This is a genomic window from Streptomyces sp. FXJ1.172 (assembly GCF_001636945.3).
Taxonomy (GTDB): Bacteria; Actinomycetota; Actinomycetes; order Streptomycetales; family Streptomycetaceae; genus Streptomyces.
Window position 1 is genome coordinate 7562545 of sequence record NZ_CP119133.2, and the last position, 57671, is coordinate 7620215.

Annotated in this window: 43 protein-coding genes, 3 rRNA genes, 2 pseudogenes and 1 riboswitch (1 of these 49 running past the window's edge); of the genes and pseudogenes, 28 read left to right on the forward strand and 20 right to left on the reverse strand. The window is 70.0% G+C overall.

Features of this window, described 5'->3' with window-relative positions:
- Nucleotides 1–72 precede the first annotated feature (72 nt).
- The 4 genes from A6P39_RS34070 to A6P39_RS34085 form a co-directional block, all read right to left on the reverse strand.
- The gene (locus tag A6P39_RS34070) at nt 73–816 is read right to left on the reverse strand and encodes an MIP/aquaporin family protein (RefSeq protein WP_067039002.1); all 744 of its coding nucleotides are present in this window, start codon (nt 814–816) and stop codon (nt 73–75) included.
- A 335-nt stretch (nt 817–1151) separates the two neighbouring features.
- Complete coding sequence (locus A6P39_RS34075) at nt 1152–2804, reverse strand: GGDEF domain-containing protein (protein ID WP_107304191.1); 1653 nt, start codon at nt 2802–2804, stop codon at nt 1152–1154.
- Between the two features lie 157 nt (nt 2805–2961).
- Nucleotides 2962–4152 (reverse strand): lipid-transfer protein, encoded by a 1191-nt coding sequence (locus A6P39_RS34080; protein WP_067039000.1) that lies wholly within the window; start codon nt 4150–4152, stop codon nt 2962–2964.
- A complete protein-coding gene (locus tag A6P39_RS34085; RefSeq protein ID WP_067038999.1) occupies nt 4149–4595 on the reverse strand; it encodes a Zn-ribbon domain-containing OB-fold protein in 447 nt (148 codons plus the stop codon). The genes A6P39_RS34080 and A6P39_RS34085 overlap by 4 nt, the downstream gene beginning before the upstream one ends.
- 134 nt (nt 4596–4729) lie before the next feature.
- Between A6P39_RS34085 and A6P39_RS34090 the strand changes: the two genes are divergently transcribed.
- Nucleotides 4730–5266 carry an NUDIX domain-containing protein gene (locus tag A6P39_RS34090; RefSeq protein WP_067038998.1) on the forward strand — a complete coding sequence of 179 codons (537 nt, stop codon included), beginning with the start codon at nt 4730–4732 and terminating at the stop codon, nt 5264–5266.
- A gap of 10 nt (nt 5267–5276) precedes the next feature.
- Here the strand turns inward: A6P39_RS34090 and A6P39_RS34095 are convergent, their stop codons facing one another.
- Nucleotides 5277–7637, reverse strand: coding sequence for a glycoside hydrolase family 31 protein (locus tag A6P39_RS34095; RefSeq protein ID WP_199840647.1), 2361 nt, complete (start codon nt 7635–7637; stop codon nt 5277–5279).
- A gap of 214 nt (nt 7638–7851) precedes the next feature.
- On the opposite strand from A6P39_RS34095, the gene A6P39_RS34100 reads away from it, so the two are divergent.
- A complete protein-coding gene (locus tag A6P39_RS34100) occupies nt 7852–9828 on the forward strand; it encodes an acetoacetate--CoA ligase (protein WP_067038997.1) in 1977 nt (658 codons plus the stop codon).
- 126 nt (nt 9829–9954) lie between these two features.
- On the forward strand, nt 9955–10857 hold the full coding sequence (locus A6P39_RS34105; RefSeq protein WP_067038996.1) for a hypothetical protein: 903 nt from the start codon (nt 9955–9957) through the stop codon (nt 10855–10857).
- Between the two features lie 100 nt (nt 10858–10957).
- Here the strand turns inward: A6P39_RS34105 and ptsP are convergent, their stop codons facing one another.
- Together ptsP and A6P39_RS34115 are read right to left on the reverse strand one after the other, a co-directional pair.
- Complete coding sequence (gene ptsP, locus A6P39_RS34110) at nt 10958–12628, reverse strand: phosphoenolpyruvate--protein phosphotransferase (RefSeq protein WP_067038995.1); 1671 nt, start codon at nt 12626–12628, stop codon at nt 10958–10960.
- 78 nt (nt 12629–12706) lie between these two features.
- On the reverse strand, nt 12707–13156 hold the full coding sequence (locus tag A6P39_RS34115) for a PTS sugar transporter subunit IIA (RefSeq protein WP_067038994.1): 450 nt from the start codon (nt 13154–13156) through the stop codon (nt 12707–12709).
- 547 nt (nt 13157–13703) lie between these two features.
- Here A6P39_RS34115 and A6P39_RS34120 point away from each other — a divergent pair.
- From A6P39_RS34120 to A6P39_RS34180, 13 genes are all read left to right on the forward strand, one after another.
- A 16S ribosomal RNA gene (locus tag A6P39_RS34120) occupies nt 13704–15228 on the forward strand.
- A 300-nt stretch (nt 15229–15528) separates the two neighbouring features.
- A 23S ribosomal RNA gene (locus tag A6P39_RS34125) occupies nt 15529–18638 on the forward strand.
- 85 nt (nt 18639–18723) lie between these two features.
- A 5S ribosomal RNA gene (gene rrf / locus A6P39_RS34130) occupies nt 18724–18840 on the forward strand.
- Together the 16S, 23S and 5S rRNA genes form the textbook arrangement of a ribosomal RNA operon.
- A 108-nt stretch (nt 18841–18948) precedes the next feature.
- Entirely contained in the window at nt 18949–19557 is a 609-nt protein-coding gene (locus A6P39_RS34135) for a CDP-alcohol phosphatidyltransferase family protein (RefSeq protein WP_067049888.1), read from the forward strand.
- A gap of 113 nt (nt 19558–19670) precedes the next feature.
- On the forward strand, nt 19671–22166 hold the full coding sequence (locus tag A6P39_RS34140) for a mannose-1-phosphate guanyltransferase (protein WP_067049891.1): 2496 nt from the start codon (nt 19671–19673) through the stop codon (nt 22164–22166).
- Between the two features lie 123 nt (nt 22167–22289).
- The gene (locus tag A6P39_RS34145; protein WP_107304418.1) at nt 22290–23207 is read left to right on the forward strand and encodes a DUF881 domain-containing protein; all 918 of its coding nucleotides are present in this window, start codon (nt 22290–22292) and stop codon (nt 23205–23207) included.
- Nucleotides 23204–23536: a small basic family protein gene (locus tag A6P39_RS34150; protein WP_031174261.1), complete on the forward strand. Its 333-nt coding sequence runs from the start codon at nt 23204–23206 to the stop codon at nt 23534–23536. The genes A6P39_RS34145 and A6P39_RS34150 overlap by 4 nt, the downstream gene beginning before the upstream one ends.
- A 5-nt stretch (nt 23537–23541) precedes the next feature.
- Complete coding sequence (locus A6P39_RS34155; RefSeq protein WP_067049935.1) at nt 23542–24378, forward strand: DUF881 domain-containing protein; 837 nt, start codon at nt 23542–23544, stop codon at nt 24376–24378.
- 484 nt (nt 24379–24862) lie between these two features.
- Nucleotides 24863–25399, forward strand: a complete 537-nt coding sequence (locus A6P39_RS45600) for an FHA domain-containing protein (RefSeq protein WP_067049896.1) — start codon at nt 24863–24865, stop codon at nt 25397–25399.
- A gap of 43 nt (nt 25400–25442) precedes the next feature.
- Nucleotides 25443–26180, forward strand: coding sequence for a transcriptional regulator FtsR (ftsR, locus tag A6P39_RS34165; protein ID WP_067049899.1), 738 nt, complete (start codon nt 25443–25445; stop codon nt 26178–26180).
- Nucleotides 26181–26255: 75 nt separating this feature from the next.
- Nucleotides 26256–26729, forward strand: a complete 474-nt coding sequence (locus tag A6P39_RS34170; RefSeq protein ID WP_026253112.1) for a bifunctional nuclease family protein — start codon at nt 26256–26258, stop codon at nt 26727–26729.
- A 263-nt stretch (nt 26730–26992) separates the two neighbouring features.
- A complete protein-coding gene (locus A6P39_RS34175) occupies nt 26993–27676 on the forward strand; it encodes a MerR family transcriptional regulator (RefSeq protein ID WP_107304419.1) in 684 nt (227 codons plus the stop codon).
- Between the two features lie 58 nt (nt 27677–27734).
- On the forward strand, nt 27735–29165 hold the full coding sequence (locus A6P39_RS34180) for a DNA polymerase IV (protein ID WP_067049905.1): 1431 nt from the start codon (nt 27735–27737) through the stop codon (nt 29163–29165).
- Here the strand turns inward: A6P39_RS34180 and A6P39_RS34185 are convergent.
- Nucleotides 29087–29458: a PRC-barrel domain-containing protein gene (locus tag A6P39_RS34185; protein WP_067049909.1), complete on the reverse strand. Its 372-nt coding sequence runs from the start codon at nt 29456–29458 to the stop codon at nt 29087–29089. The two genes, A6P39_RS34180 and A6P39_RS34185, sit on opposite strands and share 79 nt — an antisense overlap.
- A 119-nt stretch (nt 29459–29577) precedes the next feature.
- Nucleotides 29578–29672: riboswitch (glycine riboswitch) on the forward strand.
- A gap of 169 nt (nt 29673–29841) precedes the next feature.
- Here A6P39_RS34185 and gcvP point away from each other — a divergent pair.
- A complete protein-coding gene (gene gcvP / locus A6P39_RS34190; RefSeq protein WP_067049912.1) occupies nt 29842–32727 on the forward strand; it encodes an aminomethyl-transferring glycine dehydrogenase in 2886 nt (961 codons plus the stop codon).
- 63 nt (nt 32728–32790) lie between these two features.
- Here gcvP and A6P39_RS34195 read toward each other — a convergent pair whose 3' ends face one another.
- From A6P39_RS34195 to modA, 4 genes are read right to left on the reverse strand one after another with little or no spacing between them, the layout of a single operon-like run.
- Nucleotides 32791–33210, reverse strand: a complete 420-nt coding sequence (locus tag A6P39_RS34195) for a TOBE domain-containing protein (RefSeq protein ID WP_067049915.1) — start codon at nt 33208–33210, stop codon at nt 32791–32793.
- Between the two features lie 28 nt (nt 33211–33238).
- Nucleotides 33239–34324: an ABC transporter ATP-binding protein gene (locus tag A6P39_RS34200; RefSeq protein WP_067049918.1), complete on the reverse strand. Its 1086-nt coding sequence runs from the start codon at nt 34322–34324 to the stop codon at nt 33239–33241.
- A gap of 41 nt (nt 34325–34365) precedes the next feature.
- The gene (modB, locus tag A6P39_RS34205; RefSeq protein WP_275883930.1) at nt 34366–35217 is read right to left on the reverse strand and encodes a molybdate ABC transporter permease subunit; all 852 of its coding nucleotides are present in this window, start codon (nt 35215–35217) and stop codon (nt 34366–34368) included.
- Complete coding sequence (gene modA / locus A6P39_RS34210) at nt 35214–36041, reverse strand: molybdate ABC transporter substrate-binding protein (protein WP_067049924.1); 828 nt, start codon at nt 36039–36041, stop codon at nt 35214–35216. Before modA ends, modB begins: the two co-directional genes overlap by 4 nt.
- Nucleotides 36042–36247: 206 nt before the next feature.
- On the opposite strand from modA, the gene A6P39_RS34215 reads away from it, so the two are divergent.
- Complete coding sequence (locus tag A6P39_RS34215) at nt 36248–36736, forward strand: molybdopterin-dependent oxidoreductase (protein ID WP_067049926.1); 489 nt, start codon at nt 36248–36250, stop codon at nt 36734–36736.
- Here the strand turns inward: A6P39_RS34215 and A6P39_RS34220 are convergent.
- Both A6P39_RS34220 and A6P39_RS34225 read right to left on the reverse strand, forming a co-directional pair.
- Nucleotides 36651–39389, reverse strand: a complete 2739-nt coding sequence (locus A6P39_RS34220) for a molybdopterin-dependent oxidoreductase (protein WP_067049929.1) — start codon at nt 39387–39389, stop codon at nt 36651–36653. The genes A6P39_RS34215 and A6P39_RS34220 overlap by 86 nt on opposite strands.
- A complete protein-coding gene (locus A6P39_RS34225; protein ID WP_067049932.1) occupies nt 39386–40210 on the reverse strand; it encodes an FAD binding domain-containing protein in 825 nt (274 codons plus the stop codon). The genes A6P39_RS34220 and A6P39_RS34225 overlap by 4 nt, the downstream gene beginning before the upstream one ends.
- A 209-nt stretch (nt 40211–40419) precedes the next feature.
- Between A6P39_RS34225 and A6P39_RS34230 the strand changes: the two genes are divergently transcribed.
- Nucleotides 40420–42114: a helix-turn-helix domain-containing protein gene (locus A6P39_RS34230; RefSeq protein ID WP_275883931.1), complete on the forward strand. Its 1695-nt coding sequence runs from the start codon at nt 40420–40422 to the stop codon at nt 42112–42114.
- A gap of 3 nt (nt 42115–42117) precedes the next feature.
- Here A6P39_RS34230 and A6P39_RS34235 read toward each other — a convergent pair whose 3' ends face one another.
- Complete coding sequence (locus tag A6P39_RS34235; protein ID WP_067045946.1) at nt 42118–42513, reverse strand: TOBE domain-containing protein; 396 nt, start codon at nt 42511–42513, stop codon at nt 42118–42120.
- A gap of 144 nt (nt 42514–42657) precedes the next feature.
- Between A6P39_RS34235 and A6P39_RS34240 the strand changes: the two genes are divergently transcribed.
- Nucleotides 42658–43245 carry a DUF1707 SHOCT-like domain-containing protein gene (locus A6P39_RS34240; RefSeq protein ID WP_275883932.1) on the forward strand — a complete coding sequence of 196 codons (588 nt, stop codon included), beginning with the start codon at nt 42658–42660 and terminating at the stop codon, nt 43243–43245.
- Between the two features lie 116 nt (nt 43246–43361).
- On the opposite strand, the gene A6P39_RS34245 is transcribed toward A6P39_RS34240, so the two are convergent.
- Nucleotides 43362–45317, reverse strand: a complete 1956-nt coding sequence (locus tag A6P39_RS34245; RefSeq protein WP_067045942.1) for an APC family permease — start codon at nt 45315–45317, stop codon at nt 43362–43364.
- A gap of 489 nt (nt 45318–45806) precedes the next feature.
- Entirely contained in the window at nt 45807–46337 is a 531-nt protein-coding gene (locus A6P39_RS34250; protein WP_067045938.1) for a universal stress protein, read from the reverse strand.
- A gap of 268 nt (nt 46338–46605) precedes the next feature.
- Between A6P39_RS34250 and A6P39_RS34255 the strand changes: the two are divergent.
- The 5 genes and pseudogenes from A6P39_RS34255 to A6P39_RS34275 form a co-directional block, all read left to right on the forward strand.
- Nucleotides 46606–47740: pseudogene (locus A6P39_RS34255) on the forward strand (family 43 glycosylhydrolase); the annotation flags it as partial.
- A gap of 147 nt (nt 47741–47887) precedes the next feature.
- The gene (locus tag A6P39_RS34260) at nt 47888–49183 is read left to right on the forward strand and encodes an extracellular solute-binding protein (protein ID WP_067045934.1); all 1296 of its coding nucleotides are present in this window, start codon (nt 47888–47890) and stop codon (nt 49181–49183) included.
- Nucleotides 49184–49191: 8 nt separating this feature from the next.
- A complete protein-coding gene (locus tag A6P39_RS34265; RefSeq protein ID WP_067045931.1) occupies nt 49192–50190 on the forward strand; it encodes a carbohydrate ABC transporter permease in 999 nt (332 codons plus the stop codon).
- The gene (locus A6P39_RS34270) at nt 50187–51035 is read left to right on the forward strand and encodes a carbohydrate ABC transporter permease (RefSeq protein ID WP_067045929.1); all 849 of its coding nucleotides are present in this window, start codon (nt 50187–50189) and stop codon (nt 51033–51035) included. Before A6P39_RS34265 ends, A6P39_RS34270 begins: the two co-directional genes overlap by 4 nt.
- 30 nt (nt 51036–51065) lie before the next feature.
- A complete protein-coding gene (locus A6P39_RS34275) occupies nt 51066–52115 on the forward strand; it encodes an endo-1,4-beta-xylanase (RefSeq protein WP_067045927.1) in 1050 nt (349 codons plus the stop codon).
- Nucleotides 52116–52215: 100 nt separating this feature from the next.
- On the opposite strand, the gene A6P39_RS34280 is transcribed toward A6P39_RS34275, so the two are convergent.
- Complete coding sequence (locus tag A6P39_RS34280) at nt 52216–52422, reverse strand: DUF5999 family protein (protein WP_067045924.1); 207 nt, start codon at nt 52420–52422, stop codon at nt 52216–52218.
- Nucleotides 52423–52697: 275 nt separating this feature from the next.
- Entirely contained in the window at nt 52698–53297 is a 600-nt protein-coding gene (locus A6P39_RS34285; RefSeq protein ID WP_067045921.1) for a hypothetical protein, read from the reverse strand.
- A 571-nt stretch (nt 53298–53868) separates the two neighbouring features.
- Here A6P39_RS34285 and A6P39_RS34290 point away from each other — a divergent pair.
- Both A6P39_RS34290 and A6P39_RS34295 read left to right on the forward strand, forming a co-directional pair.
- Nucleotides 53869–55386, forward strand: coding sequence for a glutamate--cysteine ligase (locus A6P39_RS34290; protein ID WP_067045919.1), 1518 nt, complete (start codon nt 53869–53871; stop codon nt 55384–55386).
- 171 nt (nt 55387–55557) lie between these two features.
- The gene (locus A6P39_RS34295; protein WP_067045917.1) at nt 55558–56358 is read left to right on the forward strand and encodes a CPBP family intramembrane glutamic endopeptidase; all 801 of its coding nucleotides are present in this window, start codon (nt 55558–55560) and stop codon (nt 56356–56358) included.
- 44 nt (nt 56359–56402) lie between these two features.
- Here the strand turns inward: A6P39_RS34295 and A6P39_RS34300 are convergent, their stop codons facing one another.
- Complete coding sequence (locus A6P39_RS34300) at nt 56403–57215, reverse strand: PhzF family phenazine biosynthesis protein (protein WP_067045915.1); 813 nt, start codon at nt 57213–57215, stop codon at nt 56403–56405.
- Nucleotides 57216–57608: 393 nt separating this feature from the next.
- Here A6P39_RS34300 and A6P39_RS45605 point away from each other — a divergent pair.
- Nucleotides 57609–57671: pseudogene (locus tag A6P39_RS45605) on the forward strand (SPFH domain-containing protein) (its annotated part continues 513 nt past the right edge of the window); the annotation flags it as partial.

Below are 57671 nucleotides of genomic sequence, written 5' to 3' on the forward strand. Positions count from 1 at the left end.
GTCGCTGTGCAGAGGGCGCGTGCGGGGTGGGAGGAACGCGGCGCACGGGGCCGCTGGATGGCGTACGGGCGCTCAGAAGGCCGCGTTGTAGAGGGCGCCCGCGAGCGCTCCGCCGATCAGCGGCCCGACGACCGGTATCCAGGCGTAACTCCAGTCGGACGTGCCCTTGTTGGGGATCGGCAGGAAGGTGTGCACGATGCGCGGGCCGAGGTCGCGGGCGGGGTTGATGGCGTAGCCGGTGGGGCCGCCGAGGGAGAGCCCGATGCCGACCACGAGCAGGGAGACGATCAGCGCGGTCGTGCCGGACTCGCCGAGCCCCTTGGTCAGCCCGAAGGCCAGGACGGGCAGGACCAGCGCCATGGTGGCGATGATCTCGGTGATCAGGTTGGCGACCGGGTTCCGGATCTCGGGGATGGTCGAGAAGATGCCGAGGGTCGGCACCGGCCCGTCGGCCTCGGTGCCGTCCTCCGCAGGGACGTTGGCCTGGAACTGGGCGAGGTACACCAGATAGGCGAGTACGGCGCCGAGCATCGCGCCCACGATCTGCCCGAGCAGATACACCCAGACCTTGCCCCACTTGCCGGTGTCGATGGCGATGCCGAGGGTGACCGCCGGATTGAGCTGGCCCCCGGAGAGGGGAGCGGCGGTGTACGCGCCCGCGAGGACACCGAAGCCCCAGCCGAACGCGATGACGACCCAGCCCGCGGCCCGTGCCTTGGAATGCCTGAGGGTGACGGCGGCGCAGACACCGGCACCGAACAGGATCAGGATCGCGGTGCCGATGACCTCGCCGACGAATATGTGCCCGTTGCTCATTGGCGGCTCCCTTGACGCCGGCCCGGGCGGTCAGCCCCGGCCCTGGATGCAGGACGGTTCCCTTGGCGACTTCGGCCGAAGGCAGGGAGGCCCCGCGCCCCGCCCGGCGTCCGTGACGAGCGTGCCGTGGCAGCCGTATCGCCTGGCAGGGACGGGCCGTGGAGCAGGACAGACCCGTGGCACAGTGCCTGATAACGCCGAGAATGTACGGCGATGTCGGCCGACACCGGGAAGTGTTCACCGGCGCCCCGGGGGCGTCAAGGTTGCCGACGGCGACGGTGACACCGGCGCACTCACCGAGCCGGTGCCGCAACGGCCGTATACGAACGCCCCGTTCACCGCCCCGGCTCGACGGCCGCGTAACCGGCCTGCGCCGCGTGTGCCGCCGTGCCGCCGCGCCGGACCTCGTGACCTGCGATCCCGGCGCGCCCGAGCACCCAGCTCGCGCCGTGCAGCGCCTTCGCGGCCTTCTTCAACGGCGCGAGCTGAGCGGCGGCCTGGCGATGGTCGCCCACGCTCCCCGGTGCGCACACCACGGTCGCGAGGGACAGCGTGACCGGCCGGCCGCCGGCCGACCAGGGGGCGTCGAGCACGGTGGCGACCAGCGGACCGAGGGCCTCCTCGTCGGCCAGCACCAGGAAGTCGTCCCCACCGATGTGCCCCACGCGCGCGTGCCCCACGACCGCCTGCTGCAGCGCCCGGCCCACCGACCGGATCAGCTCGTCGCCCGCCGCGAACCCGGCACCGTCGTTGACCTGTTTGAAGTGATCGATGTCCAGCCAGCTGAGCGCGAACGTCCGGCCGCCCGCGATCCACTGGTCCACCTCGCTCGTGATCGCGTCCGAACCGGGCAGCCGGGTGAGCGGGTTGAGCCCGGCCGCCTCCTCGACCCGGCTCTCGGCCAGCGCCCGCACCAGGTCCGCGAGCCGTACGACGCCCACGCACCGGCTCTGTGCGTCGACCACCGCCACATCGTCGGAGGTCCGGTCCCGGCCGCCGACCGCGACCACGTCCAGCACCTCCCAGGCGGTGGCGTCGACGCCGACCGTGCGGGGCGGGTCGCCCAGCTTGAAGGCCGGCCGGTCGGCGTACAGGGCGTGCCCGTACCGGGCGGACATCGACAGCAGGAAGCGCGAGCGGTGCACCGACCGCACGGGCCGGCCTGCCTGGTCCACCAGCAGCACACCGGAGACGTCCGGTGACCCGGTCAGCAGCGCCCGCACCTGCCCCGCCGAAGCGGTCACCGGCAGGACGGCGGCGGGGCGCACGAACTCCCGCACCGACGGCCCGGACCGGGGCACGCCCACGCCACCGGGCGTGCGCGGCGGAACGTACACGTCCGCGGCGGGGATCCGGGCCGGCGGAGCGAACAGCTCGCCCTGGGCCAGCTGCGCACCGGCCGACCGCGCCGACGCGCACTGCAGCTCGGTCTCGACCCCCTCCACCGCGACCAGGGCCCCCAGCTCCTCGCACAGCGTCCGCATCGCCCGCACCGCGGCGGGCCGCGCCAGCAGCGAGGCGTCGAGCTTGACCAGGTCGGGGGAGAGGTCGGTGAGCAGCCGCAGCGGTACGTCGCCGTCCCCGATGCCGTCCGCGCTGATCCGGAACCCCTGCTCGCGCAGCGCGGCCACCGCCTCCAGCAGCGCCCGCTGGGGCACGTGCGTGTACGGCGGTACGACATCGAGCGTCACCTCCCACGGCAGGCGCCCCGCCGCGCGCACGGCGTCGTGCAGCGGGGTGAGACCGCCGAGGTCGGCGAGCGTGGCCGCGAACACGTTCAGGTGCAGCGGCAGCAGCGTCTCCTTGCGGGTCGCCGCGCGCAGCGCCAACACCGTGAGTCTGGCGTCGAGTTCGGGGTCCCGGCGGGCCTCGGCGAGGATGTCACCGGTCTCCGGGCGGGCGAGCGTCTCCAGAGCGGCGACCGCGCCCGTCCTCAGGTTGACCACCGGCTGGAAGGCGAAGCGGAGAGTGTCCGTCCAGGAGTGCACGGGAGCATGATTGCGCGGCCCGCGTACGCCCAGGCGCAGTTCATGAGACATTCACGCAGGATTCCGGGGCGATCACACAGCGTGGACAACCTCATGGATCACAGGCCCACCACCAGCCCCCGGCCCAGGTCGTCGCCGCGACCGCGGAAGACCCCGCTCAGCGCACCGCGATCACCGACGATCCATGCCCGAACAGCCCCTGATTTGCTGTGATTCCCACGCTCGCCCCGGAGATCTGACGCTCGCCCGCGGTGCCCCGCAACTGCCGGGTCAGCTCGCAGACCTGAGCGATGGCCTGGGCCGGCACCGCTTCCCCGAAGGAGGCGAGACCGCCGCTGGCGTTGACGGGTATGCGGCCGCCCGGGGCCGTCGCGCCCTCCCGCAGCAGTTTCGCGCCTTCGCCCGCGCCGCACAGTCCCAGATCCTCGTACCACTGCAGCTCCAGTGCGGTGGACAGGTCGTAGACCTCCGCCAGGGACAGATCCTCGGGACCGATGCCCGCCTCCTCGTACGCGGCCCGCGCGATCGACGCCCGGAACGTCTCGCCCGGGGGCTCCACCGCGAGCGCCGAGTCGGTGGCGATGTCCGGCAGGTCCAGCACCGTGTTCGGGAAGGCCGGGGTCACCGTCGACACCGCGCGGATGCGCACCGGCCGGGCCGCACCGCGCCGGTGCGCGAAGTCCATGCTGGACAGGACCAGGGCCGCGGCGCCGTCGGAGGTGGCGCAGATGTCGAGCAGCCGCAGCGGATCGGCGACCACCGCCGACGCGGCGACCTCCTCGGCGGTGACCCGCTTGCGGTACCGGGCGTACTGGTTGAGCGCGCCCATGGCGGCGTTCTTCACCTTGACCAGCGCGAAGTCCTCCGGCGTGTCCCCGTGCACCGCCATCCGCCGGCGCGCGTACAGCCCGAAGTACGCCGGATTCGTGGCGCCCAGCAGCCGGAAGCGCAGCCAGTCCGGGTCATCGGCGCGGTCCCCGCCCGCGGGCCGGAAGAACCCCTTGGGTGCGGCGTCGGCCCCGACCACGAGGACGACGTCCGCGAGCCCCGCGAGTATCTGCGCCCGCGCGGTGGCGATCGCCTGCGCTCCGGACGCGCAGGCCGCGTACACGCTGGTCACCCTGGCCCCCTGCCAGCCCAGGGCCTTGGCGAACGTCGCGCCCGCCACATACCCGGGATACCCGCCGCGGACCGTGTCCGCGCCCACGACCGAGCCGATGTCGCACCAGTCGACTCCGGCGTCCGCGAGCGCCGCGCGGGCCGCCGCCGTCCCGTACTCCACGAAGGACCGCCCCCACTTGCCCCACGGGTGCATGCCCGCGCCGAGCACCGCCACATCCTGCGTCACACCGCCACCCCCGTCGGCCGCCAGTGCCAGGTCGTCCAGGTCGTCTCCGTGTCCTCGCCGAGCACTCCGGGGACGACCTCCACCTCCATGCCCACCGTCAGATCGGCGACGGTGATCCCGGGAGCCGCCTGCCCGAGCACCACCATCCGCTCGGCCTCCAGCTCCACTGCGATCAACGCGTACGGCTCCCACGGAAGTTCCGGATTGCTCACATAGGGTGACGGCGGGCGATACCTGCTGTCCGTGTACGACCAGATACGCCCCTTTCGCGACAATGGAACCTCTTCCAGGGAGCCACCCGTGCAGTGCGGGTTACGGCAGTGGACGTCCTCGCGCGGGAAGAACACCGTCGCGCAGGACGAGCACCGCGTGCCCAGTAGCCGGAAGGCGTCCCCCTCTCCGCCGAACCAGTCGGCGACCGCGGGTGTTCGTGTGTGCGGCAAGGTCCCTCCCCATCGGCGAATCTGACGAAGCGTCAGAAGTGTGCCACGGGCGGACGGAAAAGGGCAGGGAGCCCGCGTGAACCGAACGATCGCCGCCGGAAGACGTCCTTCCCCTGATCGGATACAGTCCGCGCGTGTCCGAAACTCAGCACCCAACTGCCAACTCCGCGCCGGGCTCCCACTGTTCGAGCTGCGGAGCGCCCTACGCAGAGGGCGCATCCGGCTGGCCGCGCACCTGCCCGTCCTGCGGGGCCGTCGCCTACCGCAACCCGCTGCCCGTCGCGATCGCACTCCAGCCCGTGTACGACACCCAGGGCACGGCCCTGGTCGTCATCACCCGGACCATCTCCCCCGCGCGCGGAGGCACGGCCCTGCCCGGCGGTTACATCGACGACCGGGAGGACTGGAAACAGGCCGTAGTCCGCGAACTCAAGGAGGAGACCGGCATCGACGCGGCCCCGCGTGACGTGCGGCTCGTGGACGCCATGAGTTCGCCCGACGGACACCTGCTGCTGTTCGGACTCCTCCCGGAACGCCCGGTCACCGGACTGCCGCCCTCCGGCCCCACGGACGAGACAGAGGGCTGGCACCTGCTGCGCAGGCCCGAGGAACTCGCCTTCCCGCTGCACACCGTGGCTGTACGGGCCTGGTTCGAAGGGCGGTACGTCTGACCCGCGCGGCTCAGCCGAGCCCCCGCACCCGCACCGGGTAGGGCGGCTCGCCCGAACCGCCCTCCCGCTCCCGGGTGACCGCCACCCGCCGGCCGTGCCAGCGGGCGACGTAGCGTTCCACCTCCGGTTCGTCCCAGCCGCCGCCCGCGTCCTGCACGACCAGGCCACCCCCGGTCCGGCCCCGCGCGGGCGCCCACACCTCCAGCTCGAGACCGCCGCCGGCGCCCCGTACCGGAACGACCGCACCCGCGCGCGCGAGCACCGGTATCCGGGACAGCGGCGCGTCCACGAGCACCTGCCCCGGCCCCTCGTACACCCTCTCCGTCACGGTGTCGTACCAGCGGCCCCGCGGCAGCTGCACCGCACGCCGGTCCACACCCGGATCCAGGACCGGCGCCACCAGCAGGCCGTCCCCGAGCAGAAACGTGTCCTCACAGTCGCGCAGCGCCCGGTCCTCCGGAGCCCCCCACCACAGCGGACGCACATACGGCGCGCCGCTCCGGCGGGCCAGATGCGCCAGCGTCACCAGATACGGCAGCAGCCGCCGCCGTTCCAGCAGCGCCACGCGCGCGTGCTCCAGCACCTCGGCCCCGAACTCCCAGGGCTCCCTGCGCCCCGCCCGCAGACTCGCGTGGGTGCGGAACAGCGGCAGATAGGCACCGAGCTGGAACCAGCGCAGATACAGCTCCGGCGACGGGCTCCCGTCGAAACCCCCCACGTCCGGACCCGAGTACGGCACCCCGCACAGCCCGAGCCCCAGCACCAGCGCCAGCGAAGCCCGCAGGCCCGGCCAGCCGGTCGCCACGTCCCCCGACCAGGTGCCCCCGTAGCGCTGCATCCCCGCCCAGCCCGAACGCGAGAACACAAACGGCCGCTGGCCGGCAGACAACTCGCGCAGGCCCTCGTAACCCGCGCGGGCCATGCACAGCGCATACACGTTGTGCGCCTCCCGGTGATCACCGCCACGGCCCTCCAGGGCATGCCGGGCCGAACGAGGCAGGGTCCGCTCCCCGAAGGCGTTGAACGACGTCGGCTCGTTCATGTCGTGCCAGAACCCCGCGAAACCCTGCGCCAGCCGCTCCTCGTAGAGCCCGCCCCACCACTCACGCACGCGCGCGTGCGTGAAGTCCGGGAACACCGACTCACCGGCCCACACCACACCCCGCACCGTCCGGCCGGAGGCGTCCCGCACGAACGCGTCCACCGCCTCGCCACTGTCGTACACGGCGGTGCCCGGCGCCGCCTTCACCGCCGGATCGACGATCGACACCAGCCGGATCCCGTCCCGGCGCAGCTCCTCCGCCAGCAGCGGCAGCTTCGGGAACCGCTCCTGGTCGACGGTGAACACCTGGTGATCGTCGTAGTGGTCGATGTCCAGGTGCACCGCGTCCAGCGGCAGACCGCGCTCCTGGTACCCCGCCACGATCCGGCGCACCTCATGCTCACTGCCAAAGCCCCACCGCGCGTGATGATGACCGAGCGCCCACGCCGGCGGCAGCGCGGGCGCCCCGGTCAGCGAGGCCCATGTGTGCAGCACGCGCGCGGGCGCACCCACCATCACCCAGCAGCGCAGCGGACCGCCGTCCATCCGCACCTCGCAGCGCCCCGCCCGGTCGTGCCCGGACCCCGCCCCCTCCTCGCCCTCCCGCAGCACCACCGTGCCGTCCCACGTGGTGTCGTGGAACACCAGGTGCGTACCGGCGTCGGCCACCACGAGCTGCACCGGCATGGTCAGATACAGCGGATCCGTACCGGGCCCGAACGCCCGGCCCGGATCGGTGTTCCACAACCGGTACGCCCCGTCCCGCAGCCGCGGCCCGGACGCCCGCCCGCCCAGACCGAAGAACCGGGCGTCCGCCGCCACCTCCGAACGCTGCATCCACCGCGCCGTACCCCCGCCGACCGGCTCCCACCAGCGCGGCGGCAGATCATGCCGCAGCATCACCCCGCCGGGCGTGCACACCTGCACCGCACCGTGCCGCGAGACGACGACCGTCACGCGCTCGGCGACCACCCGCCAGCCACCGTCCTTGTCCGGCTCCAGCACCGCCCGCGGATCCGGCTCCGGACAGCTCCCGGCGAGCGCGTACGACGGCTCCGGACCCGCCCCGTCCCAGCCCCAGAACACCGCCCCGTTCACCGCGACAGTGATCCGCAGCTCCGACCGGCCGAACCGGATCACACCGCCGCCAGGGCCCGGCTCCACGCTTTTCACCTGCCCCGGGACCCGGGCCCGCTCGGCCTCGCGCCGCGGCAGCCCGGCGGCGTCGATCCGCCTCCTGCGCCACGCGGCACGTACGGTACGCAACCCCCGAGCCGCCCTCCCCGAACCGACCACACTCACCGAACGCACCAGGTCACGACCGTCCATGCTGCTCACCCTGCCACTGCGCGCCCCACGCGTGCGTGTCGTTCAACTGCCGTTCACCCGTGCTGGGACCACATCTTCACGACACGGACTATGTGGGAGGAGCCCTGGTGCAGAAGTCGATCACATGGCATCGTCCCTGTCAGCCGCGTCACGCGCACACCCCAGCACGTGCGCGGACAGACGCCCACGACGCGCACAGCCCGGGAGCCGCCCCATGTCCACCGCGAACCCCCAGCCGCTCTGGCAGCCCGATCCCGAGCGGATCGCCCAGGCCCGCATCACCGAGTTCCAGGCATGGGCCGCTGAACACCACGGCGCCCCGGCCGAAGGCGGCTACCCCACCCTCCACCAGTGGTCCGTCGACCAGCTCGACACCTTCTGGAAAGCCGTCACAGAGTGGTTCGACGTACGGTTCTCGGCCCCCTACGCGCGCGTGCTCGGCGACCGCTCGATGCCCGGCGCCCAGTGGTTCCCCGGAGCCACCCTCAACTACGCCGAGCACGCCCTGCGCGCCACGGCCGACCGCGCCGACGAACCCGCCCTGCTGCACGTGGACGAGACCCACGAACCACACCCGGTGACCTGGTCCGACCTGCGCCGGCAGGTCGGCTCCCTCGCCGCCGAACTCCGTACCCTCGGCGTCCGCCCCGGCGACCGCGTCAGCGGCTACCTCCCCAACATCCCCGAAGCCGTCGTCGCCCTGCTCGCCACGGCCGCCGTCGGTGCCGTCTGGACCTCCTGCGCCCCCGACTTCGGCGCCCGCAGCGTCCTCGACCGCTTCCAGCAGGTCGAACCCGTCGTCCTGTTCACCGTCGACGGCTACCGCTACGGCGGCAAGGAACACGACCGCCGCGAGACCGTCGCCGAACTGCGCCGCGAACTGCCCACCCTGCGCGCCGCCGTCCACATCCCGCTCCTCGGCACCGAGGCACCCGAAGGCGCCCTGGACTGGTCGGCCCTCACCTCGGCCGACACCGAGCCCGTCTTCGAACAGGTCCCCTTCGACCACCCCTTGTGGGTGCTCTACTCCTCCGGCACGACCGGCCTGCCCAAGGCCATCGTCCAGTCCCAGGGCGGCATCCTCGTCGAACACCTCAAGCAACTCGGCCTGCACTGCGACCTCGGCCCCGAGGACCGTTTCTTCTGGTACACCTCCACCGGCTGGATGATGTGGAACTTCCTCGTCTCCGGCCTCCTCACGGGCACGACGATCGTCCTGTACGACGGCAGCCCCGGCTACCCCGACACCGGCGCCCAGTGGCGCGTCGCCGAACGCACCGGGGCCACCCTCTACGGCACCTCGGCCGCCTACGTCATGGCCTGCCGCAAGGCCGGCGTACACCCCGCGCGCGACCACGACCTGACCACCGTGAAGTGCGTCGCCACCACCGGCTCGCCCCTCCCGCCCGACGGTTTCCGCTGGCTGCACGACGAGTTCGCAGCGAGCGGGGCCGACCTGTGGATCGCCTCCGTCAGCGGCGGCACCGACGTCTGCTCCTGTTTCGCGGGAGCCGTCCCGACCCTCCCCGTGTACACCGGCGAACTCCAGGCTGCCGGCCTCGGCACCGACCTGCAGGCCTGGGACCCGAGCGGCGAGCCCGTCACCGACGAGGTGGGCGAACTGGTCGTCACCAACCCCATGCCCTCCATGCCGATCCGCTTCTGGAACGACCCCGACGGCAGCCGCTACCACGACAGCTACTTCGACACCTACCCCGGCGTCTGGCGCCACGGCGACTGGATCACCGTCACCTCCCGCGGCACCGTGATCATCCACGGCCGCTCCGACTCCACCCTCAACCGGCAGGGCGTGCGCATGGGCTCGGCCGACATCTACGAGGTGGTCGAGCGCCTGCCCGAGATCAAGGAGTCCCTCGTCATCGGTGTCGAGCAGCCCGACGGCGGCTACTGGATGCCCCTCTTCGTCCACCTTGCCCCCGGCGCCGCCCTGGACGAGGCACTCCTGAACCGCATCAAGCAGGCCATCCGCCAGCAGCTCTCACCGCGCCACGTGCCCGACGAGATCATCGAGGTGCCCGGCGTCCCGCACACCCTCACCGGCAAGCGCATCGAGGTCCCCGTCAAGCGCCTCCTGCAGGGCACACCCCTGGAAAAGGCGGTCAACCCCGGATCCATCGACAACATCGCCCTGCTCGGCTTCTACGAGGAACTCGCCCGCAAACGCGCCTGAACCGCCCCCGAGATCCGCCGCGCGCACGCCCCGTCCGCTCACCCCCGACCACCGGCGGCACCCCCGTTGTCAGTGCCGCCGGTTACGGTGAGTGAGCATTGATCGACTGCGCACTTTGGGGGAAACATGGCGCACACCGACCACCGGACCATGCGACGCGTCCTGCGCCGCGAGATCGCCGGCACCATCGGCCTGCTCACCGACGAACACGACTTCCGCGCCATGCGGCGCTACCGCAGCTTCACCTTCGACGACCACGCGGCCTACCTCCAGCAGGTCGAAACGGTCCTCAAGACCCGCGCCGCCCAGGGCAGCCACACCACACTCGCCCTGTTCGACCCCGAGGATTACGCCGCCTACTGCGCGCAGACCGGCCTCGACCCGGAAGCGGCGGCCAGCCGCACCAGGTTCACCGCCGAACTCGCGGCCACGGGCCCCACCATCCCCTACGACGGCCGCCCCCTCGCCACCCTCGTACCGGCCCTCGTGGACGAAGCCGTACGCCAGGCCACCTGGGAGTACGCCACCACCCTCCTGTCCCGCCTCGGCCCCTGCCCCACCTGCGGCGAGGACATCGGCAAGGCCGCCTTCACCCGCGCCTCCGCCCTCCTGGTCCGCATCCTCGACACCGCACCGCCCGGCGACCGGCACCTCGTGACCAGCGTGTCCGGACCACCGGACACCCTCGTCTCCGTCCTGCACGCCGACCAGGACGGACACGACGGACACGACGGCACCCGCCTCGACGAGGCCGAGGTCCTGGAATTCACCAGCGTCCTCGCGCTCGGCCTCGCGACCCGCAGCCCCGGCGGACTCGTCATGCGCACCAGCCGCCCGGACACAGCGGACCGCGTCTACGGCTGGCGACTGCGCGCCGGCGGCCTGGAACCCCTCACCGCCTCCGAAGTGTTCGACGCCTACTGCACCGACGCCGAATCCGGCGAACTCATCTCCCCGGAATCCGGCGTCGACTACTGCGAGCCTCCCGACCTCGGAGAGGAGAGCACAGCCCCGGGCCACCGGCACTGAACGCACCCGCGCCGCACGCCGAACGCATCAGGGGCGCCCCACCCAAGGCGGGACGCCCCTGAACCCGGCACACCGGATGCACGCCGGACGGTACGTACGGCTACTCGCCGGACAGCACCGCCTGAGCCGCGCTGCGCGCCTCCTCGGCGCTGTCCGCGGCACGCGCGGCCGCGGCGGCCCGCTCGCACTGCGCCAGCGTGTACTTCGCCAGCGTCGCCCGGACATAAGGAATCGACGCCGCACCCATGGACAGGGAGGTGACGCCCAGACCGGTCAGCACACAGGCCAGCAGCGGATCCGACGCGGCCTCACCGCACACACCGCAGCTCTTGCCCTCGGCCTTGGCCGCCTCGGCGGACAGCGTCACCAGGTCGAGCAGCGCCGGCTGCCACGGGTCCTGGAGACGGGACACCGCGCCGACCTGCCGGTCGGCGGCGAAGGTGTACTGCGCGAGGTCGTTGGTCCCCAGCGACAGGAACTCGACCTCCTGCAGGATCGAACGCGCCCGCAGCGCAGCCGACGGGATCTCCACCATCGCGCCGAACTTCGCCCGCAGCCCTGCCTCACGGCAGGCGTCCGCGAACGCCTTCGCGTCCGCGCGGTCCGCCACCATGGGCGCCATGACCTCGAGGTAGACGGGCAGCCCCTCGGCGGCCTTGGCCAGCGCGGTCAGCTGCGTGCGCAGGACCTCGGGATGGTCCAGCAGCGTCCGCAGACCCCGCACACCGAGCGCCGGGTTCGGCTCGTCGGAGGGAGTCAGGAAGTCCAGCGGCTTGTCCGCACCGGCGTCCAGCACCCGCACGACCACACGGCCCTCGGGGAACGCCTCCAGCACCTGCCGGTAGGCCTCCACCTGCTTCTGCTCGGAAGGAGCGTTCTTGCTGTCGTCCAGGAACAGGAACTCGGTACGGAACAGACCGACACCCTCGGCCCCGGCCTCCACCGCGGCCGGCACGTCCGCCGGCCCGCCCACGTTGGCCAGCAGCGGCACCTTGTGGCCGTCGGCCGTCGCACCCGGCCCGGTCGACGCGGCCAGCGCGGCCTTGCGCTCGGCGGCCGCGGCCGCCAACTCCGCCTTCTTCGCCTCGCTCGGGTTCACGAAGATGTCGCCGGTGCTGCCGTCCACGGCGATCACCGTGCCCTCGGCCAGTTCACCGGCACCCGGCAGCGCCACGACCGCCGGCACACCCAGCGCCCGCGCAAGGATCGCGCTGTGGCTGGTCGGCCCGCCCTCCTCGGTCACGAAACCGAGCACCAAAGACGGGTCCAGCAGCGCGGTGTCGGCAGGAGCCAGATCCCGCGCCACGAGCACATAGGGCTCGTCGCTGTCCGGAACACCCGGCATCGGCACGCCCAGCAGCCGGGCGACGATACGATTCCGCACGTCATCGAGGTCGGCCACGCGACCGGCGAGGTACTCACCCGCACCGGCCAGCAGCTCGCGGTACGCCGCGAACGCGTCGTACACGGCACGCTCGGCCGTGCTGCCGACGGCGATCCGCCGGTCCACGTCGGCCATCAGCTCGGGGTCCTGCGCCATCATGGCCTGCGCCTCGAGCACGGCCTGTGCCTCGCCGCCCGCCAGATTGCCGCGCGCCATCAGATCGGCGGCGACGGCGTCCACGGCCTGGCGGGCCCGCCCCTGCTCCCGCTCCGCCTCTTCCGCGGGGATCGACTTGGCCGGCGGCTCCAGCACCGCCGTACCCATGTGCCGAACCTCGCCGATGGCCACGCCATGGCTCACACCCACGCCTCGCAGCGTTGTCTCCATCTCACCCGTCTCCGATAGTGCGGCGGGTCCCGCCGCCGCGGTGGTTGTCCTGAATGCCGCCCTCGGGCGGCACTGCCGTCAGTTCCAGGCGAAGAGGCTGTCGCCGGCCTTCACGTCACCGCTGTCGCGGAGTTCGGAGAGGGACTCGGCCGTGGCTTCGAGCGCAACGACGGGGCAGATGGGGGACTTGCCGGCCGCCTCGACGGCGGAGGGGTTCCAGCGCACGACGGCCTGCCCGCGCTGCACCGTGTCGCCCTTGTTGACGAGCAGCTCGAAGCCCTCGCCGTTGAGCTGCACGGTGTCGATGCCGAGGTGGGTGAGCACGCCGTGCCCCTCCGCGTCGACCACGACGAAGGCGTGCGGGTGCAGGGAAACGATGACGCCGTCCACGGGCGCCACGGCCTCGGAGGGCTCGCGCACGGGGTCGATGGCGGTACCCGGGCCGACCATGGCCCCGGAGAAGACCGGATCCGGCACGTCGGCCAGTCCGATGGCGCGTCCGGCAAGAGGGGACGACACGGTGGTCATGGGAAGCCTCCCAGGAGTGGAGCTGCTTACGGGCCGTCACTGCCAGTCCTGGACGGCGCTGAGCAGCAGCGTATGTCATAGGAAGTTGGGGTTCCGCATGGAAGCTACCAGGTAGTGGTCTAGACCACCAACCCCGCGGATTTGCACCGCGTTCAAGGCTCCGTGTACAGTCGTACTCCTGCTTGGGGCGGACGCGAAAGCGTGCCCGCTCAGCAGCATCCAAACTTGTCAGATCCTATCTCAGGGTCCCCTTGTGCATGTCTGCGGAGGGTGGTCAGGGAGACGGAAAAACCCTGATAGAGTCGGAAACACCGAAGGGAAGCCCGGAGGAAAGCCCGAGAGGGTGAGTACAAAGGAAGCGACCGTTCCTTGAGAACTCAACAGCGTGCCAAAAGTCAACGCCAGATATGTTGATACCCCGTCCGTCGGACCGTGTCCGATGGTCGAGGTTCCTTTGAAAAAACACAGCGAGGACGCTGTGAACCGAGGGGACTATTCCTCCTCTTGGTTCCGCTCTCGTGGTGTTCATCCCGATCACGGGAAAACATTCACGGAGAGTTTGATCCTGGCTCAGGACGAACGCTGGCGGCGTGCTTAACACATGCAAGTCGAACGATGAAGCCCTTCGGGGTGGATTAGTGGCGAACGGGTGAGTAACACGTGGGCAATCTGCCCTGCACTCTGGGACAAGCCCTGGAAACGGGGTCTAATACCGGATATGAGCCGGGACCGCATGGTTCTGGTTGTAAAGCTCCGGCGGTGCAGGATGAGCCCGCGGCCTATCAGCTTGTTGGTGAGGTAACGGCTCACCAAGGCGACGACGGGTAGCCGGCCTGAGAGGGCGACCGGCCACACTGGGACTGAGACACGGCCCAGACTCCTACGGGAGGCAGCAGTGGGGAATATTGCACAATGGGCGAAAGCCTGATGCAGCGACGCCGCGTGAGGGATGACGGCCTTCGGGTTGTAAACCTCTTTCAGCAGGGAAGAAGCGAGAGTGACGGTACCTGCAGAAGAAGCGCCGGCTAACTACGTGCCAGCAGCCGCGGTAATACGTAGGGCGCAAGCGTTGTCCGGAATTATTGGGCGTAAAGAGCTCGTAGGCGGCTTGTCGCGTCGGTTGTGAAAGCCCGGGGCTTAACCCCGGGTCTGCAGTCGATACGGGCAGGCTAGAGTTCGGTAGGGGAGATCGGAATTCCTGGTGTAGCGGTGAAATGCGCAGATATCAGGAGGAACACCGGTGGCGAAGGCGGATCTCTGGGCCGATACTGACGCTGAGGAGCGAAAGCGTGGGGAGCGAACAGGATTAGATACCCTGGTAGTCCACGCCGTAAACGGTGGGCACTAGGTGTGGGCAACATTCCACGTTGTCCGTGCCGCAGCTAACGCATTAAGTGCCCCGCCTGGGGAGTACGGCCGCAAGGCTAAAACTCAAAGGAATTGACGGGGGCCCGCACAAGCGGCGGAGCATGTGGCTTAATTCGACGCAACGCGAAGAACCTTACCAAGGCTTGACATACACCGGAAAACCCTGGAGACAGGGTCCCCCTTGTGGTCGGTGTACAGGTGGTGCATGGCTGTCGTCAGCTCGTGTCGTGAGATGTTGGGTTAAGTCCCGCAACGAGCGCAACCCTTGTCCCGTGTTGCCAGCAGGCCCTTGTGGTGCTGGGGACTCACGGGAGACCGCCGGGGTCAACTCGGAGGAAGGTGGGGACGACGTCAAGTCATCATGCCCCTTATGTCTTGGGCTGCACACGTGCTACAATGGCCGGTACAAAGAGCTGCGATACCGTGAGGTGGAGCGAATCTCAAAAAGCCGGTCTCAGTTCGGATTGGGGTCTGCAACTCGACCCCATGAAGTCGGAGTCGCTAGTAATCGCAGATCAGCATTGCTGCGGTGAATACGTTCCCGGGCCTTGTACACACCGCCCGTCACGTCACGAAAGTCGGTAACACCCGAAGCCGGTGGCCCAACCCCTTGTGGGAGGGAGCTGTCGAAGGTGGGACTGGCGATTGGGACGAAGTCGTAACAAGGTAGCCGTACCGGAAGGTGCGGCTGGATCACCTCCTTTCTAAGGAGCATCTAGCTGTCGCAAGACAGCCAGAGCCACTACGTCGGCGAATGATCGACGGTGGTCAGCTCATGGGTGGAACGTTGACTATTCGGTCTGGACCTCGGGTCGGTGGCTGCTAGTACTGCTCGTAAGAGCGTGGAACGCATGATCGCCGGACGGGACCTGGCCGGGCACGCTGTTGGGTGTCTGAGGGAATGATCTTCCTTCAGTTGCTTAAGTGCACTCACCGGATGTTCTGGTGGGGTGATGGGTGGCTGGTCGTTGTTTGAGAACTGCACAGTGGACGCGAGCATCTGTGGCCAAGTTTTTAAGGGCGCACGGTGGATGCCTTGGCACCAGGAACCGATGAAGGACGTGGGAGGCCGCGATAGTCCCCGGGGAGTCGTCAACCAGGCTTTGATCCGGGGGTTTCCGAATGGGGAAACCCGGCAGTCGTCATGGGCTGTCACCCGCTGCTGAACACATAGGCAGTGTGGAGGGAACGAGGGGAAGTGAAACATCTCAGTACCCTCAGGAAGAGAAAACAACCGTGATTCCGGGAGTAGTGGCGAGCGAAACTGGATGAGGCCAAACCGTATGCGTGTGAGACCCGGCAGGGGTTGCGCATGCGGGGTTGTGGGTTCTTTCTTCTGTCGTCTGCCGGCGGCAGGACGAGTCAGAAACCGTTGATGTAGGCGAAGGACATGCGAAAGGTCCGGCGTAGAGGGTAAGACCCCCGTAGTCGAAACGTCAGCGGCTCGTTTGAGAGATACCCAAGTAGCACGGGGCCCGAGAAATCCCGTGTGAATCTGGCGGGACCACCCGCTAAGCCTAAATATTCCCTGGTGACCGATAGCGGATAGTACCGTGAGGGAATGGTGAAAAGTACCCCGGGAGGGGTGAAATAGTACCTGAAACCGTGTGCCTACAAGCCGTGGGAGCGTCGGATGCAGCTTGCTGTATCTCGTGACTGCGTGCCTTTTGAAGAATGAGCCTGCGAGTTTGCGGTGTGTTGCGAGGTTAACCCGGGTGGGGAAGCCGTAGCGAAAGCGAGTCCGAACAGGGCGTTTTAGTAGCACGCTCAAGACCCGAAGCGGAGTGATCTAGCCATGGGCAGGTTGAAGCGGAGGTAAGACTTCGTGGAGGACCGAACCCACCAGGGTTGAAAACCTGGGGGATGACCTGTGGTTAGGGGTGAAAGGCCAATCAAACTCCGTGATAGCTGGTTCTCCCCGAAATGCATTTAGGTGCAGCGTCGTGTGTTTCTTGCCGGAGGTAGAGCACTGGATAGGCGATGGGCCCTACCGGGTTACTGACCTTAGCCAAACTCCGAATGCCGGTAAGTGAGAGCGCGGCAGTGAGACTGTGGGGGATAAGCTCCATGGTCGAGAGGGAAACAGCCCAGAGCATCGACTAAGGCCCCTAAGCGTACGCTAAGTGGGAAAGGATGTGGAGTCGCACAGACAACCAGGAGGTTGGCTTAGAAGCAGCCACCCTTGAAAGAGTGCGTAATAGCTCACTGGTCTAGTGATTCCGCGCCGACAATGTAGCGGGGCTCAAGCGTACCGCCGAAGTCGTGTCATTCATATATATAGCCCCAACGGGTGTATGGATGGGTAGGGGCGTCGTCTGCCGGGTGAAGCGGCACTGGAAGGTAGTCGTGGACGGTTGACGAGTGAGAATGCAGGCATGAGTAGCGATTCACACGTGAGAAACGTGTGCGCCGATTGACTAAGGGTTCCTGGGTCAAGCTGATCTGCCCAGGGTAAGTCGGGACCTAAGGCGAGGCCGACAGGCGTAGTCGATGGATAACCGGTTGATATTCCGGTACCCGCTGTGAAGCGTCAAACATCGAGCATCGTGATGCTAAGGCCGTGAAGCCGTTCCGGACCCTTCGGGAAAGGAAAGTGGTGGAGCCGCCGGACCAAGCGGTTAGTAGGTGAGTGATGGGGTGACGCAGGAAGGTAGTCCATCCCGGGCGGTGGTTGTCCCGGGGTAAGGGTGTAGCCCGAGTGGTAGGCAAATCCGCCACTCATGCAGGGTGAGACCTGATGCCGAGCCGATTGTGGTGAAGTGGATGATCCTATGCTGTCGAGAAAAGCCTCTAGCGAGTTTCATGGCGGCCCGTACCTAAACCGACTCAGGTGGTCAGGTAGAGAATACCGAGGCGTTCGGGTGAACTATGGTTAAGGAACTCGGCAAAATGCCCCGTAACTTCGGGAGAAGGGGGCCATTCCTGGTGAGGGACTTGCTCCTCGAGCTGGGGGTGGCCGCAGAGACCAGCGAGAAGCGACTGTTTACTAAAAACACAGGTCCGTGCGAAGCCGTAAGGCGATGTATACGGACTGACGCCTGCCAGTGCTGGAACGTTAAGGGGACCGGTTAGCTCCATTTCGGTGGGGCGAAGCTGAGAACTTAAGCGCCAGTAAACGGCGGTGGTAACTATAACCATCCTAAGGTAGCGAAATTCCTTGTCGGGTAAGTTCCGACCTGCACGAATGGCGTAACGACTTCTCGACTGTCTCAACCATAGGCCCGGTGAAATTGCACTACGAGTAAAGATGCTCGTTTCGCGCAGCAGGACGGAAAGACCCCGGGACCTTTACTACAGTTTGATATTGGTGTTCGGTTCGGCTTGTGTAGGATAGCTGGGAGACTTTGAAGCAGGCACGCCAGTGTTTGTGGAGTCGTCGTTGAAATACCAGTCTGGTCGTGCTGGATGTCTAACCTGGGTCCGTGATCCGGATCAGGGACAGTGTCTGATGGGTAGTTTAACTGGGGCGGTTGCCTCCTAAAGGGTAACGGAGGCGCCCAAAGGTTCCCTCAGCCTGGTTGGCAATCAGGTGTTGAGTGTAAGTGCACAAGGGAGCTTGACTGTGAGACCGACGGGTCGAGCAGGGACGAAAGTCGGGACTAGTGATCCGGCGGTGGCTTGTGGAAGCGCCGTCGCTCAACGGATAAAAGGTACCCCGGGGATAACAGGCTGATCTTCCCCAAGAGTCCATATCGACGGGATGGTTTGGCACCTCGATGTCGGCTCGTCGCATCCTGGGGCTGGAGTCGGTCCCAAGGGTTGGGCTGTTCGCCCATTAAAGCGGTACGCGAGCTGGGTTTAGAACGTCGTGAGACAGTTCGGTCCCTATCCGCTGTGCGCGTAGGAGTCTTGAGAAGGGCTGTCCCTAGTACGAGAGGACCGGGACGGACGAACCTCTGGTGTGCCAGTTGTTCTGCCAAGGGCATGGCTGGTTGGCTACGTTCGGGAGGGATAACCGCTGAAAGCATCTAAGCGGGAAGCCTGCTTCGAGATGAGGACTCCCACCCACTTGATGGGGTAAGGCTCCCAGTAGACGACTGGGTTGATAGGCCGGATCTGGAAGCCAGGTAACTGGTGGAGGTGACCGGTACTAATAGGCCGAGGGCTTGTCCTCAGTTGCTCGCGTCCACTGTGTTGGTTCTGAAACCACGAACGGCCCCATGTGCCACACATGGTGCGGCTGGACAGTTTCATAGTGTTTCGGTGGTCATAGCGTGAGGGAAACGCCCGGTTACATTCCGAACCCGGAAGCTAAGCCTCACAGCGCCGATGGTACTGCAGGGGGGACCCTGTGGGAGAGTAGGACGCCGCCGAACTCCTTTTGAAGCTCCGGCTCTTGGGCACTGCCCAGGGGCCGGAGCTTTTTTGCGTTGAGGTAAGGTCAGGGGGCATCGTTGGCTCGTTTTCGCACAGGAGGCCCCCGGGTGGAGGTCCAGGAGACCCGTGTCCAGACAGACCGGGTCCTCACCATCCCCAACATCCTCAGCATGGCGCGGCTCGTCGGCGTACCCCTCTTCCTGTGGCTGATCCTCAGGCCCGAGTTCGGGGGTCCCAAGAGCGATGGCTGGGCCCTCCTCGTACTGGCCTTCAGCGGGATCAGCGACTATCTCGACGGCAAGCTCGCCCGGCGCTGGAATCAGATCAGCAGCCTCGGCCGCCTCCTCGACCCCGCCGCTGACCGGCTCTATGTGCTTTCCACGCTGGTCGGTCTCACCTGGCGGGACATCCTGCCGCTCTGGCTGACCGCGCTGCTGCTGGCGAGGGAACTGGTTCTCCTGGTGATGGTGGGCGTCCTTCGCCGGCACGGGTATCCGCCGCCACAGGTGAACTTCCTCGGGAAGGCAGCGACCTTCAACCTGATGTATGCCTTCCCGTTGCTGCTCCTCAGTGACGGAAGTGGTTGGATCGCGTCACTCGCTGCTATTTTCGGATGGGCGTTCGCCGGATGGGGTACAACGCTGTACTGGTGGGCAGGAGTGCTCTACGTGGTACAGGTCCGCCGTTTGGTTCGCGCGGACGCCACGGCCGATTGAGCTCGGGGATTGTCCTGACGTAATGCCGCGATGGCCCGCAGTCGAAAAGTGCGGGACAATCAGGACGGGTGAAGTCGGCTGGACCGTCGTCTCTGGAGGAGGACGCTTCCGACATGAAGGCCGTCGTGATGGCCGGGGGCGAAGGCACTCGCCTGCGCCCCATGACCTCTAGCATGCCCAAGCCGCTCCTGCCCGTGGCCAATCGCCCGATCATGGAGCACGTGCTACGGCTGCTCAAAAGGCACGGGCTCACCGAGACCGTAGTCACCGTGCAGTTCCTGGCATCGCTCGTCAAGAACTACTTCGGCGACGGTGAAGAACTCGGAATGGAACTCACCTATGCCAATGAGGAGAAGCCACTCGGTACCGCCGGAAGCGTCAAGAACGCCGAAGAGGCGTTGAAGGACGACGCTTTCCTGGTCATCTCCGGTGATGCCCTGACCGACTTCGACCTCACCGAGCTGATCAATTTCCACAAGGAGAAGGGTGCACTGGTCACGGTCTGTCTGACCCGGGTGCCCAATCCGCTGGAGTTCGGCATCACCATCGTCGACGAAGAAGGCAAGGTCGAACGATTCCTGGAGAAGCCGACCTGGGGTCAGGTCTTCTCCGACACGGTCAACACGGGCATCTACGTCATGGAGCCCGAGGTCTTCGGCTATGTCGAACCCGATGTTCCGGTCGACTGGTCCGGAGACGTCTTTCCGCAGTTGATGAAGGAAGGCAAGCCGATTTACGGCTATGTCGCCGAAGGCTACTGGGAGGACGTCGGCACGCACGAGAGCTATGTGAAGGCCCAGGCGGATGTGCTCGAGGGCATGGTCAGCGTCGACATCGACGGGTTCGAGATCTCACCCGGAGTGTGGGTGGCGGAAGGCGCCGAGGTGCATCCCGACGCCGTGCTGCGCGGGCCGCTGTACATCGGCGACTACGCGAAGGTGGAAGCCGGCGCGGAGATCCGTGAGCACACCGTCGTCGGATCGAATGTCGTCGTGAAGAGCGGTGCCTTTCTGCACAAGGCCGTCGTGCACGACAACGTGTACGTCGGCCAGCACAGTAATCTGCGGGGCTGTGTCGTCGGGAAGAACACCGACATCATGCGTGCCGCCCGTATCGAGGACGGCGCGGTCATCGGTGACGAGTGCCTGATCGGTGAGGAATCGATCGTTCAGGGCAACGTCCGCGTCTACCCGTTCAAGACCATCGAGGCCGGCGCGTTCGTCAACACCTCGGTCATCTGGGAGTCCAGAGGCCAAGCCCAGCTGTTCGGCGCCCGTGGCGTGTCCGGCATCCTGAACGTCGAGATCACCCCCGAGCTGGCGGTGCGGCTCGCCGGGGCCTACGCGACCACCCTGAAGAAGGGCTCCACCGTCACCACCGCCCGCGACCACTCCCGCGGTGCCCGTGCGCTGAAGCGGGCGGTCATCTCCGCGTTGCAGGCCAGCGCCATCGACGTACGCGACCTGGAGAACGTGCCGCTGCCCGTGGCCCGGCAGCAGACCGCGCGCGGCAGTGCCGGCGGCATCATGATCCGGACCTCGCCCGGTGTCCCGGACTCGGTCGACATCATGTTCTTCGACGGGCAGGGCGCCGACCTGTCGCAGGGCGGGCAGCGCAAGCTGGACCGGGTGTTCGCCAGGCAGGAGTACCGGCGGGCGTTCCCCGGCGAGATCGGCGACCTGTACTTCCCGGCCAGCGTCTTCGACTCGTACACGGGCACGGTGCTGCGCAACGTCGACACCACCGGGATCGCCGAGTCCGGCCTGAAGGTCGTCGTGGACGCCGCCAACGGCAGCGCCGGGCTGGTACTGCCCAGCCTGCTCGGCAAGCTCGGCGTGGACTCGCTGACCATCAACCCCGGTCTGGACGAGTCCCGGCCCACGGAGACGGCCGAGGTGCGGCGCAACGGACTGGTGCGGCTGGGCGAGATAGTGGCTTCCTCGGGCGCCGCCTTCGGCGTGCGGTTCGACCCGGTCGGCGAGCGGCTGTCGCTCGTGGACGAGAAGGGCCGGATCATCGAGGACGACCGGGCGTTGCTGGTGATGCTCGACCTGGTGGCCGCGGAGCGGCGCAGCGGGCGCGTGGCGCTGCCCGTGACCACGACGCGGATCGCCGAGCAGGTGGCCGCCTATCACGGCACACAGGTCGAGTGGACCACCACCTCGCCCGACGACCTCACGCGCGTGGGGCGCGAGGAAGGGACCATCTTCGGTGGTGACGGCAAGGGCGGCTTCATCGTCCCCGAGTTCAGCGGCGTCTACGACGGTACGGCGGCCTTCGTACGGCTGATCGGGCTCGTGGCCAGGACGCAGCTCACGCTCAGCCAGATCGACGCGCGGATCCCGCGGGCGCATGTCCTCAAGCGGGACCTGGCCACACCATGGGCCGTCAAGGGTCTGGTCATGCGGCGGGTGGTCGAGGCCGCAGGGGATCGCTTTGTCGACACGACCGACGGCGTGCGTGTCGTCGAGACGGACGGGCGCTGGGTGATGGTGCTGCCCGACCCGGCCGAGGCGGTCACTCATCTGTGGGCCGAGGGACCCGACGACGCCTCCGCGCAGGTTCTGCTGGACGAGTGGTCGGCCGTCGTGGACAGCGCCGGGCGGTAGCGGACCGCACAGCACCGATGGGATGGACCCACGTACGCGTGCGTGCCGGACAAGTGTCCCCAAGGGGGCCCTGTCCGGCACGTCGGTGGGGCCATTCGGAGGTACGGCCCACGACATGCGACGATGTGCGGCATGCCGCAGCAACCCCCCGTTCGGAGCAGCCCTTCGCGGCCGCAGCGCCCGGACGCCTCCATGTCGTTGATCACCAACGTCATGGATCACAGCCTCGACGACGGGTACGCCGAGGCCGCCGCCCGGAAGAAGTCCCAGGACGAGGGTGGGCTGCCCAAGACGCTGAGGGCGAAGCTGGGCCTGGCGGGCGGGCTGGTCCTCGCGGCGCTGGTCGTCACCCTCGGCGCGGCACAGGCGCGCGTGGCCGCACCCGTGGTGGCCAAGGAGCGTCAGGAGCTGATCGACCGCGTCGACAGCGAGACGGCGAGCGCGGACAAGCTGGAAGGCACCGTCGACAAGCTGCGTGACGACGTCGGCGCGCGCCAGCGGGCCGCGCTGAAGTCGAGCGGCGGCAGCGGGCAGGCCGATCTGGTGGGCATCCTGGCAGGCGCCACCGACGTGCACGGGCCGGGCGTCAAGCTCGTCGTGAACGACGCCAAGGAGGCCAGCACCGGCGGTGACGGGACCAATCCGCGGGAGACCTCGGGCTTCTCCGACAGCGGCCGGGTACGGGACCGCGACATGCAGCGCGTGGTCAACGGGCTGTGGGCCTCCGGGGCCGAGGCAGTCTCCATCAACGGTCAGCGGCTGACGGCGCTGTCCGCGATCAGAGCCGCGGGCGACGCGATACTGGTCGACAACAGGCCGCTGGTGCCGCCGTACACGGTGCTGGCGGTGGGGAACGGGGCGAAGCTGAGCACCGCGTTCCAGAACAGCGCGGACGGGCTGTATCTGCATGCTCTGGAAGACAACTTCGGCATCCGCGCCACCATTTCCACCGAGGGCGACGTCCGGTTGCCCGCCGCACCGAGTGTGATCGTCCGTACCGCACAGCCGGGCACCGAGAAGACTGAGAAGGGCACATCGTGATCGCCGTACTGGGCCTCGTCGTAGGAGTCGTGGCCGGCCTGTTGGTCCGGCCCGAGGTTCCGGCGGTCGTCGAGCCTTATCTGCCGATCGCCGTCGTCGCGGCGCTGGACGCCGTGTTCGGCGGTGTGCGGGCCATGCTCGACGGGATCTTCGACGACAAGGTCTTCGTGGTGTCGTTCCTGTCGAACGTGGTCGTCGCCGCCCTGATCGTGTTCCTGGGCGACAAGTTGGGTGTGGGTGCGCAGCTGTCCACGGGTGTCGTGGTGGTCCTGGGTATCCGGATCTTCTCCAACGCCGCGGCGATCCGGCGTCATGTGTTCCGGGCGTGACGTCGATGAGCGAGCAGAACGAGCAGCCGGAGAACAGGCTGCGCAAGGAGTTGCCGGCCGAGGTGCCGCCCGTGGGTCCCGAGCCCCGGGAGACGCCCGGCGAGAAGCCGGCACAAGCGCTGACCGGACGGCAGCGGCTGGTCAAGGGTCTGTGGCCGCCGCGGTTCACCCGTGCCCAACTGATCGTCGCGCTGCTCCTGTTCGGCCTCGGCTTCGGGCTGGCCGTGCAGGTGGCCTCCAACAGTGACACCGACAGCGCGCTGCGCGGCGCACGGCAAGAAGATCTTGTGCGCATCCTCGATGAACTGGATTCGCGTACTCAGCGTCTTGAGGACGAGAAGCAGGGACTCGAGAAGCAGCGGTCGGAACTGCAGAGCAGCTCCGACCAGGCGGCGGAGGCCCGCAAGCAGACGGCCGAGAAGGAGAGGCAACTCGGCATTCTGGCGGGCACCGTGGCGGCGCAGGGTCCCGGCATCACGATGACGGTCGGGGACACGAAGGGGACGGTCAAGGCGGACATGCTGCTCGACGCGATCCAGGAGCTGCGCGCGGCGGGGGCCGAGGCGATCCAGCTCAACGGGGTGCGGGTGGTCGCGAACACCTACTTCTCGGATTCCGGCAACGGCGTGAGCGTCGACGGGAACAAGATCAACGCTCCCTATCGTTTCCAGGTCATCGGCAAGCCGGAGGATCTGGAGCCGGCGCTGAACATCCCGGGAGGAGTGGTGCAGACCCTGGAGAAGGAGCAGGCCACGGTGACGGTGGAGCGCTCGGGCAAGATCGTCGTGGGCGCCTTGCGACAGGCGAAGCGGCCTGACTACGCTCGGTCGTCCTCCCAGTGAACCGGTGGTGCATGGGGGACGTCCGGCAGGGGCATGAGGTTGCGGGGGGTCGGCGCACCGAAGGCGTGGTGCGTGGTGGAAACTGTCTGGTGGATACGGACGTTGTGAGAATGTCCGGCTCGGTCGGTGAAGGCAATCAGGGTTCGTCCTGCCCCACGGGCGGGTCTGTTTCGGTCAAGGGGAATCGCCCGTGAAGTTGTTTGCGAAGTTGTTCGGCAAGAGCGCGCGTGAGGGCAGCGACAACGCGACCGCCCGTCATCGCGCCCAGCCCGACGCGGAGGGCCAGCGCCCGCTGTTCCGGGACCAGGTCGGTGGTCCGGGCGGTGACATTTCCGGAGGTCAGGGCGGGGCGTCGGTTGACCCTGCCCAGTCCGGCGGCATAGGTTTCGGACAACCGTCAACCTCAGGTGCGGGTGGAGGGTTTGCCTCCGGCCCGTACGCGTCCAACGCCCCCGCGGGGCAGCCGCGGCAGGAGGATCCGTCCATGTCGGTCCTGGTGTGTACGAGGTGCGGTAACCGCAACGCGCAGAACGCCCGCTTCTGTTCCAATTGCGGTGCGCCGCTGCGCCCCGGAGTGGCGCCGGAGCGTGCCTCCGAGACGACGTCCACGATCTCGATCTCCGGTCTCGAGGCCTACGACGCCGAGGTGACCGGCCAGACCCAGGTGCCGATGCTGTCGCCCGAGGCGCAGGCCGCGGTCGACGCGCTGCCGATGGGCTCAGCCCTGCTGGTGGTGCGCCGTGGGCCGAACTCCGGCAGCCGTTTCCTGCTGGACGCCGACCTGACGACGGCCGGCCGGCATCCGCAGAGCGACATCTTCCTCGACGACGTGACGGTCTCGCGTCGCCATGTGGAGTTCCGCCGCTCCCCGGACGGCTCGTTCACCGTCGCCGACGTGGGCAGCCTGAACGGCACGTACGTCAACCGCGAGCCGATCGACCAGGTCGCCCTGCACAACGGCGACGAGGTGCAGATCGGCAAGTACCGGCTGGTGTTCTACGCGAGCCGGCAGGGCATCTGACCCGCCCCCGGACCGGTGTCCGGGGGGACCCCAGGGAAGGTCCATGCTTCAAACACCGAGTGGCGGTGCCGGAAGCGGTACCGCCGCCAGGGACAGTGGGCTGATGAGCATCGGCGCGGTGCTGAACGCGCTGCGCGACGAGTTCCCCGAAGTCACCATCTCCAAGATCCGTTTCCTGGAGTCGGAGGGGCTCATCGAGCCGCAGCGGACCCCTTCGGGGTACCGGAAGTTCAGCGCCGGGGACGTCGAGCGCCTGGCGCACGTGCTGAGGATGCAGCGGGACCACTATCTGCCGCTCAAGGTGATCCGTGAGCACCTGGACGCCATGGCGCGGGGAGAGGCCGTCCAGCTGCCCGTCGTCGGGCGTCAGCGCACCCATGAGGATCTTCGGGAGCCGCCGGCGGCGCCCACGGTCGCCAGGGTCGGCAGGTCCGAGCTGCTGGCGGCGGCGGACGTCGACGAGGGCGAGCTGAAGGAGTGGGAGTCGTACGGACTCGTCGTTCCCCTGGCGGACGGGGCGTACGACGCCGAGGCGGTCACCGTGGCCGCGCTCATCGCAGAACTGGGCCGGTTCGGGATCGAGCCGCGCCACCTTCGGGTGATGAAGGCCGCCGCCGACCGCGAGGCCGGACTGGTCGAGCAGGTGGTGGCCCCGCTCAAGCGCCACCGCAACCCGCAGACCAGGGCGCTGGCCGAGGCCCGTACGAAGGAGCTGGCGACGCTCACGGTGAAGCTGCACGCGGCCCTCGTGAAGACGGCTCTCGGGGTGCGGCTGCCCTGACAGCCGGGGTCCGGATCGGGCACCTGTTCCCGGCCCGACTACCCAAACGTCCCGGGCACGGCCTAGGGTTGCTGTGTGAACGAGCTCGATGTCGTAGGTGTCCGGGTCGAAATGCCCTCCAACCAACCGATCGTGCTCCTGCGCGAAGTGGGGGGCGACCGTTACCTCCCCATCTGGATCGGGCCGGGGGAGGCGACGGCGATCGCTTTCGCCCAGCAGGGTATGGCCCCCGCCCGGCCGCTGACGCACGACCTGTTCAAGGACGTGCTGGAGGCGGTCGGCCAGGAGCTGACCGAAGTACGCATCACCGATCTGCGGGAGGGCGTCTTCTACGCGGAGCTGGTGTTCGCCAGCGGGGTCGAGGTCAGCGCCCGTCCCTCCGACGCCATAGCGCTGGCCCTGCGCACCGGAACGCCGATCTACGGCAGTGACACGGTGCTGGACGACGCGGGCATCGCGATTCCGGACGAGCAGGAGGACGAGGTCGAGAAGTTCCGCGAGTTCCTCGACCAGATCTCGCCCGAGGACTTCGGCACCAGCAGCCAGTGATCACGACCGGCCGGCCACGGCGCGCGGCCGGTGAGCGAGGGCTCTCGCGGCCTCGTGCGGGCGGTGGGGCCGGGCATGTGCCAGCGGCCATTGAGGGCGTCCTACGGCCCCCCGCGAGTGCATTCGGCTAGCCTTTCCCCGCGGTGGGGCACGGGAAACCACTCCTAGGGTGATTATCACTCGGCGTGCCGAGTGTGGCGATCGTTGACGCACCCCTGGTGACTGCCTACCGTCGAGAAGGCAGGTCAAGGACGGAGGTCGGCGTGAGAACGAGCGGCGACGGTACGGCTGGGGGTGCCCCCGGACGCGGGTTCGGGGAGAGCGGTCCGTACGCTCCCCCTGGCCCTCAGCTGCGTTCGAACGGGGGTTACCCCCAACCGAACAGCGCGGTCGACCACGCTCCTCAGCGGCCGACGGTGGTGCCGAACGGCGGAGGGGCGGCGTCCATGGCATCCGAAGAGATCGGCTACCGCGGTCCCACGGCCTGCGCGGCCGCGGGCATCACCTACCGGCAGCTCGACTACTGGGCGCGCACCGGCCTGGTCGAGCCGAGCGTGCGGCCCGCCTACGGGTCGGGCACCCAGCGGCTGTACAGCTTCCGGGACGTGGTCGTCCTGAAGATCGTGAAGCGGTTCCTGGACACCGGGGTCTCGCTGCAGAACATCCGCACGACCGTCCAGCACCTCAGGGAACGCGGTTTCCGCGATCTGGAGCGGATGACCCTGATGAGCGACGGCGCCACGGTCTACGAGTGCACGTCCCCGGACGAGGTCCACGCCCTGCTCCAGGGCGGTCAGGGCATCTTCGGGATCGCCGTCGGCGTGGTGTGGCGGGACGTGGAAAGCGCGCTCTCCCAGCTGCACGGCGAACGCGTCGACACGGGCGAGACCCTCGTCGGGCACAACCCCGCGGACGAGCTGGCCCGCCGCCGCAACCGGGCGGTCTGACCGCCGGCCGCTCTCCCGCTCCAGGGCATTGTCAGTGCCGTGGTGCAGCATCGGAGGTGTGAGACACGCGCCGACCATCCTGCATCTCGACATGGATGCCTTCTACGCCTCGGTGGAGCAGGCATCCAAGCCGAGCCTTCGCGGCAAGGCGGTCGTCGTGGGCGGGCTCGGACCGCGCGGGGTGGTGGCCACCGCGTCGTACGAGGCGCGGGTCTTCGGGGTGCATTCGGCGATGCCCGTGGGCCAGGCCCGCCGGCTGGCACCCAACGCCGCGTACCTGGTGCCGCGCTTCGGGCTGTACCGGGCGGTCAGCGAGCAGGTGATGGCCCTGCTGCGGGAGCTGTCGCCGCTGGTGGAGCCGCTCAGCCTGGACGAGGCGTTCGTGGACCTGGAGGCCGGCGGGACGGCCTGGGACGAGGAGTCGGCGCGGCTCGCCGGGATCAAGCTGCGTGCGGACATCCGGGCGGTCACGGGGCTCACCGGGTCGGTGGGGCTCGCCGCCTCCAAGATGCTCGCGAAGATCGCCTCCGAGCAGGCCAAGCCCGACGGCCTGGTCATCATCGAGCCGGGCTCCGAGCGGGCGCTGCTGGGGCCGATGCCGGTGCGGACCCTGCCCGGGGTCGGCCCGGCCACCGGCGACCATCTGCGCAGGGCCGGGATCACCACGGTCGAGGAACTGGCCGAGGCGGGTGAGGACGAGCTGGTACGGCTGCTCGGCAAGGCGCACGGGCACGCGCTGTACGCCATGGCGCTGGCCCAGGACGAGCGGCCGGTGGTGGCCGAGCGCGAGGCGAAGTCGGTGTCGGTCGAGGACACCTACGACGTGGACATCCACGACCGGCTGCGCATCGCACTGGAGGTGCAGCGACTCGCCGACCGGTGCGTGGGGCGGCTGCGCGGGGCGGGGCTGTCCGGGCGGACCATCGTGCTGAAGGTGCGGCGGTACGACTTCTCGACCCTGACCCGCTCCGAGACGCTCAGAGGGCCCACGGACGATCCTGCGGTGGTCCGTGAGGCGGCCGCGCGGCTGCTGGACTCCGTGGACACCACGGGTGGGGTGCGGCTGCTCGGTGTGGGCGTCTCCGGGCTCGCCGACTACACGCAGGAGGACCTGTTCGCGCAGGCCATGCCCTCGCGGGCGGCACAGGCGCCGGAGGAGCCCGTGGCCGAGGCCGCCCCGGAGCGGCCGGAGCCCGTCGAACGGCACTGGCGCGCGGGACAGGACGTACGGCACGCCGAGTACGGCCCCGGCTGGGTGCAGGGGAGCGGGCTGGGGCGGGTCACGGTGCGGTTCGAGACGCCGCAGTCCCCTCCGGGGCGGGTGCGGACGTTCTCTGTCGACGATCCCGCGCTGGAGCCGGCCGAGCCGTTGCCGTTGGTCCTGGCGGAAACCCGGGTTCCGCTCGAGGCTCAGGACTCCTCCGACCCCGCCAGCTTGCCGAAGTCGTGGTCCGGGACCGACGGTGGTGCGGCCGTGTCGAGGCCGTAGTGGTGGTAGAGCTGGAGTTCCTGCTGGGGGGAGAGATGGCGGCCCACGCCGAAGTCCGGGGCGTCCTTGATGAGGGCGCGGTCGAAGGGGACGTGGAGGGTGCCCTCGACGAGTTCGCTCGGCTCCAGAGGGACGAACGCGTCGCGGGAGAACAGGCCGGTGCGTATGGCCGCCCACTCGGGCACACCGGTCGCGTCGTCCAGGTACACCTCGTCGACGGTGCCGATCTTGGTGCCGTTGCGGTCGAACGCCTTGCGGCCGATCAGGTTGCGCGGATCGATGTCGGTCTGCACGGTCCCTCTCCCTCCACGTGGTCGCAACTCATCCGTAAGCACTACAAAAGAGCACATTCACGGAGGCGGCCACTCGAGGGCTCGGGCGTTGACCTCGCTGGTAGTCTGACTTCGGCTGCTGAACCCGTGCGGGAGAGTCCTCCGACCACCTCGGAGGCGCCGAAGGAGCAAATCCTCCCCGGAATCTCTCAGGCTCACGTACCGCACGGACGAGGTCACTCTGGAAAGCAGGGCGGATGTCGACGGCTTCCGCTCTCACCGACGGTGAAAGCCGGGACACGTCCCGGTGAAGCTCTCAGGTTGAGATGACAGAGGGGGAGGCCGTCGGGGTACCCGCGCCGTGGTGCCCCTCGAAGGTCGCGTCAGACCAGGAGGCCTCCGCAATGACCGCCCAACGCATTCCGCTCTCCGACCTCGAGGCGGGCATCCCCTTCGAGCAGCGCCACATAGGGCCCGACCAGGAGGCGCGGGCCAAGATGCTCGCGCAGGTCGGCTACGGCTCGCTGGACGACCTGACCGCCGCCGCCGTCCCGGACGTGATCAAGAACGCCGACGCCCTCGACCTCCCGGGCGCCCGCACCGAGGCCGAGGTGCTCGCCGAACTGCGCTCGCTCGCCGACCGCAACCAGGTCCTCGGCTCGATGATCGGGCTCGGGTACTACGGGACGTTCACGCCGCCGGTCATCCTGCGCAACGTCATGGAGAACCCGGCCTGGTACACGGCCTACACGCCGTACCAGCCGGAGATCTCCCAGGGCCGGCTCGAGGCTCTGCTGAACTTCCAGACGATGGTCGCCGAGCTGACCGGTCTGCCCACCTCCGGCGCCTCCCTGCTCGACGAGGGCACTGCGGCCGCCGAGGCGATGGCGCTGTCCCGGCGCATGGGCAAGAACAAGAAGGGCCTGTTCCTGGTCGACGCGGACGCGCTGCCGCAGACCATCGCGGTCATCGAGACGCGTGCCGAGCCGACCGGTGTCGAGGTCGTCGTCGCCGACCTCAGCGAGGGCATCCCGGCCGGCATCGCCGCGCGTGAGATCAACGGCGTGCTGATCCAGTACCCGGGCGCCTCCGGCGCCGTACGGGACATCAAGCCCGTCATCGACCAGGCGCACGAGCTGGGCGCCCTGGTCACCGTCGCCGCCGACCTGCTCGCGCTGACCCTGCTGACCCCGCCCGGTGAGCTGGGCGCGGACATCGCCGTCGGCACCACCCAGCGCTTCGGCGTGCCCATGGGCTTCGGCGGTCCGCACGCGGGCTACATGGCCGTGCACGAGAAGTTCGCGCGCAGCCTGCCCGGCCGCCTCGTCGGTGTCTCCGTCGACGCCGACGGGCACAAGGCCTACCGGCTCGCGCTGCAGACCCGTGAGCAGCACATCCGCCGCGAGAAGGCCACCAGCAACATCTGCACCGCGCAGGTGCTGCTCGCCGTGATGGCCGGCATGTACGCGGTCTACCACGGGCCCGAGGGGCTGCAGACGATCGCCCGGCGGACGCACCGGTACGCCACGATCCTCGCCGAGGGCCTGAAGGCCGGCGGTGTCGAGATCGTGCACGGTGCCTTCTTCGACACCGTCACCGCGCGCGTGCCCGGCAGGGCCGCCGAGGTCGTCGCCGCCGCCCGGGACAACGGAGTCAACCTGTACCCGGCCGACGCCGACCACGTCTGCGTCGCCTGCGACGAGACCACCAACCGGGCCCAGCTGGGCGCGGTCTTCGCCGCCTTCGGCGTCGAGGGCGACATCGAGGCCCTGGACGCGAGCGCCGCGGACACCCTGCCCGAGGCGCTGCTGCGCACCGACGCCTACCTCACCCACCCGGTCTTCCACCAGTACCGCTCCGAGACCGCGATGCTGCGTTACCTGCGCAGGCTGGCCGACCGCGACTACGCCCTCGACCGCGGCATGATCCCGCTGGGCTCCTGCACCATGAAGCTCAACGCGACCACCGAGATGGAGCCGGTCACCTGGCCCGAGTTCGGCCAGCTGCACCCCTTCGCCCCGGCCGAGCAGGCCGAGGGCTACCTCACGCTCATCCGCGAACTGGAGGAGCGTCTCGCCGAGGTCACCGGCTACGACAAGGTCTCCCTCCAGCCCAACGCCGGTTCGCAGGGCGAGCTGGCCGGTCTGCTCGCCGTACGCGGCTACCACCGCGCGAACGGCGACGACCAGCGCACCGTCTGCCTCATCCCGTCCTCCGCGCACGGCACCAACGCGGCCAGCGCCGTGATGGCCGGCATGAAGGTCGTCGTCGTCAAGACCGCCGAGGACGGCGAGATCGACGTCGAGGACCTGCGCGCCAAGATCGAGCAGCACCGCGACGAGCTGGCGGTCCTGATGATCACCTACCCCTCGACGCACGGTGTCTTCGAGGAGCACGTCGCCGGCATCTGCGCCCAGGTGCACGAGGCGGGCGGCCAGGTGTACGTCGACGGCGCCAACCTCAACGCGCTGGTCGGTCTCGCCAAGCCGGGCCACTTCGGCGGCGACGTCTCACACCTGAACCTGCACAAGACCTTCTGCATCCCGCACGGCGGCGGCGGTCCCGGAGTCGGCCCGGTCGCGGTCCGCGAGCACCTCGCGCCGTATCTGCCGAACCACCCGATGCAGCCCGCCGCGGGCCCGGAGACGGGCGTGGGCCCGGTCTCGGCGGCCCCCTGGGGTTCCGCGGGCATCCTGCCGATCTCCTGGGCGTACGTCCGTCTCATGGGCGGTGAGGGCCTCAAGCGCGCCACGCAGGTGGCCGTGCTGTCGGCGAACTACGTCGCCAAGCGCCTGGAGCCGCACTACCCGGTGCTCTACACGGGTCCGGGCAATCTGGTCGCGCACGAGTGCATCATCGACCTGCGCCCGCTGACCAAGGCGACCGGCGTGAGCGTGGACGACGTGGCCAAGCGCCTGATCGACTACGGCTTCCACGCGCCGACCATGTCCTTCCCGGTGGCCGGCACGCTGATGATCGAGCCGACCGAGTCGGAGGACCTCACCGAGCTGGACCGGTTCTGCGACGCGATGATCGCCATCCGCGCGGAGATCGAGAAGGTCGGCTCGGGCGAGTGGCCCGCGGAGGACAACCCGCTGCGGGGCGCCCCGCACACCGCCGCCGCGCTCGGCGGCGAGTGGGCGCACGCCTACAGCCGTGAGGAGGCCGTCTTCCCGGCCGGTGTCTCGGCCGCCGACAAGTACTGGCCGCCGGTCCGCCGTATCGACCAGGCCTTCGGCGACCGCAACCTGGTGTGCTCCTGCCCGCCGCTGGACGCCTACGAGGACTGAGCGAACGGTCGCTCCCAGGGCCCCGTCCGGATCTTTGGGCGGGGCCCCTTCCGTCGTACGGTCTCAGGCCGTCGCCAGCGACACCTCGGTCGCCTTGATCAGGGCGACCACGTCGGACCCCACGAAGAGGCCGAGGTCGGTGACCGCGTCCTTGGTGATGGCCGCGGTCAGTTGGCCGCCGTCGACGGTGATCTTCACGGAGGCCATGACGGCGCCGGTCGTGAGGCCGGTGACCGCGCCCGGAAGCTGGTTGCGGATCGACAGGCCCGCGATCCGGTTGGTGGCGAGGGAGACCTCGGTCGACTTCACCAGGGCGCGCACGGCCGAGCCCGGCGCGAGGGCCAGGTCCTCGGCGGACTCCTTGGTGATGGCCGCCATGAGGTGCTGACCGCCGTCCAGTCGGAGCTTGACGGTGGCCATGGCCTCGCCCTGGTGGACCTCGGTGACGGTGCCGGCGAGCTGATTGCGGATGCTCAGGGTCATGGGCACCCACGGTACGGCGCCCGCCCGCTCAGGCCGGGTATGCGTGCGTCTGCGTGGCTTTGACCGTCGCCCAGACAGCTGCGCCCGGGTGCAGCTCCAGCTCGGCGGCGGCGACCGTGGTGAGGTCGGCGGCGAGCGGGAGTTCGCCGGTGAGGTCGGCGCGGATCTGGTCGCCGTGCGTCTCCAGGCCCTCGACCTCGCACCGCCACAGGTTCCGGGCGCTCGCCCCCGTCGGCCGGTCCCGGAACAGGGTGACGGCGCTCGGCGGGAACGCCACGAAGACCGGTCCGGACAGGTCCTCCGTGGTCGTGATCGAGGGCCCGGCGTCGAGCCGTACCGCGTGCCCGTCCGCCTGCCCCTGGTAGAGGTTGAGGCCGACGAGCCGGGCGATGTAGTCGGTGCGCGGGTGGCGGGCGATGTCGGAGGGGGCGCCCTCCTGCACGACCCGGCCGTGTTCGACGACCACCAGCCGGTCCGCGAGCACCATGGCGTCCAGCGGGTCGTGCGTGACCAGGACGGCGACCGCCTCGAACTCCGTCAGGTGGCGGCGGAGCCGGGCCCGGACCTCCAGGCGGGTACGGGCGTCCAGGGCGGCCAGCGGCTCGTCCAGGAGCAGCAGCCGGGGGCGGGTGGCCAGGGCCCGGGCGAGCGCCACCCGCTGGGCCTGTCCGCCGGACAGGCGGCGGGGTTTGGCGTGCACGTGATCGGCCAGGCCCATCCGGTCCAGCCACGCGGCGGCCCGCTCCCGGGCCTCGGCCTTGGACGCGCCCTGGCAGCGCGGCCCGAAGGCCACGTTGTCCAGCGCGGACAGATGCGGGAAGAGCAGATAGTCCTGGAAGACCACACCGACCGGGCGGGACTCCGGGGGAGTGTGCTCCAGTGAGGCGCCGTCCAGACGCAGGTGGCCGTCGGTGAGCGGGACGAGACCGGCCAGGGCGCGCAGGGCGGTGGTCTTGCCGGCGCCGTTGGGACCGAGCAGCGCGACGACGTCTCCGGGGGCCGCCGTGAGGCGCACGTCCAGCCGGAAGGAGTCCCGGTCGACGACGAGCCGGGCGTCGAGCCCCTCGCCGCCCACCTGTTTCAGATCGGCTTCCGGGGCGTCGATGTCGGTCATGGGTCTGTACGTTCGCACAGGCTCCGGGGTGGCTGCCACGGTCAGGCTCCCGTCATCCAGCGGTCCCGCAGCCCAGCCAGCACCGCGATCGACACGGCGAGCAGGACCAGGCTGAGGGAGATGGCGGCATCGGGATCGTTCTGCAGCGCGAGGTAGACCGCGAGGGGCATCGTCTGGGTACGGCCGGGGAAGTTGCCCGCGAAGGTGATCGTCGCGCCGAACTCGCCGAGCGCGCGGGCCCAGGCGAGGACCGCGCCCGCCGCGATACCGGGGGCGATCAGCGGGAGGGTGACGCGGCGGAACGCGGTGAAACGGGACGCACCGAGCGTGGTCGCCGCCTCCTCGTAGCGCGGGTCGGCCGCGCGCAGCGTGCCCTCGACGCTGATGACCAGGAACGGCATCGCGACGAACGCCTCCGCGACGACGACCCCGGCGGTGGTGAACGGCAGCGTGATCCCGAACCAGGCGTCCAGCCACTTGCCGACGACCCCGTTGCGGCCGAGGGCCAGCAGCAGCGCCACACCGCCGACCACCGGCGGCAGCACCAGGGGCAGCGTCACCAGGGCCCGCAGGAACCCCCGGCCGGGAAAGTCCGCACGGGCCAGCAGCCAGGCCAGCGGCACGCCCAGGACGAGGCTCACGGCCGTCGCCGCGGTGGCGCTGACCAGCGACAGCTGCAGCGCCTGCCACACCTCGGTGCTGGAGAGCCGGCCCGGCAGGCTGCGCCAGGGCGCGCGGACGATCAGCGCGAGCAGCGGCAGCAGCAGGAACGCCAGCGCCACCAGGCCCGGCAGCAGCAGCGGCAACGGCACCCCGCGCCGGCCCTCCGTGCCGACGCGGCGGCGCCGCGGCGGCCGTGCGGCCGCGGCGCCGGGCTTGTCGAGCGAGGTCACGGCTTGAGGAACCCGGCCTGGCTCAGTACCTTCTGGCCCTCGGCGGACCGCACGAGGGCGATGAACGCCTGCGCGGCCTGGGCGTTCGGCGCGTTCTTCAGCAGGACGACCGGGTAGTCGTTGACCGCCTTGGCGGACTCGGGGAACTCCACGCCCGCCACCTTGCTGCCGGCGGCGTGGACGTCCGTCTTGTAGACGACCGCGGCGTCGGCCTCCTTCAGCTCCACCTTGTTCAGGGCGGACTTGACGTCCTGCTCGTAGGAGACCGGGGTGAGCTTGAGGCCACTGGCGGCCAGGACCTTCTGCGCGGCCGCGCCGCACGGCACGGTCTTGTCGCACAGCACGACCTTCAGGCCGGACTTGGTGAGGTCCTTCAGCGAGGAGACCTTGTCCGGGTTGCCCGGCAGGGTGGCGATCTCCAGCTGGTTGCGGACGAAGGTGGCCGGGGTGCCGACCGCGTCCTTCTTGCCCGTCACGATGGCCATCGTCTTGGGGCTGGCGGCGGCGAAGACGTCCGCGGGGGCACCGCCGGTGATGCTCGCGGCGAGGGTGTCGCTGCCGCCGAAGTTGAAGTTGACCTTGGTGCCCGGGTGCTGCTGCTCGAACTCCTTGCCCAGGGCCGTGAAGCTCTCCTTCAGGGAGGCGGCGGCGAACACGGTCACGTTCCCCGACAGCTTCGGCGAGGACGACGACCCCGAAGAGGCCGAGGTGTCCTTGGACTTGGAGTCTGAGGACGAGGAGCAGGCGCTGAGGGCCAGCAGGGCGGCGGCTCCCGCGCCGGCCACCTGCAGCATCCGCCGGGTCCGGCGCACGGAACGGGTCATCACGGTTCTACTCCTCGCGTTCTGTGGAACAAGTGTCGCGCCCTGTCACGGCCGGGGGAACCGGCCGTGCGGCGATGATAATGCCGCATCTGCCAGCAGTAAGTCTCCTGTCGCATCGCATGAGCTGCGAACTTGTGACTTGTAGCTTGCATGTGCGTTTGTACGGTGCTCCCTGGGGGGTACCGTCCTGCGGGAGGTGGTCGCAGATGACGCTCGCGCAACTCACCCTGACCGGCGATGTGGCCCGGCCCGCCCGGCTGACCGTCCCGGAGCTGCTGCGCTGGCCGCAGCACCGGGCCGACGTCAGCTTCGAGTGCGCGACCAGCGGCATCCAGCACCACCGCTTCACCGGACCGCGCCTGTACGACGTCCTCGCCGACGCCGGTCCCGGCTTCGACCCTGCCCGGCGCAAGGACCGGCTGCGCTTCCTCATCGCCGTCGCCGGCACCGACGGCCACCATGCGGTGCTGTCCTGGGCCGAGATCGACCCGGACTTCGCCGACGCGCCCGTCCTGCTCGGCGTGAGCATCGACGGCACCCCGCTGGACGCCGCCGGTCCCCAGCTGGTGCTGCCGCAGGACCGGTGCGGGGCCCGGCACATCAGCGGGATCACGGCGATCCGGGTGGACGGCGGCTATCGCTGTGCCGCTGCAGCGCCCGCCACACCCGGTCACGCAGCAGCGGCACCTCGGTGAACCGCACGCCCGTCGCGTCCCGCACCGCGTTGGCGAGGGCCGGGGCGACCGGATTGAAGGGGCTCTCGCTCATCGACTTGGCGCCCAGCGGGCCGATCGCGTCCGCCGTCTCCATGAAGTGCACCTCGGTGCGCGGCACCTCGGCGTACTGCGGGAGCCGGTAGCGGCGGAACGCGGCCGTGCCGACGGCGCCCCGCTCGTCCAGCAGAACCTGCTCGAAGAGCGTGGCGCCGAGCGCCTGGGCGACCCCGCCCTCGACCTGCCCCCGGCACTGCATCGGGTTCATCACCTTGCCCGCGTCGGCCGCGTGCACACTGCGCAGGATGCGGATCTCGCCGGTGTCCGGGTCGACGGCCACCCGGAACCAGTGCGCGTTGAAGGCGACCGAGCGCGGGGTGCCGCCGAAGTGCCCGTCGGCGGCCGGCTCCAGGCCGACGGCCCGGGCGGCCGCGTACAGCTCCTTCAGCAGCAGACGTCCGCCTGTGTGCACCACGGCCTCCTCCGCCAGCCGGCAGTGCGCGCGTGGCACGCCGAGGTGGGCGGCGGCGAAGTCCAGCAGCTGGTCGGCCAGGGCGCGGGCGGCGCGCAGGGTGGCCTTGCCCGCGACGACGGTGCCGGTGGAGGCGAAGGCACCGGTGTCGTGCCGTACGACGTCGGTGTCGGACTGGCGGATGGTGATCCGGTCGACGGTGGTGGCCAGTTCGCCGGCCGCGATCTGTCTGTGCACGGTCGTGGTGCCGTTGCCGAACTCGGCGGTGCCGACGGCCAGATCGAAGGTGCCGTCGGGCAGCAGGGTGACCCTGGCGTCGGCGATGTGGCCGCCGGGCGGGCCGGTCGCGATCATCGCCAGGGCCGCGCCCTCGCCGACCAGCCAGCCCGCCGGAGACGGACCGGTGGGCTCCGCCTGGGCCCGGCGCACGACGGACACGCACTGGTCGAGGCCGTAGCTCGCGATGTGCAGGTCCTCCTCGTGGCCGCCCGGGGTGAGCATCGGCTCGTCCGGCCCGATGATGTTGCGCGCCTTGAACTCCAGCGGGTCCAGGTCCAGTCGGCGGGCCAGCTCGTCCAGCGCCGACTCCACCGCGAACAGCACCTGGCCGAGGCCGTAGCCGCGGAAGGCGCCCGCCGGGACGGTGTGCGTGTACACCGAGTAGGCGTCGACCTTCTTGTGCGGGGCCCGGTAGACCGCCATGGACTCGCCGACGCTGTGGAACATCACGGCCGGGCCGTGGTTGCCGTAGGCGCCGGTGTTCGCGACGACGCGCAACTGCAGGGCGGTGAGGGTGCCGTCGCGGCGGGCGCCCGCCTTCACCCGGATCGTGAAGGGGTGCCGGGTGGTGGCGCCGTAGAACTGTTCCGCGCGTGTGTACTCCAGTTTCACCGGACGGCGCAGCTTCAGTACGGCGAGCGCCACGACGTCCTCGACCAGCATCTCCTGCTTGCCGCCGAACCCGCCCCCGACCCGGCCCGCCATCACCCGGACCTGGTCCTCGGGCAGGTCGTACAGCGCGCACAGGGCGCGGCGGGTGAGGAACGGGGTCTGGGAGCTGGTGCGGACGGTGAGCCGGCCGTCCTCGTCGAACCAGGCGAGCGCGCCGTGCGTCTCCAGGCTGGCGTGCTGGACCCGCTGGGTGCGGAAGACCTCCTCGTAGACGACGTCCGCCTCGGCGAAACCGGCCGTCACATCGCCGATCTCGCCGTGCGCCTCGCCGACGACGTTGGCCTCGGGGCGCGAGATACGGGCCGTCGCCGCGTCCTTGTCGTGGACGACCGGAGCGCCGGGCCGCATGGCCTCCTCCGGGTCGAGGACGGCGGGCAGCACCTCGTACGCCACCTCGATCCGCCGGCAGCCCTCCTCGGCCGCCGCCTCGCTGTCGGCGACGACGGCGGCGACGCGCTGGCCGATGTAGCGGACCGTGTCGTCCAGGACCCGGGTGTCGTCCGGGTCCTCCTCGGGGTGTTCGTGGCGGGCGGTGGAGAAGTGCCGCTCTGGGGCGTCCTGGTGGGTGAGCACGGCGTGGACGCCGGGGACGCGCAGGGCGGCGGAGGTGTCGATCGCGAGGATGCGGGCGTGGGAGTGCGGGGAGCGCAGCAGCTTCATGTGCAGCAGGCCCGGTACGTCGATGTCGAAGGTGTAGCGGGCGGTGCCGGTGACGACCTGCGGTCCGGCCGGGGCCGGCAGGCTGCGCCCGACGGACTCGCCGGGCGCCGGAGCCTCGACGTTCTTCACCCCGCGCACGGCGTCCTCGATGGCCCGGTAGCCGGTGCAGCGGCACAGGCTGCCCTTGAACGCCCGTGGCAGGTCGGCGAGTTGGTCCTCCTTCAGGGCCGCCGTGGTCATCAGGAAGCCGGCCGTGCAGAAGCCGCACTGGAAGCCCTGGGCGTCGAGGAACTTGCGCTGCACGGGATGGAGTTCGCCCTCGGGCGAGGCCAGGCCCTCGACCGTGGTGACCTTGTGGCCGTCGGCGCGGAAGGCGGGATAGAGGCAGCTGTGCACCGGCTCGCCGTCCACGTGGACCGTACAGGCACCGCAGTCGCCCGCGTCGCAGGCCTTCTTCACCCCGAACCAGCCCCGCTCGCGCAGATAGGTGCGCAGACACTGGCCCGGGCGGGGCTCCTCCTGGTGGGACCGCCCGTTGACCTCGACCCTCATCGCCGCTCCTCCTCCGTCAGTTCCCGGCGGATCTCCTCCGCCAGCCGCAGCGCCATGTGCCGCCGCCACTCGGGCAGTCCATGGATGTCGTCGAACCACTCGCCGCCCGCGACCGCCCCCTCGATCGCCGTCCGCAGCGCCCCGGCCGCCGGGGGCAGCGGGAACCACAGCCGCACCGGGCGGACCGTGGCGGCGGTGACGGTGACCGCGAGGGAGTGGTCGACCGGGTCGAGGGTGCCGATGACGAGGGCGCCGGAGCGGCCCAGGCCGTACAGGGAGGCCTGCCGGAACGCCGTACGGCAGGCCAGGGCACGGGCGGGCAGGGTGACCGAGCGCAGCAGCTCGCCCTCGGCGAGGTCCTTGCGGCCCGCGCCGACGACGAAGTCCGCGACCCTCACACGGCGCCCGGAGCCGTCCTGGGCGATCAGCAGACAGGTGCCGTCGAGCGCTGCCGTGAGGGAGATCATCGGGCCGGCCGGCAGACCGTTGCACAGGTTCCCGCCGACCGTGGCCATGTTCCAGATCTTGAACGAGGCGAGGAACGCCCGGCAGCACTGCTCGAACAGGGGCGCCGCGGGGGCGAGCAGATCGCGGGCGTGGCGCGAGAGCTGGGCGATGGTGCAGGTGGCGGCGATCTCCAGCGAGCCGTCCGGGTGCCGCTGCACCGGCGTCCAGCCCATGCCGCTCAGGTCCACCAGGCGCCGCAGATGCGGCTGGGGTTCGGAGAACAGGTACGTCCCGCCGCCGAGCCAGGCGTCCCCCGGCCGCCAGGGCGCGGGCCGCCTGGCGTCTCGTATCTCGGCCACCGTGTTCAGGTCCATGGCCGGAAGTGAACCAACGGGAACCGGCCGAAACGACTGGTTCAGGGCACGGAAACACCGACTCCGCAGGGGTCCGGACTGGAGGACCAACCAAGAGGCATTCCGCTCCCGCAACCTTGCATTTACGATGCCTTCTCTCACGCTTGCCTGGTGAATGCGAGAGGCCGGGGGGTTTGCTCGCCCCCGGCGGCCGTAAGAGGAGCCAGCACATGCACGTCGAACACCTCCTGGGGGACCCCTCCCTCGGCCTGCGCCTGTTGTGGGCGCGGGACGCCCTGCTGCGGCGCGAAATCAGCGGAGTGACCGTCACCGACCTGGAGGACCCGGCACGGTTCGTACGGCCCGGCGAAGTGGTGCTCAGCGGGCTGGTGTGGTGGTCGCCCGACGGCGGTTCCGGCAAGGCGGAGCGTTTCGTCTCGGCCCTGAAGGATGCGGGGGCCGCGGCCCTGCTCGCAGGGGAGGAGACCCACGGGAGCGTGCCGGACGACCTCGTCGAGGCCTGCGTGCGCCACGGCGTGCCGGTGGCCGGGGTGCCGGCCCACATCATGTTCCGGGCGATCACGGACACCGTCTATCTGCGGCAGTGGGGCGGGCTGAGCCGGCATCAGGCGCTGCCGGAGAACGCGCGCGTGCGGCTGAGCCGGCTGCTCGCCCAGGAGGCCGGGCCGGACGCCGTGCTCGCCGAGGCCTTCGCCCACCTCGGCCGGGCCGCGGCGTACGTCTTCACGCCGTCGGGCCGCACGGTCGCGGCCACCGGGGGTGCGCCGCCCGTGCCCGCGCGCGAGGCGGTGGCGCTCGTCGCGGACGGCAGCGGGATGACCGCCTCCGTCGACGCCGCCGGTGTCTCGCCGTACGAGCGCTGGCTGTTGTACCTGCCCGACCCCGACGGCGCCCCGCCGCGCATGGTGCACGAGGTCGCCGCCGTGCTGGCGCACTGTCAGGAGGCCCGTGCCCGGCACCCCTCGGCCGGGCTGCGCGCGGCGGACGAACTCGGCGCACTGCTGGCCGCTCCGGACGCGTGCGAGGACGGCACGGTGGAGGCGGCGCTGCGGCGGTGCGGCCTGCCGGGGACGGGGCCGTACGAGGTGCTCGTCGCGGACGCCGGAACGCGGCAGCCGGGCCCTGACGAAGGGCTCCTCGCCGAGGGCGCGTTGACGGAGCTGGCGGGTCACGCGGCAGGGGCGGGTGGCGCCGGTGTCGCGGGTGGTGCGAGCGGCGCCGGCGGTGTGGCGGCGCCGCGTGCGGACGGTGCCGTGGCGGGGGCCGGTGCGGGGCGCAGGCCGGGGCTGGCGGGGCACGCGACCGCCGTCGCCGATGGTGCCGGTGCTGCGAGTGCTGCCGGGGCCGGCGGTGCCACGGTGGCGGCGGCCGTCGGGCGGTTGCCGGACGGGTGCGCCTTCGCGGTGGTGTCCGGGGCGCCGGGCGGCTGGGCGGACGAGGTGTGGTCGCTGGTCGCCGACTGCGTGCCCGGGGTGGTGCTGCACGGCGGCACCGGCGCGCCCGCCGCGGGACCCGAGGGGCTCGGCGGTGCGCTGGCCCAGGCCCGCTATGCCCTCACCTCGGCCCGGACCACCTCGCCGGGCGCCTCCCGCCTCGCCGACGCCCGCGCCCTCACCAGCCTCGACACCCTGCTCACCGGCGTGCCCGCCGAGGTGCGCGCCGCCTACGCGAACGCGGTCCTCGGGCCGCTGCTGGAGACCGGGCGGCCGCCCGTCGCCGTCCTGCTCGGCACCTTGGAGACCTTCCTCGCCTGCGACGGCTCCTGGGCGCGTACGGCACAGGCGCTGCACCTGCACGTCAACACCGTGCACTACCGGGTGGCACGGATCGAACGGCTGACCGGACGTGACCTGTCCCGGCTCAGGGACCGGCTCGACCTGTGGGCCGCGCTGCTGTGCCGGTGACCGTCAGACGCGGTCGATGTGCACGTTGGTGGACTTCACGCGTGCGGTGGCCTCCATGCCGACCTCCAGGCCCAGCTCCTCGACGGCCTCCCGGGTCAGCAGGGAAACCAGCCGGTGCGGGCCCGCCTGGATCTCCACCTGGGCGGCGACGTCGCCGAGCTTGATCGCCGTGACGATGCCGGGGAAGGCGTTGCGGACCGAGGTGTAGGAGGCGTCCTCCTCCCCGCCGGCCGTCCTGGCCAGCTCGACCGAGAAGGCGGCGAGGTCCCCGCCGTCGATGAGCCGGCGCCCGGCCTCGTCGCGATGGGTGGCCACCCGGCCCGCGTCGGCCCAGCGGCGGGCGGTGTCCGGGCTCACGCCGAGCAGCCGCGCCGCCTGGCCGATCGTGTAGGACTGCATGCCGGTCACGATAGGGGCACTTGGCGGGAACCGTGGACGTGGGGTTGGCCGTTGGGTATAACGCGATATAGCGTTTGTTCGCGACGGGTCCCTGCGGGGGCGTTCCGAATCGGGTCGAAACGGGGTGAGGGGATGGCGGCCGACATGGTGCAGGCGGATGGGCCGTCCGGGCTGCGTGCCTCGCACGCGGACCGGGACCGGGTGGTGGAGGCGCTGGCGGGCGCCGCGGGCGAGGGCCGGCTCACCGCCGAGGAGCTGGACGAGCGGGTGGCGGCCGCGCTGTCCGCCCGCACACTCGGGGAGCTGGAGGTGCTCACCGCCGACCTGCCGGACGGGACCGGCGGCGGGCGGGCGGCGGCACCGGTGGTCGCCAAGGACGTCCTCAGGATCGAGCAGGGGTACGCCTCGGCCACGCGCGCGGGCCGCTGGGCCGTACCGCGCCGGATGGAGATCGAGTCCAGCTTCGGGGACGTGACGCTGGACTTCTCCGACGCCGTGATCACACACGACACGCTCGGCATCGAGCTGAACATGTGCGGCGGCACCCTGCGCCTGATCACCCGGCCCGGCGTGCTCGTCGACGCCGACTCCCTGGTGATCGGCTGCGGCAGGACCAAGGTCCGGTCACCCCGGGATCCCGAGGCCCCGGCCGTGCTCCGCGTGGAGATACAGGGGCAGCTCAGCATGGGGAAGGTGGAGGCACGGCCACCCAGGCGGTGGTTCGGGAAGTAGCGCGCGGGTCGCGGCGGACCCGGGAGGGCTGGGGAAGGGTGGGGTGGCGGCCCGTCGGTTCGGGCACCCGGTGGCCGGGTGCCCGAACCCGGTGAGCGCGTTGCTCGCGCCCGGTCTCACCCGGTGTGCACGCGCGGCCGGCGTTCCCGGTTCGATTCCGCCTCGCGCAGCACCTCTCGGGTGACCGGGGCGACCTCGCCCTGACCGAAGAGGAAGAAGCGCAGGAAGTTGGCGAACGGATTGCCCTCGGTCCACTCGAAGTAGATGTGCGGGGTGCAGCCCGTCATGTCGCGCGCGTGGAGCAGGAGCGCGGCCAGGGCGTTCGGGATGGACGCGGACTCCAGGGTGAGCACCCGGTAGCGGTCGTGCAGCACCTCGCCGCGCACGCTCAGGCTCGCCTCGAACTCGGAGGGGTCGGTGACCGTGACCTCGACGAAGACGAAGTCCTCCTGTTCCGGCATGTCGTTGTCGGCGCGGATCTGCTCGATCTTGTCGCGGTACTCGGCCTTGTCCCGGTGACCGGGCTCATTGGCGATGAACCGGATCTTCCGGCTGGCCATGTCCCGGATGAATCGTTCCGCCATCGGATCGAACGTCACGCTGGTCACGCGCAGCTCGAAGGCGCGGGCCAGCCGGGACAGCAGCGAGACCAGGATGATGCCGACGATGAAGCAGGCACCGATCTTCACACCGTCCGGCCGCTCGATGACGTTCACGACGGTCGTGTAGATGAAGACCACCGAGATCACGCCGAACCCGATGGTCCACTTGCGCTGCCCGGCCTTGCGCGCCGCGATGGTCACGGCGATGGCCGCGGAGGTGATGAGCACCAGCACACCGGTGGCGTAGGCGCCGCCCTGCGCGTCGACGTTGGCGTCGAAGAGCCAGGTGACCAGGAAGGCGATCAGGGTGAACACGATGACCATCGGGCGCACCGCGCGGGCCCAGTGGGGCGCCATGCCGTAGCGGGGAAGATAGCGCGGCATCAGGTTCAGCAGACCGGCCATGGCGGAGGCGCCGGCGAACCACAGGATGGCGATGGTCGAGACGTCGTAGACCGTGCCGAAGGCGCCGCCGAGGTACTCGTGGGCGAGGTAGGCGAGCGCACGACCGTTGGCCGGGCCGCCGGTCTTGAAGTCGTTCTCCGGGATGAGCAGCGTGGTGATGAAGCTGGAGGTGATCAGGAAGCCGCTCATGATGATCGCGGCCGTGGTCAGCAGCTTCTTCGTGTCCCGGATCCGGCCGGTCGGCTTCTCCTCGGTGTCGTCCGGGTCGCCCTGGACGTGCGGCATGACGGCGACGCCGGTCTCGAACCCGGAGAGGCCGAGCGCGAGTTTGGGGAAGACGAGCAGCGCGAGGCCGATCATCACGAAGATGTTGCCGTGCTGCACGGTCAGCGCGTTGGACCAGTCGGTGATCACATGGCCTGCGGTGATGACGTGGTACAGGCCGACGATCACGACGACGACGTTCAGCGCGAGGTAGACACCGACCAGCGCCGTCGCGACGCCGATCGCCTCCAGGAAGCCCTTGAGGAAGACCGCGCCGAGCAGGGCGACCAGGAACAGCGTGATGATCATCTGGTGGCCGTGCAGGGCACTCGCCAGATGCGGGTTCTCCACCAGGTGGGTCGAGGCGTCCGCGGCGGAGAGTGTGATGGTGATCAGGAAGTCGGTGGCGGCGAAGCCGAGCAGCGTGAGCACGAAGAGCTTGCCCTGCCAGAAGGACAGCAGCCGCTCCAGCATGGCGATCGAACCCTCGCCGTGCGGAGACTCCTCGGCGACCCGGCGGTACACCGGAAGCGCGCCGGCCAGCGTCACGATGACGAGGACGATGGTCGCGATCGGCCCGAGCAGGCCGGCCGCCAGAGCCGCGATGCCCGGCTGGTAGCCGAGGGTCGAGAAGTAGTCGACACCGGTCAGGCACATCACCCGCCACCAGCGCTGGCCCTTGTGCGGGGGCTCCGGTTCGGCGTGGGGACCCGTGTGACCGCCGTGCTTGCCCATGTCGGACAGCCCCTCGAGCATCCAGGCGCGCAATCGGCTGGAAGGAGGGTGTTCGGTCGTGGCCATCGGCGTGCTCCTGTGTGCGGCTCAGCTCATTCCGGCCATCACGCGGACGGCGGCATTAGCGTATGCGGAGAGTGACGTCTGGGCCCATGGATCTCGGCTCGGAGGGCGTCAAGCTTGCGTTAAGAATGACCCGGGGGTAGGCGCGCCGCATCAACAGGCGGGCCAAGAGCTGTGACCTGGAGCACTGTCGACCGGACGACGTTTCGTACGGCTGCCGCGTGGTATCAGCGAGGGCCATTCGTGACGGCCTCCTGACGGCCATAAGACGCTCCTTTCACCGGCTTCCGGGGCGCCGGGGGGCGCACGAACACGGCGCGCGACCACCGTGCGTGATCGGGTCGGGCCGCGTCCCGACCGGCCTTCCACCGGCGCCGGACACCGCGCCGTCGTCACGGGCGCCCGGCATGGGCTCGCTTGCCCGTACGGACCCGTCCGTGCGGGCGTCCCGTACAGGCCCGTTCGTGTGGGTGCCCGCAGGCCGGCGCGTTCTCACAGGCGTCGCAGGTCCAGGCGCAGATGCCATGTGTTCCGCCGGTGGACGGACAGCAGCTGGGACTCGAGCGGGGACGGAGGTACGGCGAGAACCGGGCAGACCGCGTGGGCCAGGCAGTGCCGGGAGACGCGGCCGGAGAAGGCGCGCTGCAGCCCGCGCCGCCCTGCACCCACGACCAGGACGTCGTTCTCGCGGTCGGCCGTCGCCACCAGCGCGGGGCCCGGGGATCCGCGGACGACGACGGCGTGTATCGGTACTCCGGGGCTGTACCCGCCGAAGATCTCGTCGAGGAGGGCGGCCAGCCGCTGTCCGGCCAGCCGCTGCCACTCCTCGACCAGCAGGCCGGCGCCCGGGGAGCGGCGCGCGGCGGGGTCGCCGCCCGGCGGCTCCCAGGCCAGCACCGGCCACACTTCGGCTCCCAGGCGGCGGGCCAGCGCGGTGGCCCGCCGCAGTGCCGTGACGCTGCCCAGGGAGCCGCTCACACCGACCACCACCCGAGCCACCGCCGAGGCGTCGTAACCGGACATCGCTCCACCGCTCCTCGCGTCCTGGCGGGCGACGCCGGGGTGACGCGCGTGGACGTGCCCGCCTGCAAGGCCGTTGCCTCCTTCCATCCCACTCCCGCGCGGGCGATTCGACCAGCCGGGCGGGCGGTGTTCTCCCGGCGGCCGCCCGCTCCGGTGCGCATCCTTCCGCGCACCGGGGCCAATCGGACCGTCCGCCGCCAAGATTCGGCGCCACAATCGAAACTTTCGGTCCGGTGGGAGCGAGCCATGCGGACCTACGACACCCCACGGCAACGTCCTCGACCGGCCGGGCCAGTTGACCCTGCCGGACGCGGTGCCGGCCTCGGGCGGGATCTACGCCCCGGCGATCCGCCACCACGACCCTGCCCCTGTGGTCCGGCACCGGTCTCAGGGACCCGGAGGCGCCGCACCTGTACCGGATCGGGGACTGGTGGTACCTGCTGCTCGCCGAGGGCGGGACCGCGCTGGGCCACGGTGTCTCGGCCGTCCGGGCCCGCTCGCCGCGCGGCCCCTGGACACCGGCCTCCGGCAACCCGCTGCTGAGCCACCGCGGCACCGGTCTGCCGATCCAGTGCACCGGCCATGCCGACCTGGTCCAGGCGGCCGACGGCAGCTGGTGGACGGTGCTGCTCGGCACCCGGCCGCGCGGTTACTTCCCGGAGTTCCACGTCCTCGGCCGGGAGACCTTCCTGGTGCCGGTGGACTGGGCCGACGGCTGGCCCGTGGCGGGGCCGGTGCGGGAGCGGCACCCGGCGCCGGCCGCCTGGGCACCCCTCGAACAGCCGCCGGTGCGCGACGACTTCAGCGCCCCGGTGCTGGCGCCGTACTGAATGTCCCCGCGCCGCCGGCCCGAGGGTTCCTGGTCGCTGACGCACCGGCCCGGCCGGCTCACCCTGTCCGCGACCGGCGCCGGCTCCGACGGGCGAGGGCGCACCTTCGTGGGCCACCGCCGGCAGCACCACGACTGCCGGGCCGCCGCGCGGCTTAAGCCCGGGACGGGCCGGGCGGGCCTGTCGGTCCGGCTGGACGAGGGGCATCACTACGACCTGGAGGTGGCCGGAGGGACGGCGGCGGTGCTCGCCCGCATCGGCCCGCTGCGCCAGCGCGTCGCCGGACACCCCGTACCGGCGGGCCCGGCCGCCCTGGCCGTCGACATCTGGGCGACCTGGGACCCGGACCCGCGAACGGCCCCGACACCATCGCCTTTTCCATCGAAACTTCCGAAGGAATCGTTCGACTGGCCGAACTGGACGGCCGCTATCTGTCCACTCAAGTGGCCACCGGATTCACCGGCCGTGTCCTCGGCATGTACGTCGCCGAGGGCCACGCGGCCTTCGACTGGTTCGACTACGCGCTCGCGACCTCGTGCACGACACCTTGACGCTCCCAACGGGCCTTTCTAGAGTCGCGGTTCGGAACGTTCGGGATTTTGCTCGAATGTTTCGACCAGCCAGGATGCGGTGAATGCTCCGGCGGGCCTGCGACGGCCCCCGCATTCTCAGTCGGGACCCTCTCCACGGCAACTCCGAAAAGTTTCGAAGGAGCGCAATATGGGCGACCCTGCACTGTCCCGCCGGGGCTTTCTGGCGGCCTCCGTCGCCGCCGGTCTCGGGGTGACCGCGCTCAGCGGCTGCGGCGGCGACTCGGACGGAGGGTCGTCCTCGGGGACGACCACGATCGAGTGGTGGAACATCTCGACCACCGAGCCCACCAAGACCGTCTGGGCCGGTCTGGCCAAGAAGTTCGAGGCCCAGAACCCCAAGGTCAAGATCAAGATCGTCCAGCTGGAGAACGACGCCTACAAGTCGAAGATGACCGCCCTCATCGCCTCCGGGAAGCTGCCGGACATCTTCCACACCTGGGGCGGCGGCGTCCTCAAGCAGCAGGTCGAGGCCGGGCTGGTCGAGGACCTCACCGACCGCACCAAACCCTGGGCCGACGGACTGCTGTCGGTCGCCAAGCAGCCGTACCTCATCGACAGCAAGCTGTTCGGCATCCCGTTCGACATCGGCATGATCGGCTTCTGGTACAACAAGGCGCTCTTCAAGCAGGCCGGGATCAGCGCACCCCCCACCACCTGGAGCGGCTTCCTGGACGCCGTGAAGAAGCTGAAGTCCTCCGGGATCACCCCGCTCGCGCTGGCCGGCAAGGAGAGCTGGACCGGCATGTACTACTGGGCGTACCTCGCGATGCGCACCGCCGGGGTCGACGCCCTCCAGAAGGCCGACGACAAGAAGGACTTCAGCGACGCCGGGTTCGTACAGGCCGGGCAGCACCTGAAGGACCTCGTGGACCTCCAGCCCTTCCAGAAGGGCTTCCTCGGGGCCGCCTACTCCACCCCGACCGGGCAGGCCGCGGCCGTCGGCAACGGCAGGGCGGCCATGGAACTCATGGGCCAGTGGGCGCCCGTCGTGGAAGCCGACGCGGGCAGGGGGCTCGGCGCGAACCTCGGCTTCTTCCCGTTCCCCGAGGTCGAGGGCGGCGCCGGCAAGATCACCGAGGTGTTCGGCGGAGGCGGCGGCCACGCCCTGCGCAAGGGTGCCCCGCAGGCGGCCGTGGACTTCCTGAAGTTCTTCGCCTCCGAGACCACCGACCGGGAACTCGTCCAGAAGACCAAGACCCTGCCCGTCGTACCGGCGGCCGAGAGCGCCCTGACCGACCCCGACATCAAGGCCGTACAGGCCCAGTTGACGGGAGCCACCGGCTTCCAGCTCTACCTCGACCAGGCCTACGCCCCCGCCCTCGGCCAGCAGGTCAACGACAGCGTGGCCGGACTGATCGCCGGCTCCAAGTCCCCGCAGCAGGTCACGCAGGCGATCACCAGCACCGCGAAGCAGGAGCAGTAGGCCGCGCGATGACCTCGACCTTCCTTCCCGGCAAGAGGAGCGGGCCCGACGCCGTCCTGCCCGCCCCGGCGGCCGGCGCCGGACGGCAGCGCGCCCGCCGGCGTGCCCTGCACTGGCTCACCGCGGTCGGCCTCCAGGTGCCCGCCCTGGTGCTCTTCGGTGTCCTCGTCCTGCTGCCGATCCTGTTCGCGCTGTACGCGTCCTTCTTCCGCTGGGGCGGCTTCGGGATGCCGTCCGACTACACCGGTACCGACAACTTCAGCCGGCTGTTCCAGGACCCCGTGTTCATCGGTGACCTGTGGCGCATGCTGCTGCTCGTCGCGCTGTCGCTGGCGCTGCAACTGCCGTTCGCGCTCGCCATGGCCGTGCTGCTCAACCAGAGGGTGCGCGGCCGGGCGGTCTACCGGATGCTGTTCTTCGCGCCGTACGTCCTGTCCGAGGCGATCACCGGTGTGCTGTTCAGCATGATCTTCGCCCCGGACCAGGGCCTCGCCGACCATGTCCTCAAGGCCGTCGGACTCGGCGGGCTCGGCGGCGAGTGGTTCTCCGGCACCTCCACCGTGATGGCCACGCTCTTCCTCGTCATGATGTGGAAGTACTTCGGCTTCCACATGATGCTCTACCTGGCCGGACTGCAGGCCGTCCCGGCCGAGTTGACCGAGGCGGCGATCGTCGACGGCGCGAACGCCTGGCAGCGCTTCCGCCACGTCACCCTGCCGCTGCTCGCCCCCACGCTGCGGATCAGCGTCTTCCTGTCCGTGATCGGCTCGATCCAGCTGTTCGACCTGGTCTGGGTGGTCACAGCCGGCGGACCCGACCACCACTCCGAGACGATGGCCGTGACCATGTTCCAGTACGGCTTCAAGCGCTACCAGGTCGGCTACGCCAGCGCCATCAGCGTGGTCATGTTCGGCATCAGCCTCGTCTTCGCCCTCGCCTACCAGCGGTTCGTCCTGCGCCGCGACCTCGAAGGGGCCACCACGAACATGAGGGGAGCCGGCGCATGAGCCAGCAGGCGCACAAGAACGTCCGCCGCAAGGGCCGGACCCTGCCGCTGCACGTGGTGCTGGTCGCCGTCGGCGCGGTGATGGCCGTACCACTGCTGTACGCGCTGGTGTCCGGATTCAAGTCCACCGACCAGCTCTCCCGCAATCCCGTCGGCCTGCCGCACCCGTGGGTGTTCTCCAACTACGGCGACATCCTCGGCTCGGGGTCCTTCTGGCGGCTGGTCGGCAACAGCACGCTGATCGCGGTCGGTACGACCGTCATCGTCGTCGCGGTCTCCGCGCTCGCCGCGTTCTCCTTCGCACGGTTCGCCTTCCGCGGCCGGGAGTTGCTGTTCACGCTGTTCACGATGGGGCTGATGTTCCCGTTCGCGGTGGCCGCGCTGCCGCTGTTCCTGCTGCTGCGTTCGATGGGGCTGCTGGACAACCCGCTCGGCGTGATCCTGCCTCAGGCCGCGTTCGGACTGCCCATGACCATCATCATCCTGCGCGGCTTCTTCCGGCAGATCCCCGGTGAACTGGAGGAGGCGGCCACGCTCGACGGGTGCGGGCCGCTCGGCTTCTTCTGGCGGGTGCTGCTGCCCATGGCCCGGCCCGCGCTCGGCACGGTCTCCGTGCTCGCCGTCGTCGCCAGCTGGAACAACTTCTTCCTGCCCCTGCTGGTGTTCACCGACAGCACCTGGTGGACCATCCCGATCGGCGTGCAGCAGTTCCAGGGCCAGTACTCCGCCGACACGGCCCGCGTCTTCGCCTACCTGGTGCTCGCGATGGTCCCCGCCCTCGTCTTCTACTCCGTCGCCGAACGCCAGCTCGTCGGCGGCCTCACCGCCGGCGCCACCAAGGGCTGAGCACACCCATCGACACACAGGAGTCGCACCATGCCCAGGAACACCACGCGTCTCAGACTCGCCGGCGCCGTCGCCGCCGTCCTCGTGGCGGCCGGCGTCGCCACCGGCCCCGCCGCCCAGGCGAGCCCGGAGCAGCCGACCCTCGCGCAGCTGGCTCAGCGCCACGGCCGCTACTTCGGCAGCGCCACCGACAACCCCGAACTCACCGACACCGCCTACACGAAGATCCTCGGCAGCGAGTTCGACATGATCACGCCGGGCAACGGCATGAAGTGGTACGCCACCGAACCCCAGCAGGGCGTCTTCGACTGGACGGCCGGCGATCAGATCGTCGACCTGGCCCGCAGGAACCATCAGCGGGTCCGCGCCCACACCCTGGTCTGGCACAGCCAGCTGCCCGGCTGGCTCACCTCGAAGCAGTGGACGGCCGCCGAACTGCGGGCCGTGCTGAAGAAGCACATCACCACCGAGGTACGGCACTACCGGGGAAAGGTGTACTCCTGGGACGTCGTCAACGAGGCCTTCAACGACGACGGCAGCTACCGCGAGACCCTCTGGTACAAGACCCTCGGCCCCGGCTACATCGCCGACGCCCTGCGCTGGGCCCACCAGGCCGACCCGCACGCAAGGCTCTACCTCAACGACTACAACATCGAGGCGACCGGCCCGAAGAGCGACGCCTACTACGCGCTCGCCAAGGACCTCAGGGCCCGGGGCGTCCCGTTCGACGGCATCGGCTTCCAGACCCACCTGGCTCTCCAGTACGGCTATCCCACCACGCTGAAGGAGAACCTGAGCCGCTTCTCGGGCCTCGGCCTGGACACCGCGCTCACCGAGGTCGACGTACGGATGCAACTGCCCGCGAGCGACGCGAAGCTGGCCGAACAGGCGGACTGGTACCGGCAGCTGACCGAGGCCTGCCTGGCCGTGCGCCGGTGCGTCGGCATCACGATCTGGGACTACACCGACAAGTACTCCTGGATCCCGGCCGTCTTCCCGGGCGAGGGCGCGGCCCTGCCCTGGGACGAGCAGCTGCACCCCAAGCCGGCGTACCAGGCGCTGCGGGAGGCGCTGAGCTAGCTTTCGGACACGGTCCGTAGCCACCCCTGGACGCACGTCAGGGCCGGTGCGCACCTCGTACGGTGCGGCCGGCCCCTCGGCTCGTTCGCGCTCGTTCCGCTCAGGCGGCGGTCATCACATGCTCCGCACCCAGCGGGCGGTGCGGAGCGATGATCCGGCCGTCGGGCAGCAGCTCACCGGTGTCCTCGAAGAGCAGGACGCCGTTGCACAGCAGACTCCAGCCCTGCTCCGGGTGGTGCGCCACGAGGCGGGCGGACTCCCGGTCGGCGGACTCGGCTGGCGGACACGGCGGCTGGTGCTGGCACATGGGAGGGATCTCTCGCTCTGTCGTGGTCATGACTGTCCCCCGTGGTGATACGTCGGTCAGAACCCAGTGTTGCCCTCTCGGCGGCATTCCGCAGGGATTTCGCAGCACGGCTTCTCACAGGTTCATGACGCGTCACCCGGGCGGACGGTTCAGTCCAAGTGCACTGTCCCTTTGGGTGGTTCGCAGTGGCCGGATGGCACTAGTCCATGGAGGCCAGGCCCCCGACATGGGTGTACCCCGCCGGCCTGGGGGCGGCGGGGTACGCGGGTGTCCGGTCAGGCGGGCGAGCCGAGCACCGGCGGGCCGAGCAGCGGCAGCGGGGTCGCGCGATGGGTCAGCACCGGCAGCAGCTCGGCGACCCGGAACGGGCGGTGCGCCGGGATGCCGGGCGGGGCAGGTGCCAGCGGCACGAGCAGGTCGGTGCCGGCCGGGTGTCCCTCGGCGCCGTCGGCGGTGGTGTCACCGTGCAGCCACAGCGTGAGCATGTACAGCCCGGGCACGGACAGCAGCCGGGCCTGGTACGGCTGCTGCAGCGCTTCGGCCTGCTCCAGGGCGCGCTTGGTGGAGGGGACGTACGGGCCCTCGAAGAAGTGCGAGAAGGCCCAGCCGTCCGGGGTGAGCATGGTGTCGGCCGCGGCCACCGCCTTCTCGCCGCAGCGGATCAGGAAGCGCCAGCCGGCCAGCCGGGTCGCGGACAGGCCCTGCGGGGTTATCCGGTCCAGCACATGGACGGGCAGGGGGAGTTCGGGTGTTGCCGGGCCCTGCGCGGCACGCAGGGAGGGGGTGCGGGCCTCGCGGACCGCGGTGGGGGAACCGAGGGCGGCGAGGACGGAGCGCAGGGCGGGCGCGGGGGCAGGGGGCAACTGCAGCGGCATGTGGGTCGCCTCTCTCATTCGACAGGCGCGGCGGCGCGAGGAGGGTGGGGCGGACGGCGCTGTCTGCTCACGGAAAGACCAAAAGGGTGGTGGCCCGGGTCGGTGAACGTGGGTACGGCTCGGTCTGCCTCCCGTGACCGCGACGGCAGGTACATGGCAGGAACCACGACCGAGGGCGTCAACCTTCTGCCTTGTGGGCGAAGTTTATACGACGCGTGTTCGGCCGTTGTTTCGTCTATCCGATTTCGGTGAGTCGCGCAAGACGTTAATACGCCGCCGATTTGCGGGACTTCTCCCGTTTCCCGGGCCGGTCCCGCACCGCTGACCTCGGAATACGCGTCGGTAGCGGTCGGCCGAATGTCGTCGGCGTTTTTCACGAGATGCGCCGGGTACCCGGCCGTACGGGCTGCTGCATGCCCAGTGAAAATGCCTCTGGGAACAATCCGACAGAGTAGCGTGCGCCGGGTCCGCGCGGGGCGTTATCGATCGCTTCCGCTGGGCATCATCCCCCCTGCACCCGGGAGCCCGGCGGCCGTCACGTCGGTCCGCCCAGTCGAGGAGGGACACTTCGATGGGGGAGAAGGTCGTGGCGGGGCAGTTCGACCTGTCCGATCGCCAGCGCTACCGCGAAAAGCTCCAGAAGTGCCTGACGGGACTGGAGCGACTGTTGGTCGAGAAGCGATTCGACCGCCCCAAGAACCTCATGGGCGTCGAGATCGAATTGAATCTCGCAGGCCGTGACGGTATGCCGAAAATGTTGAACGGCCAGGTGCTGGAGCGCATCGCGAGCCGTGATTTCCAAACAGAACTCGCCATGTTCAACCTGGAAGTGAACATAGCTCCACATCGATTGGGTGGCCGGGTATTCGACCGGCTCGCCGAGGAACTGCGCACCTCCCTCGCATATGCCGACCGCAAGGCCCGCGAGGTGGACGCGGGCATCGTCATGATCGGCATCCTGCCCACGCTCGGTCCGGACGACCTGGTCTCCGCCAACCTCTCCGAGGTCGACCGCTACACCCTGCTCAACGACCAGATCGTGGCCGCGCGCGGGGAGGACTTCCGGCTGGACATCAAGGGCGTGGAGCACCTCGTACGGACCGCGAAGTCGATCGTCCCCGAGGCCGCCTGCACCTCCGTGCAACTGCATCTCCAGGTCACCCCGGCCCGGTTCGCCGACGTCTGGAACGCGGCACAGGTGGCGTGCGCCGCGCAGATCGCCGTCGGCGCCAACTCGCCCTTCCTCTTCGGGCACGAGCTGTGGCGCGAGTCCCGGCCGCCGCTGTTCCTGCAGTCCACCGACACCCGCCCGCCCGAACTCCAGGCCCAGGGCGTACGGCCGCGCACCTGGTTCGGCGAGCGGTGGATCGGCTCGGCGCACGAGCTGTTCGCCGAGAACCTGCGCTTCTTCCCGGCCCTGCTGCCCATCTGCGACGACGAGGAGCCGCTGGAGGTCCTCGATGCGGGGGGTACGCCGAGGCTCGCCGAACTCGTGCTGCACAACGGCACGATCTACCGCTGGAACCGGCCGGTGTACGGCATCGCGGACGGCGTACCGCACCTCAGGGTGGAGAACCGGGTGCTGCCGGCCGGGCCCACCGTCACCGACGTGATCGCCAACGCGGCCTTCTACTACGGCCTGGTGCGGGCGCTTGCCGAGGAGAGCCGGCCGGTGTGGACCCGGCTGCCCTTCGCCGTGGCCGAGGCCAATTTCGACGCCGCCTGCCGGCACGGCATCGACGCGCGGTTCGTGTGGCCCCGCCGCGGGCGCTACGGCGGCACGGGTGAGGTGGACGCGGTCACCCTGGTCCGCGACGAACTGCTGCCGCTCGCCTCGGCCGGACTGGACGCGTGGGGCGTGGAAGCCGCCGACCGGGACCTCTACCTGGGCGTCATCGAGGAGCGCTGCCGGCGCCGGGTGAACGGCGCGTCCTGGCAGGCGGCCACCTTCCACCGGGCCCTCGAGCAGGGACTGACCCGTACGGCCGCCCTGGCCGCGACCACGCGGCGCTATGCCGAACTGATGCACGCGGGGGAGCCGGTGCACATGTGGCCGGTGGGACTGCCCGAACCCGTGCCCCTGGGATGAGCGGCGGCCGGTGCGCGCGCCGAGTGCCGTACTGACCGCCGTACTGACCGCCGTCGCGGCTGAGCGTCGTGGCGGCGGAGGTCCGGGCGTACGCCGTCCTCACATCTCCTTCTGCGATCCTTGCCGGGCGACAGGTGGGCCGAGGGGCTCGTGAGCCGGCGGGAGGCAGGGGTGCAGGTGGAGGCTGATTCGGTGGCCGGGACCGGGGCGCGGCAGCGTGACCCGCGGCGGATCCTGCGGGACGAGACGCTGCTCGTCCTCGGGCTCTCGCTGGGGGCGAGCGGCCTGTCCGCGCTGATCAGCTTTATCGGCTCGGTGACCAAGCCGGGTGGTCTGAAGGACCAGGCGGCCACCATGAACGCCTCGGCCGCCCCGGGCCGCCCCTGGCTGGACCTCGCCTGGCAGCTGTTCGGCATCGCGACCGCCCTGGTCCCCGTGGCCCTGGTCGCCCACCTGCTGCTGCGCGAGGGCAAAAGCCTGCGCACGCTCGGCTTCGACCGCACCAGGCCGTGGCCCGACCTGGCCCGCGGCGCCGGGACAGCGGCGGTGATCGGCAGCACCGGCATCGCCTTCTACCTGGCCGCCCGCGGGCTCGGCTTCAATCTCACGGTCGTCCCCGAGGCGCTGCCGGGCGTGTGGTGGAAGTACCCGGTGCTGATCCTTTCCGCCGTGCAGAACGCGGTCCTCGAAGAGGTCATCGTCGTCGGGTATCTGCTGCGCAGGCTGGGACAGTTGGGCTGGACCCCGGGGACCGCGCTGGTGGCCAGCGCGATCCTGCGCGGTTCGTACCACCTCTACCAGGGCATCGGCGGCTTCGTCGGCAACATGGTGATGGGCGTGGTGTTCGTGTACCTGTACCGCCGCTGGGGCCGGGTCGGTCCGCTGGTCGTCGCGCACTCCCTGCTCGACATCGGCGCGTTCGTCGGCTACGCCCTCCTCGCGGGCAAGGTGGGCTGGCTGCCGACGGCCTGAGAGCGGACCGGGTTCTGAGTGCTGCCGACGGCCCCGAGGCGACGTCAGGCCCGCAGCTCGCCCTCGATGACCGTGACCGCACGGCCGGTGAGCAGGGTGCGCTCGCCGCGCAGGGCGGTGCGGACCAGCCCGGTGCGCCGGGAGGCCTGGAGCCCGGTGAGGTCGTCGCGGCCGAGCCGGCCGGACCAGTGCGGGGCGAGCGCGGTGTGGGCGGAGCCGGTGACCGCGTCCTCGTCGATGCCGACGTTCGGGAAGAAGCAGCGGGAGACGAAGTCGTAGCCGCGGGAGGCGTCCTCGGCGCGGGCGGTGGCGATGATGCCGCGGCTGGAGTGGCCGGCCAGGGCCTTGTGGTCGGGGGACAGGCCGAGCACGGTCTTCTCGTCGGCCAGCTCCACCAGCAGGTCACCGACGTCCGGCCCGGTGTCGAAGGCGGCCATCGGCTCCGCACCGAGCGCCTCGGCGATCCCGTCGGGTACGTCGGCCGCGGTGAGCGGGGCGGTCGGGAAGTCCAGCGTGATCGAGCCGTCCGCGTCGGGCGTGGCGATGAGGACACCGCTGCGGGTGGCGAACCGCACCGGGCCCTCGTGGGCGCCGGTGGTGTGCAGGACGTGGGCCGTGGCGAGGGTGGCGTGCCCGCACATCGCGACCTCGGTGACGGGCGTGAACCAGCGCAGCGCCCAGTCCGCCTCGCCGCCCCCGGGCAGCCGGTGCGTGAAGGCCGTCTCGGCGTGGTTGACCTCCATGGCGATGTTCTGCAGCCGGCCGTCGTCCGGGAAGGTGTCGTCCAGGAGCAGGACTCCGGCCGGGTTGCCCGCGAAGGGGCGGTCGGTGAAGGCGTCCACGATTCGAATACGCATGGCGCCGACGCTAGTGCCCCAACAGGCAATCTTCGCCCCGTCGCGACGCCCGGCACGCTCCCCCAGCCTTCGGCCGGGAGGTGCCCCCACTCGCCGCATCGCCCGGAAGCCCAAGTACGTCCAGTACGAGGGCATCCGGCCGGCGCACCGAGAGCACGCACCGGACGCCGCTCCTTGACGGGCAAACGTTGCCTGCCGGGGCACTAGCCGCCGCGCCGGGCGCGGGGGCAAGGCCAATCCGCGAGTCCTGGCCCGTTTTCCGTCGTGGCGCACGGACGGCGCCGGCCGGTGCGTCCGCGAAGCATGTCGACCACTCACGCACGTGAGTCGAGTACGGCATACTGCAAGTCGCCTTGTGGGATCGCTGGGGCCTGACGGGCAGGGGGAGCAGCGATGGAGCCGGTCATCATCGTCCTGGTCGTTCTGGTGCCGCTGGTCCTCATCACCCTGGTGAAG

Bases quoted from the DNA above. Each gene is read 5' to 3' on its own strand.
- A6P39_RS34115 (WP_067038994.1), bottom strand. From the start codon at position 13,156: ATGACCACCGTGTCGTCCCCTCTTGCCGGACGCGCCATCGGACTGGCC.
- A6P39_RS34145 (WP_107304418.1), top strand. From the start codon at position 22,290: ATGTGCGGCATGCCGCAGCAACCCCCCGTTCGGAGCAGCCCTTCGCGG.
- A6P39_RS34260 (WP_067045934.1), top strand. From the start codon at position 47,888: ATGGGCGACCCTGCACTGTCCCGCCGGGGCTTTCTGGCGGCCTCCGTC.
- A6P39_RS34225 (WP_067049932.1), bottom strand. From the start codon at position 40,210: ATGGACCTGAACACGGTGGCCGAGATACGAGACGCCAGGCGGCCCGCG.
- A6P39_RS34200 (WP_067049918.1), bottom strand. From the start codon at position 34,324: ATGACCGACATCGACGCCCCGGAAGCCGATCTGAAACAGGTGGGCGGC.
- A6P39_RS34250 (WP_067045938.1), bottom strand. From the start codon at position 46,337: ATGTCCGGTTACGACGCCTCGGCGGTGGCTCGGGTGGTGGTCGGTGTG.
- A6P39_RS34215 (WP_067049926.1), top strand. From the start codon at position 36,248: ATGACGCTCGCGCAACTCACCCTGACCGGCGATGTGGCCCGGCCCGCC.
- A6P39_RS34230 (WP_275883931.1), top strand. From the start codon at position 40,420: ATGCACGTCGAACACCTCCTGGGGGACCCCTCCCTCGGCCTGCGCCTG.
- A6P39_RS34070 (WP_067039002.1), bottom strand. From the start codon at position 816: ATGAGCAACGGGCACATATTCGTCGGCGAGGTCATCGGCACCGCGATC.
- A6P39_RS34095 (WP_199840647.1), bottom strand. From the start codon at position 7,637: ATGGACGGTCGTGACCTGGTGCGTTCGGTGAGTGTGGTCGGTTCGGGG.
- A6P39_RS34300 (WP_067045915.1), bottom strand. From the start codon at position 57,215: ATGCGTATTCGAATCGTGGACGCCTTCACCGACCGCCCCTTCGCGGGC.
- A6P39_RS34240 (WP_275883932.1), top strand. From the start codon at position 42,658: ATGGTGCAGGCGGATGGGCCGTCCGGGCTGCGTGCCTCGCACGCGGAC.
- A6P39_RS34270 (WP_067045929.1), top strand. From the start codon at position 50,187: ATGAGCCAGCAGGCGCACAAGAACGTCCGCCGCAAGGGCCGGACCCTG.
- A6P39_RS34195 (WP_067049915.1), bottom strand. From the start codon at position 33,210: ATGACCCTGAGCATCCGCAATCAGCTCGCCGGCACCGTCACCGAGGTC.
- A6P39_RS34280 (WP_067045924.1), bottom strand. From the start codon at position 52,422: ATGTGCCAGCACCAGCCGCCGTGTCCGCCAGCCGAGTCCGCCGACCGG.
- A6P39_RS34245 (WP_067045942.1), bottom strand. From the start codon at position 45,317: ATGGCCACGACCGAACACCCTCCTTCCAGCCGATTGCGCGCCTGGATG.
- A6P39_RS34275 (WP_067045927.1), top strand. From the start codon at position 51,066: ATGCCCAGGAACACCACGCGTCTCAGACTCGCCGGCGCCGTCGCCGCC.
- gcvP (WP_067049912.1), top strand. From the start codon at position 29,842: ATGACCGCCCAACGCATTCCGCTCTCCGACCTCGAGGCGGGCATCCCC.
- A6P39_RS45600 (WP_067049896.1), top strand. From the start codon at position 24,863: ATGTCGGTCCTGGTGTGTACGAGGTGCGGTAACCGCAACGCGCAGAAC.
- ftsR (WP_067049899.1), top strand. From the start codon at position 25,443: ATGCTTCAAACACCGAGTGGCGGTGCCGGAAGCGGTACCGCCGCCAGG.
- A6P39_RS34235 (WP_067045946.1), bottom strand. From the start codon at position 42,513: ATGCAGTCCTACACGATCGGCCAGGCGGCGCGGCTGCTCGGCGTGAGC.
- modA (WP_067049924.1), bottom strand. From the start codon at position 36,041: ATGACCCGTTCCGTGCGCCGGACCCGGCGGATGCTGCAGGTGGCCGGC.
- A6P39_RS34105 (WP_067038996.1), top strand. From the start codon at position 9,955: ATGGCGCACACCGACCACCGGACCATGCGACGCGTCCTGCGCCGCGAG.
- A6P39_RS34100 (WP_067038997.1), top strand. From the start codon at position 7,852: ATGTCCACCGCGAACCCCCAGCCGCTCTGGCAGCCCGATCCCGAGCGG.
- ptsP (WP_067038995.1), bottom strand. From the start codon at position 12,628: ATGGAGACAACGCTGCGAGGCGTGGGTGTGAGCCATGGCGTGGCCATC.
- A6P39_RS34220 (WP_067049929.1), bottom strand. From the start codon at position 39,389: ATGAGGGTCGAGGTCAACGGGCGGTCCCACCAGGAGGAGCCCCGCCCG.
- A6P39_RS34155 (WP_067049935.1), top strand. From the start codon at position 23,542: ATGAGCGAGCAGAACGAGCAGCCGGAGAACAGGCTGCGCAAGGAGTTG.
- A6P39_RS34140 (WP_067049891.1), top strand. From the start codon at position 19,671: ATGAAGGCCGTCGTGATGGCCGGGGGCGAAGGCACTCGCCTGCGCCCC.
- A6P39_RS34265 (WP_067045931.1), top strand. From the start codon at position 49,192: ATGACCTCGACCTTCCTTCCCGGCAAGAGGAGCGGGCCCGACGCCGTC.
- A6P39_RS34290 (WP_067045919.1), top strand. From the start codon at position 53,869: ATGGGGGAGAAGGTCGTGGCGGGGCAGTTCGACCTGTCCGATCGCCAG.
- A6P39_RS34285 (WP_067045921.1), bottom strand. From the start codon at position 53,297: ATGCCGCTGCAGTTGCCCCCTGCCCCCGCGCCCGCCCTGCGCTCCGTC.